This is a genomic window from Streptomyces sp. NWU339 (assembly GCF_003143855.1).
Classification (GTDB): domain Bacteria; phylum Actinomycetota; class Actinomycetes; order Streptomycetales; family Streptomycetaceae; genus Streptomyces.
In genome coordinates this window covers 1-57,671 of sequence record NZ_QFRK01000033.1, presented here as the reverse complement: position 1 = coordinate 57,671, position 57,671 = coordinate 1, and the positions used below count along the sequence as shown (strand labels likewise).

General features: G+C 71.4%; 44 protein-coding genes, 4 pseudogenes and 1 riboswitch (1 of these 49 running past the window's edge). Of the genes and pseudogenes, 19 read left to right on the top strand and 29 right to left on the bottom strand.

Annotated features, from left to right (window positions below; all coding sequences use genetic code 11):
* Positions 1-47 carry the 5' end (the start) of an NAD(P)-dependent oxidoreductase gene (locus DIZ27_RS30160; protein ID WP_109381606.1) on the bottom strand. It extends 862 nt beyond the left edge of the window, so only the first 47 of its 909 coding nucleotides appear in the window; the start codon lies at positions 45-47; the stop codon falls past the left edge of the window.
* Positions 48-130: 83 nt separating this feature from the next.
* Between DIZ27_RS30160 and DIZ27_RS30155 the strand changes: the two genes are divergently transcribed.
* From DIZ27_RS30155 to DIZ27_RS30145, 3 genes and pseudogenes are all read left to right on the top strand, one after another.
* Positions 131-502, top strand: a complete 372-nt coding sequence (locus DIZ27_RS30155; protein ID WP_109381605.1) for a helix-turn-helix domain-containing protein — start codon at positions 131-133, stop codon at positions 500-502.
* 184 nt (positions 503-686) lie between these two features.
* A complete protein-coding gene (locus DIZ27_RS47500) occupies positions 687-1,274 on the top strand; it encodes a hypothetical protein (protein WP_258308600.1) in 588 nt (195 codons plus the stop codon).
* Positions 1,275-1,457: 183 nt separating this feature from the next.
* A pseudogene (locus DIZ27_RS30145) lies at positions 1,458-1,803 on the top strand (Tn3 family transposase); the annotation flags it as partial.
* A gap of 99 nt (positions 1,804-1,902) precedes the next feature.
* On the opposite strand, the gene DIZ27_RS30140 reads toward DIZ27_RS30145, so the two are convergent.
* The 10 genes and pseudogenes from DIZ27_RS30140 to DIZ27_RS30090 form a co-directional block, all read right to left on the bottom strand.
* Entirely contained in the window at positions 1,903-2,487 is a 585-nt protein-coding gene (locus tag DIZ27_RS30140) for a DinB family protein (RefSeq protein ID WP_109381604.1), read from the bottom strand.
* A gap of 182 nt (positions 2,488-2,669) precedes the next feature.
* Positions 2,670-3,620, bottom strand: a pseudogene (locus tag DIZ27_RS30135) (MFS transporter); the annotation flags it as partial.
* A gap of 220 nt (positions 3,621-3,840) precedes the next feature.
* Positions 3,841-5,035 (bottom strand): annotated as a pseudogene (locus DIZ27_RS30125) (DUF4158 domain-containing protein); the annotation flags it as partial.
* A gap of 229 nt (positions 5,036-5,264) precedes the next feature.
* Positions 5,265-6,266 (bottom strand): type I glyceraldehyde-3-phosphate dehydrogenase, encoded by a 1,002-nt coding sequence (gene gap, locus DIZ27_RS30120; RefSeq protein ID WP_109381603.1) that lies wholly within the window; start codon positions 6,264-6,266, stop codon positions 5,265-5,267.
* Between the two features lie 106 nt (positions 6,267-6,372).
* Positions 6,373-7,329, bottom strand: a complete 957-nt coding sequence (locus tag DIZ27_RS30115; protein ID WP_109381602.1) for a GlxA family transcriptional regulator — start codon at positions 7,327-7,329, stop codon at positions 6,373-6,375.
* A gap of 35 nt (positions 7,330-7,364) precedes the next feature.
* On the bottom strand, positions 7,365-8,054 hold the full coding sequence (locus DIZ27_RS30110; protein WP_109381601.1) for an ABC transporter ATP-binding protein: 690 nt from the start codon (positions 8,052-8,054) through the stop codon (positions 7,365-7,367).
* Positions 8,047-9,030, bottom strand: a complete 984-nt coding sequence (locus DIZ27_RS30105; protein ID WP_109381600.1) for an ABC transporter ATP-binding protein — start codon at positions 9,028-9,030, stop codon at positions 8,047-8,049. Before DIZ27_RS30105 ends, DIZ27_RS30110 begins: the two co-directional genes overlap by 8 nt.
* Positions 9,027-9,935 carry an ABC transporter permease gene (locus DIZ27_RS30100; protein WP_109381599.1) on the bottom strand — a complete coding sequence of 303 codons (909 nt, stop codon included), beginning with the start codon at positions 9,933-9,935 and terminating at the stop codon, positions 9,027-9,029. Before DIZ27_RS30100 ends, DIZ27_RS30105 begins: the two co-directional genes overlap by 4 nt.
* A 5-nt stretch (positions 9,936-9,940) precedes the next feature.
* Positions 9,941-10,909 carry an ABC transporter permease gene (locus DIZ27_RS30095; RefSeq protein ID WP_109381638.1) on the bottom strand — a complete coding sequence of 323 codons (969 nt, stop codon included), beginning with the start codon at positions 10,907-10,909 and terminating at the stop codon, positions 9,941-9,943.
* A 20-nt stretch (positions 10,910-10,929) separates the two neighbouring features.
* Complete coding sequence (locus tag DIZ27_RS30090) at positions 10,930-12,525, bottom strand: ABC transporter substrate-binding protein (protein WP_109381598.1); 1,596 nt, start codon at positions 12,523-12,525, stop codon at positions 10,930-10,932.
* A gap of 178 nt (positions 12,526-12,703) precedes the next feature.
* A riboswitch (cobalamin riboswitch) is annotated at positions 12,704-12,913 on the top strand.
* A gap of 28 nt (positions 12,914-12,941) precedes the next feature.
* Here DIZ27_RS30090 and DIZ27_RS30085 point away from each other — a divergent pair.
* The 4 genes from DIZ27_RS30085 to DIZ27_RS30070 are packed head-to-tail and all read left to right on the top strand — an operon-like array spanning position 12,942 to position 15,615.
* On the top strand, positions 12,942-13,649 hold the full coding sequence (locus tag DIZ27_RS30085; RefSeq protein WP_109381597.1) for an energy-coupling factor ABC transporter permease: 708 nt from the start codon (positions 12,942-12,944) through the stop codon (positions 13,647-13,649).
* A complete protein-coding gene (locus DIZ27_RS30080; RefSeq protein ID WP_109381596.1) occupies positions 13,646-14,023 on the top strand; it encodes an energy-coupling factor ABC transporter substrate-binding protein in 378 nt (125 codons plus the stop codon). Before DIZ27_RS30085 ends, DIZ27_RS30080 begins: the two co-directional genes overlap by 4 nt.
* A gap of 6 nt (positions 14,024-14,029) precedes the next feature.
* Positions 14,030-14,779, top strand: coding sequence for a cobalt ECF transporter T component CbiQ (cbiQ, locus tag DIZ27_RS30075; RefSeq protein ID WP_109381595.1), 750 nt, complete (start codon positions 14,030-14,032; stop codon positions 14,777-14,779).
* Complete coding sequence (locus tag DIZ27_RS30070; protein ID WP_109381594.1) at positions 14,776-15,615, top strand: energy-coupling factor ABC transporter ATP-binding protein; 840 nt, start codon at positions 14,776-14,778, stop codon at positions 15,613-15,615. Before cbiQ ends, DIZ27_RS30070 begins: the two co-directional genes overlap by 4 nt.
* Positions 15,616-15,742: 127 nt before the next feature.
* Here DIZ27_RS30070 and DIZ27_RS30065 read toward each other — a convergent pair whose 3' ends face one another.
* The 4 genes from DIZ27_RS30065 to DIZ27_RS30050 all read right to left on the bottom strand — a co-directional run bounded on the left by DIZ27_RS30065 (position 15,743) and on the right by DIZ27_RS30050 (position 24,438).
* Complete coding sequence (locus DIZ27_RS30065; RefSeq protein WP_109381593.1) at positions 15,743-16,537, bottom strand: SGNH/GDSL hydrolase family protein; 795 nt, start codon at positions 16,535-16,537, stop codon at positions 15,743-15,745.
* Between the two features lie 185 nt (positions 16,538-16,722).
* On the bottom strand, positions 16,723-21,678 hold the full coding sequence (locus DIZ27_RS30060) for a DNA repair ATPase (RefSeq protein ID WP_109381592.1): 4,956 nt from the start codon (positions 21,676-21,678) through the stop codon (positions 16,723-16,725).
* A gap of 76 nt (positions 21,679-21,754) precedes the next feature.
* Entirely contained in the window at positions 21,755-23,800 is a 2,046-nt protein-coding gene (locus DIZ27_RS30055) for a hypothetical protein (protein WP_109381591.1), read from the bottom strand.
* 263 nt (positions 23,801-24,063) lie between these two features.
* Positions 24,064-24,438: a hypothetical protein gene (locus tag DIZ27_RS30050; protein ID WP_258308598.1), complete on the bottom strand. Its 375-nt coding sequence runs from the start codon at positions 24,436-24,438 to the stop codon at positions 24,064-24,066.
* Between the two features lie 257 nt (positions 24,439-24,695).
* On the opposite strand from DIZ27_RS30050, the gene DIZ27_RS30045 reads away from it, so the two are divergent.
* Complete coding sequence (locus DIZ27_RS30045) at positions 24,696-25,757, top strand: CdaR family transcriptional regulator (protein WP_109381589.1); 1,062 nt, start codon at positions 24,696-24,698, stop codon at positions 25,755-25,757.
* 35 nt (positions 25,758-25,792) lie between these two features.
* On the opposite strand, the gene DIZ27_RS45955 is transcribed toward DIZ27_RS30045, so the two are convergent.
* The 4 genes from DIZ27_RS45955 to DIZ27_RS30025 all read right to left on the bottom strand — a co-directional run bounded on the left by DIZ27_RS45955 (position 25,793) and on the right by DIZ27_RS30025 (position 28,861).
* Positions 25,793-26,638, bottom strand: a complete 846-nt coding sequence (locus DIZ27_RS45955) for a hypothetical protein (RefSeq protein ID WP_181383750.1) — start codon at positions 26,636-26,638, stop codon at positions 25,793-25,795.
* Positions 26,639-26,747: 109 nt separating this feature from the next.
* Positions 26,748-27,188 carry a DUF6299 family protein gene (locus DIZ27_RS30035; RefSeq protein ID WP_109381588.1) on the bottom strand — a complete coding sequence of 147 codons (441 nt, stop codon included), beginning with the start codon at positions 27,186-27,188 and terminating at the stop codon, positions 26,748-26,750.
* Positions 27,189-27,338: 150 nt separating this feature from the next.
* Positions 27,339-27,737 carry a RidA family protein gene (locus DIZ27_RS30030; protein WP_109381587.1) on the bottom strand — a complete coding sequence of 133 codons (399 nt, stop codon included), beginning with the start codon at positions 27,735-27,737 and terminating at the stop codon, positions 27,339-27,341.
* Positions 27,734-28,861, bottom strand: coding sequence for an acyl-CoA dehydrogenase family protein (locus DIZ27_RS30025; protein WP_109381586.1), 1,128 nt, complete (start codon positions 28,859-28,861; stop codon positions 27,734-27,736). The genes DIZ27_RS30030 and DIZ27_RS30025 overlap by 4 nt, the downstream gene beginning before the upstream one ends.
* A gap of 148 nt (positions 28,862-29,009) precedes the next feature.
* Here DIZ27_RS30025 and DIZ27_RS30020 point away from each other — a divergent pair, with 148 nt between their 5' ends.
* Positions 29,010-30,656, top strand: a complete 1,647-nt coding sequence (locus tag DIZ27_RS30020) for an AMP-binding protein (RefSeq protein WP_109381585.1) — start codon at positions 29,010-29,012, stop codon at positions 30,654-30,656.
* Between the two features lie 39 nt (positions 30,657-30,695).
* Positions 30,696-31,517: a PaaX family transcriptional regulator C-terminal domain-containing protein gene (locus DIZ27_RS30015; RefSeq protein ID WP_109381584.1), complete on the top strand. Its 822-nt coding sequence runs from the start codon at positions 30,696-30,698 to the stop codon at positions 31,515-31,517.
* Between the two features lie 21 nt (positions 31,518-31,538).
* Here the strand turns inward: DIZ27_RS30015 and DIZ27_RS30010 are convergent, their stop codons facing one another.
* Positions 31,539-33,878, bottom strand: a complete 2,340-nt coding sequence (locus tag DIZ27_RS30010; RefSeq protein WP_109381583.1) for a bifunctional salicylyl-CoA 5-hydroxylase/oxidoreductase — start codon at positions 33,876-33,878, stop codon at positions 31,539-31,541.
* Complete coding sequence (locus tag DIZ27_RS30005; RefSeq protein ID WP_109381582.1) at positions 33,863-34,690, bottom strand: enoyl-CoA hydratase family protein; 828 nt, start codon at positions 34,688-34,690, stop codon at positions 33,863-33,865. Before DIZ27_RS30005 ends, DIZ27_RS30010 begins: the two co-directional genes overlap by 16 nt.
* Before the next feature lie 219 nt (positions 34,691-34,909).
* On the opposite strand from DIZ27_RS30005, the gene DIZ27_RS30000 reads away from it, so the two are divergent.
* The gene (locus DIZ27_RS30000; protein ID WP_109381581.1) at positions 34,910-35,344 is read left to right on the top strand and encodes an ATP-binding protein; all 435 of its coding nucleotides are present in this window, start codon (positions 34,910-34,912) and stop codon (positions 35,342-35,344) included.
* Between the two features lie 27 nt (positions 35,345-35,371).
* On the opposite strand, the gene argF is transcribed toward DIZ27_RS30000, so the two are convergent.
* The 8 genes from argF to DIZ27_RS29955 all read right to left on the bottom strand — a co-directional run bounded on the left by argF (position 35,372) and on the right by DIZ27_RS29955 (position 48,652).
* Positions 35,372-36,379, bottom strand: a complete 1,008-nt coding sequence (gene argF, locus DIZ27_RS29995) for an ornithine carbamoyltransferase (protein WP_109381580.1) — start codon at positions 36,377-36,379, stop codon at positions 35,372-35,374.
* An 87-nt stretch (positions 36,380-36,466) separates the two neighbouring features.
* The gene (locus DIZ27_RS29990) at positions 36,467-37,690 is read right to left on the bottom strand and encodes an arginine deiminase (protein ID WP_181383749.1); all 1,224 of its coding nucleotides are present in this window, start codon (positions 37,688-37,690) and stop codon (positions 36,467-36,469) included.
* A gap of 221 nt (positions 37,691-37,911) precedes the next feature.
* A complete protein-coding gene (locus DIZ27_RS29985) occupies positions 37,912-40,476 on the bottom strand; it encodes a polynucleotide kinase-phosphatase (RefSeq protein ID WP_109381578.1) in 2,565 nt (854 codons plus the stop codon).
* The gene (locus DIZ27_RS29980) at positions 40,473-41,948 is read right to left on the bottom strand and encodes a 3' terminal RNA ribose 2'-O-methyltransferase Hen1 (RefSeq protein ID WP_109381637.1); all 1,476 of its coding nucleotides are present in this window, start codon (positions 41,946-41,948) and stop codon (positions 40,473-40,475) included. The genes DIZ27_RS29985 and DIZ27_RS29980 overlap by 4 nt, the downstream gene beginning before the upstream one ends.
* 243 nt (positions 41,949-42,191) lie before the next feature.
* Complete coding sequence (locus DIZ27_RS29975) at positions 42,192-43,490, bottom strand: serine hydrolase (RefSeq protein WP_258308597.1); 1,299 nt, start codon at positions 43,488-43,490, stop codon at positions 42,192-42,194.
* A 955-nt stretch (positions 43,491-44,445) separates the two neighbouring features.
* Positions 44,446-45,783: an MFS transporter gene (locus DIZ27_RS29965; RefSeq protein WP_109381577.1), complete on the bottom strand. Its 1,338-nt coding sequence runs from the start codon at positions 45,781-45,783 to the stop codon at positions 44,446-44,448.
* Between the two features lie 100 nt (positions 45,784-45,883).
* The gene (locus tag DIZ27_RS29960; RefSeq protein WP_109381576.1) at positions 45,884-47,545 is read right to left on the bottom strand and encodes an amidohydrolase; all 1,662 of its coding nucleotides are present in this window, start codon (positions 47,543-47,545) and stop codon (positions 45,884-45,886) included.
* Between the two features lie 195 nt (positions 47,546-47,740).
* The gene (locus DIZ27_RS29955) at positions 47,741-48,652 is read right to left on the bottom strand and encodes an Lrp/AsnC family transcriptional regulator (protein ID WP_109381575.1); all 912 of its coding nucleotides are present in this window, start codon (positions 48,650-48,652) and stop codon (positions 47,741-47,743) included.
* 191 nt (positions 48,653-48,843) lie between these two features.
* Between DIZ27_RS29955 and DIZ27_RS29950 the strand changes: the two genes are divergently transcribed.
* The 8 genes and pseudogenes from DIZ27_RS29950 to DIZ27_RS29915 form a co-directional block, all read left to right on the top strand.
* On the top strand, positions 48,844-49,848 hold the full coding sequence (locus DIZ27_RS29950) for a C-terminal binding protein (RefSeq protein ID WP_109381574.1): 1,005 nt from the start codon (positions 48,844-48,846) through the stop codon (positions 49,846-49,848).
* Entirely contained in the window at positions 49,845-50,633 is a 789-nt protein-coding gene (locus DIZ27_RS29945; protein ID WP_219933661.1) for a class II aldolase/adducin family protein, read from the top strand. Before DIZ27_RS29950 ends, DIZ27_RS29945 begins: the two co-directional genes overlap by 4 nt.
* 1,128 nt (positions 50,634-51,761) lie before the next feature.
* A complete protein-coding gene (locus DIZ27_RS29940) occupies positions 51,762-53,021 on the top strand; it encodes a triacylglycerol lipase (protein WP_109381573.1) in 1,260 nt (419 codons plus the stop codon).
* Between the two features lie 676 nt (positions 53,022-53,697).
* A complete protein-coding gene (locus DIZ27_RS29935; protein ID WP_109381572.1) occupies positions 53,698-54,585 on the top strand; it encodes a prohibitin family protein in 888 nt (295 codons plus the stop codon).
* A 212-nt stretch (positions 54,586-54,797) separates the two neighbouring features.
* Complete coding sequence (locus DIZ27_RS29930) at positions 54,798-56,039, top strand: hypothetical protein (protein ID WP_258308596.1); 1,242 nt, start codon at positions 54,798-54,800, stop codon at positions 56,037-56,039.
* A 137-nt stretch (positions 56,040-56,176) separates the two neighbouring features.
* Positions 56,177-56,509 (top strand): hypothetical protein, encoded by a 333-nt coding sequence (locus DIZ27_RS29925; RefSeq protein WP_109381571.1) that lies wholly within the window; start codon positions 56,177-56,179, stop codon positions 56,507-56,509.
* A 21-nt stretch (positions 56,510-56,530) separates the two neighbouring features.
* Positions 56,531-57,145: pseudogene (locus DIZ27_RS29920) on the top strand (IS5 family transposase); the annotation flags it as partial.
* Positions 57,146-57,257: 112 nt separating this feature from the next.
* The coding region (locus DIZ27_RS29915; RefSeq protein ID WP_146229014.1) for a transposase at positions 57,258-57,671 on the top strand (414 nt) is incomplete at its 3' end.

Sequence of the window (57,671 nt, the reverse complement as noted above, 5' to 3'; positions counted from 1 at the left end):
GTGACAGCGCTGTTCTGCCTGGTGGTGAGGTTCCGTTGTTCGTTCACTCCTCCATCCTCGAAGAACGCCACTACTCTCGGAAGTACCCACTGTTTTCTGCGGTACCTACCTTTTAGTAAGGGGACCAGAGATGGCCAAGGCGCCGAGACGCGGTCCTTACGTCTGCGGCATCGACGCTGCGCTCGACGTGGTGAGCGGCAAGTGGAAGGGACTGATCCTCTGGGAACTTCACGCCCATCGCGTACGCCGCTTCGCCGAGCTCCGTCGCGGCCTGCCGGGAGTGAGCGAGAAGATGCTGACGCAGCACCTGCGCGAAATGGAGGCGGACGGTCTCGTGCACCGGGAGGTCTATGCCGAGGTGCCGCCGCGGGTGGAGTACTCCCTGACCGAGCACGGGCGCACGCTCAATCAAGCGCTCGGGCCGCTCGGCGCCTGGGGGAGTGAGCGGATGCGTCGCGAAGGCTTCGAAGCGGTCGACGTGGCCGAGACCTCACACGGCTGAGCATCCCGGCCACCCATCCTGCGCGCGCTCCACCCTCCTGAGGGCATCGAGCAGGCGGTGACGGCCACGGACAGGCGGCTCTACGGGAAGGCGACCGCTCAGGCGCGGAACTGCCCGCACCCCCGGTTGACCCGCTGCGAAGAAATTCCGCGACGGTTCTCGCGGGTCGTGCCAGGGTGAGAGCGTGGCAAAGATCGAGATGGCAGATGTGTTTGCGGCCGGACAGCGCGGTGGGGGTGACAGTCTCTATGCGTACCGGGTGCGAGGGCTCGGCCGCAGCGGGGTAGTTCTGTGGATCGGCGGCAGGGGCGACGACCCTGATCAGGTGCTGGCGTTGCCAGGAGCTGATCACTGCCGGGTGCCGGTGTTCATGACTGTTCGGCAGGCGCGGGTGTATGTGAGCCGGAAGGGGCGGAGGCTGGCCACTTCTGAGACCGACACGCTGGAGCTCGTCCGTGTCCAGCATTGGCTGAAGGACCCGTCACGCCGGCGCGTCCCCCCGGGTGCGGTGCTGGACGCGTGGAACTTCTTCGAGGATCTGGCCCGAGGACTCGGTGAGGTCCACCGGCTGCCCCAACAGAGCGCGGTGCATAACAGCACCTACGAAAAGCTGTTCGGGGACGAGTGCGCCGCGTGGACTCCCGACGAGCAACGCGCGGTGCTGGAACTACTCACGGCCGGGGTGGAGCTGTGGAACTCCTGCCCAGTGATCGTAAAGCCCTTCTCGAGCATCGCCTCCGACGGTGGTCGGGGTACCCCCCGGGGCTTGTGATTCGTGGCGGTGGTGGTTTTCCAGGAGACCTTGCCGACCCGGCCGTCGCAGTTCGGAAGATCGCGTATGTGACTCCCTACTGATGGGCGAGACAGTCACACCCACGAGTTCTACGCCTTGACGGATGCGAGTAGTTGCGGTATAGAAAGCGCCGCTGAGATTGATCTTGCTCGGCTAGCGGCCTCCCGCCACAAGCTGGCCCGGGACGTGTGCCACGGCAAGCGCGGCACCATCCACCAGGCATGCCGGGACGGCATGGAGGACCAGCTCGGCTCGCTCAGCCTGGCCCTCAGCACCATCGCGCTCTGGACGACCCGTTACGTCGACGCCGCCGTCGCCCAGCTACCAGGCCGAGGGCCACGCGATCCGCGAGGAGGACATCACCCGGCTCTCCCCTCTCAAGCGCCGCAACCTGAACCTGCTCGGCCGCTACAGCTTCACCGCCTCGATCCCGGCCGCCGGCGCCCTGCGCCCGCTGAGCGACGCTGACGCGCTCGAGCTGGACGAGGACGACGAAGGCGCGGATTGAACGCCCATATCGGGTGACGCGGGCATATCAGGTGGCCGGATGCTCGGAAATCGCAAGCACCGGTGGGGGAAGCGATGTCAGGCTGCCCGGTATGACCGACTAAGCCTTGATTGATGCGGCCGATCTGGCGGCCTGCTCGATCTTCGCGCGGTAGGCGGCACGGGCTTCCTCGTCGATCGGCTTCTCGTGTTCGGCGCGCAGCCCGGTCCGGCCGTCGAGGCCCTCGCGCAGGATATCGGCGTGCCCGGCATGCCGGATGGACTCGCCGAGGACGTGGACCATGACGGCGAACAGGTTCGTGTTGGAATGGGGCTCCGGCCACCACGGCACGTGGCCGGGGGCGTCGAGGGGAAGCTCGTTGATCGTCGTGTCCGAGTGTTCCCACGTGCGCCGGTAGAACCCGATGATCTGATCGCGGGTCTCGTCCTCGGTCGCCCACTGATCGCTGCCATCGGAGTCCTGCCATCGGGGCAGCGGTTCCGGGGAAGGGCGGTCGAAGACCTCGCCGAAGTACCTGGCCTCGACGGTGGCCACGTGCTTGACCAGGCCGAGGAGGTTGGTCCCGGTCGCTGTCAAAGGCCGGCGGGCGTCGTATTCGGACAAGCCGTCGAGTTTCCAGAGCAGCGCCTCGCGGTCCCGCCGCAGTCTCCCGTGCAGGTTTTCCTTCGCGAATTTATCGATCATGCGGCATGAACCTTCCATGGGCTGTTCGTGGTCTCAAGATCCCGTACGTGGTCCGCAACGACTGGCAGAGCCGAGGCTTAGGACTCCTTACGCAATGAGCTACCGGGAATGACTGTCTGTCAGAGAGACGTGGGGTGGGGGTGGGGTGCGTGACGGCTCGCGGCCGACTCGACCGGCGACGGTTACTGCGCAGGAAAACTACACGCATGCTGTTCGGTGCCGTTCTCTGATCCCGTTGAGCAGTTCGGGACGGGGACCGGGGAGGTGGGCGGGTGCCAGGTGAGAATCCAGCCGGCGGTAAGCGCCGCCGCACCGCCTGCCAGGGCGATTGCGCCGCCTGTTCCAATGCCTGCGGCCACCGAGCCCAAGCAAACCGGCCCGACGCCCTGCAGCGTCATGCTGCCGGAGCCGAGCAGACCGAAGGCCTGGCCCTGGCCATCCTGCGGCAGGGCGTCCAGGAACGGCCGTTGCAGGCCGAGACCGTAGGCGAATCCGAAGCCGCAGAGCAGCAGCAGACAGGACGAGACGCCCACTCCGGGCTCGGCAGCGAAGCCGACCAGCGGCAGTCCCATCAGCGCAATCAACGGGACTACCAGTCGCTCCCGGGCGGGTGGCCGTAGCAGTCGACCCACCAGCAGGTCACCGACAAGCATGCCGACCGGCAGACAGCCCATCAGCACCGCGTACCAGCCGGGCGCGAAGTGGCGTCCTCCGGCGTAGGCGACGATCAGGCCTTCCGCGCCCGCTACGAACGCCGGCGGGAGCCACTGGGCCAGCATCAGTCGTCGCACCGTGTGTCCGCGCAGCAGCAGGCCGGCACCGTGCAGGCTTGCCCGGACGGCCCCGCCATCGCCTCGAGCGCTGCCGGGTGTGCCGCCGAACTCTCCCGGCTGCAGCCGGGGCAGCCGGATGTGGATGGCGAGCGCGCAGCCGAGGTAGAGGGCGGCGCTTACCGCGAGCGCCCGGTGCGGGCCGAGTACCGCGACGACCGCACCTCCCAGTGCCAGACCGAACAATTGCGCACCGGAGGCAGCGATGTTGTTCAGTGAACGGCCCAGTACATAGGCGTCGCCCTCCAGCGACTGCGCGACCAGCCGACTCGACGCGCCGTGAAACACCGGTGTGGCGAGGGCCCGGTGGCGTCTCCGCCCTTCAGGGCCCGCAGGTGGGAGCCGTCGACGGAGGCGGGGGACAGGTCCAGCTCGGCCCGCGGTCCCCGGTCATGCCGCCCAGCTGAGCTGACGAGCGTGCTGGTCCCAGCAGGAACAGGATGATCGTGAGCTGGTGAAGGAACCAGAGCAAGAACGGCGAAGGTTTGTTGAACGTCGGCAGCAATCATTCCGAGCTCTGTCGGAGGAAGCCTGTCCAGGAGCGGACCTCGAACAGCAGGTCCGGCAGGTCGATCCTGGGGAGCATGGCCTCGGTGGTGGTCTTCAGCCAGGTCAACGACTCCGGCTCACCCACTGCGCCGAGCTTGTCCACCGACAGGCGTGCGCGTCCGCCGCCTTCGGGAACGACGATCTCCACCTTCGCGTCGTCGCCGGCCTCCTCCAGGCGGTCGGCCATCTGCCGCCACGCCGCGTCCAGCCGGCGAGTGAGCTGGGCCAGGTGTTCGACGGCGTCCTCGGTCAGGGACAGGCCTGCCAGCACGTCCGCGCGCATCGCCTCCCACCGTGGACCGTCCAGCAGCCTCGCCCGCGGGTCGGCCCACCGGTTCGAGGGGGCGGCGAACACGTCGCGCCGGTTCAGCGCACGGTGCAGCTGCTCCAGCACGCACACCACGTACGCGTCCCGGTCGACCACGCCCTGGGGCAGCTTGGTGTTGGAGAACACCACCCGCTCCATCGCCCGCACCATCGCCGTGCCCGTCGACTTCGTCGGCGGCGTGCGCAGCCGCTCCAGCTCCGAGACCCGCTTGCCCTCCGGCACCACCAGCAGCTCAGCCAGCGCCGGCGCGAGCGCGGGATCGGCTCGGTGCGCGGCCCGCGTCACCGCCTCGTACAGGCGCCGCTCGGCTGCCGTGCGGGCCTCCGACACCTGCCGGGCCAGCACCGAGACGCCCGGCAGCAGCACCCGGTTCTTGCGCAGCCACGTCACCGCGTGGTTGAACAGCGCCATCGGCCCCTCGGCGTGCGTCCACGCCCGCCCGTACAGGAAGCCGCGGAACTCCCGGCCCGACCGCCGGTCGGTGAAGTCCCGGTACTTGAACCGCTGCTGGATCTCATCAGCGTGCTCGTACGGCATCCTGCGGCGCTCCGGGTACCGCTTCACGCATGAAGCGTCGGCGATGCCGAGCTGCCCGGCCAGGTACTCCACGACCTCCCACGGCACCGCGAGCGGGTCCTCGCCAAGGAAGCGGCCGATGGTAGCGGACCGTGCAGATCTGCACGGCCATGCCCAACCGGTGCATGTCCGTACGGCGCAGCGCGATCAGATCGCGGTCGTCATCATCGAGGAAGAAGAACCGCTCCAGCTCCGGGCGCATGGGCACCTCGGTGAACGTCCCGCACGCCTCGGCCTGCTCATCAGTCAGAAACTCCACCGGCACGGCCGGACCGTAGCGAGCACCGACACTCGCCCGGCGATCTTTCCGCAAAGCCCAACCGCACCCACGCCCGGTGTGCCGGCTGAGCAAGATCAATCTCAGCGGCACTTTCTGTACCGCAACTACTCACATCCGCTTGAGCGCTCTGGCTGCCCGACTGGTCAACCAGAGCGCTCAAGGGAAGTGCGGGCCGGCGCGGTCGCCGGAGGCGGGGTGCCGCCCCGGCGTCCGGTCAGCGGGTGGCGAGGAGTTCGAGCGTGTCGATCACTCGGTTCGAGAAGCCCCACTCGTTGTCGTACCAGGCGACCACCTTGACGTGGCGGCCGTCGACGCGGGTGAGGGCCGAGTCGAAGATCGACGAGGCCGGATTGCCCGTGATGTCGGACGACACGAGCGGGTCGTCCGAGTACTCGAGGATGCCGGCGAGCGGCCCCTCCGCCGCGGCGCGGTACGCCGCCAGCACGTCGTCGCGCGTCACGTCGCGGGCGACGGTCGTGTTGAGTTCGACGATCGAGCCCACCGGCACCGGTACGCGGATCGAGTCGCCCGACAGCTTGCCGTCGAGGTTCGGCAGCACCAGGCCGATCGCCTTGGCGGCACCGGTCGTGGTCGGCACGATGTTGACGCCGGCGGCCCGGGCGCGACGGGCGTCGCGGTGCGGACCGTCCTGCAGGTTCTGCTCCTGCGTGTAGGCGTGCACCGTCGTCATGAACCCGTGCTCGATGCCGGCGAGTTCGTCGAGGACCGCGGCCAGCGGCGCGAGCGCGTTGGTGGTGCAGGAGGCGTTCGAGACGATCGTGTGCACGGCCGGATCGTAGGCGGCGGTGTTGACCCCGAACGCGAGCGTGACGTCGGCGCCGTCCGACGGCGCGCTGACGAGCACCTTCTTCGCGCCCGCGTCGAGGTGGGCGCGGGCTGCCTTGGCCGAGGTGAAGCGGCCGGTGGCTTCCAGGACGATGTCGACGCCGAGTTCGGCCCACGGCAGCTGCGCCGGTTCGCGCTCGGCCAGCACCGTGATCCGACGGCCGTCGACGACGAGGGTGTTCCCGTCGACGGTCACCGGACGCCCGAGCCGGCCGGCCGTGCTGTCGTAGGCGAGCAGCCGGGCGAGCGTGGCGGGCTCCGTCAGGTCGTTGACGGCGACGATCTCGAGGTCGCTGTCGCGCTCCAGCAGTGCGCGCAGCACATTGCGTCCGATGCGGCCGAATCCGTTGATGGCGATGCGAGTAGTCATGAGTGGTGTTCCTTCCTTCGCCATCAGGCTCGCCCGCGGCCGGCGCCGCCGACAGTGGCGGGATCGCCATGGTTCAAAAGGATCCCGCCACGCGGTGCCGGGTGGGTTATTCGCCCCGGGTGAAGGTGCGCCGGTACTCGCTCGGGGTGGTGCCGAGGATGCGCTGGAAGTGCAGCCGCAGGTTCGCGCCGGTGCCGAGACCGACATCGGCGGCGATCTGTTCGACGCTGCGCTGCGACCGCTCCAGCAGTTCACGGGCCACGTCGATGCGGGCGCGCATCACCCACTGCATCGGCGTGTAGCCGGTCTCCTCGACGAAGCGCCGGGAGAACGTGCGCGGCGAGACCCCCGCCTGCCGCGCCAGTATGTCGAGGGTGAGGGGATCGCCGAGCCGGTGCAGCGCCCACTCGCGGGTGGCGGCGAACCGCTCGCCGAGCGGCTCGGGGACGCTGCGCGGCACGTACTGGGCCTGGCCACCGCTGCGGTAGGGGGCCGCGACCAGACGCCGGGCCGCGTGGTTGGACGCGGCCACTCCGAGGTCGCCGCGCAGGATGTGCAGGCACAGGTCGAGGCCGGAGGCGGCGCCGGCCGAGGTGAGCACGCTGCCCTCGTCGACGAACAGCACGTTCTCGTCGACGTGGACGAGCGGATGCCTGGCCACCAGCGCCCGCCTGTAGTGCCAGTGCGTCGTGGCGCGCCTGCCGTCGAGCAGGCCCGTGGCGGCGAGCGCGAAGGCGCCCGTGGAGATGGCGGCGAGCCGCGCGCCCCGGGCGTGGGCGGCGATCAGTGCGTCGACGACGGCCTGCGGCGGGTCCTCGCGGTCCGGGGACCGGTAGCCGGGGACGAAGACGATGTCGGCCCACGCAAGGGCGTCGAGGCCGTGGGCGACGTGGTACGCGAGGCCGTCGCCGCCGGTCACGAGACCGGGTGTCGCCCCGCACACCCGCACCTCGTACGGCATGCTCGCGCGGGTCGTGAAAACCTGCGCGGGAATTCCGACGTCGAGCGGCTTCGCGCCCTCGAGCACAAGGACGGCGACGCGATGCAGGCGGGAGGCTGGCACAGGAAGAGGCTACGTGGGGCGTGACGTCGATACGCTCACTGCGCGGACCGGGCAGACGACACCGGCCGGGGCGCCACCGTGTCCCAGTGGACCGTGCGGTCGCACCAGCGGTCGAGGAGGGTGCGGTCGTGGCTCACGGCCAGCAGGCCGGCGCCGGTTTCGGTGCGGTAGTCCTCGACCACCGCCACCAGGGCGGCCGTGGTCGAGGCGTCGAGCATCGCGGTCATCTCGTCGCAGATCAGCCAGCGGGGGCGCAGGACCAACGCGCGGGCGAGGCAGGCGCGTTGGAGTTGGCCGTCGCTGACCTCGTGGGGGCGGCGGGTGAGCAGGTCGGGGGTGAGGCCGACGGTGGAGGCCAGTTCGGCGACCCGGTCGGGGGCCTCGGCGCGGCGGCCCGTGGCGCGCAGGGGTTCGGCGATCAGGTCGGTGAGGGTCAGGCGGGGGTCGGCGGAGAGGCGGGGTTGCTGGAAGACGACGCCGAAGGCGGTGCGCAGCGAGCGCGGGGCGCGGTGGCGCCAGTGGCGTACGGGGGTGCCGTCGAGGAGAAGGGTGCCTGCGTCGGGGCGGTGGAGGAGGGCGGCGACCTTGGCGAGGGTGGACTTGCCGCAGCCGCTGGGGCCGAGCAGGCCGACGGCCTCGCCGGGGGCGACGGTGAGGGAGGCGTTCCGGACGGCGGGGGCCGAGCGTCGGTCGTAGCCGGCGGTGATGGCGCGCAGTTCAAGCACGGACGTCCTCCAGGGCCTCGACCGGGAGCGGGTGGTGGCAGGCGGCCGACGCGGTGAGGGGCGGGAGGGTCGCGCAGGTGGCCGTGGCTCGGTCGCAGCGGGGGGCGAAGGGGCAGCCTTCGGGGAGGGCGCCGAGTTCGGGTGGCATGCCGGGGATGGGGGTGAAGGCGCGGTCGGGGAGGGCGTTCAGGAGGCCGCGGCTGTAGGGGTGGCGGGGGCCGGGGTTGCCGAAGAAGGTTTCGGCGTCGGTGAGTTCGACGATGCGGCCCGCGTACATGACGGCGACCCGGTCGGCGATGCGTTCGGCTGCCGTCAGGTCGTGGGTGATCATCAGGAGGGCTCGGGCGTGTTCGTCGTCGGCGTCGACGTGGCGGCGGAGTTCGTCGACGGTGTGGTCCACCAGGTCGCGGTCGAGGCCGGTGGTGGGTTCGTCGGCGAGGAGGAGGGGTGCGTCGCCGATCAGGGCGAGGGCGGTGGCGGCGCGTTGGGCGAGGCCGCCGGAGAGTTCGTGGGGGTGGCGGTCGAGGTGGTCGGTGGGGAAGGCGGCGCGGGCGGCGGCCTGTTCGGCGGCGGCGCGCAGGGCGGCGCGGCCGCGGACGCCGGTGAGTTCGGCGACCGTCTCCTCCATCTGGGAGCGGATGGTGCGGACGGGGGTGAGGTGGGCGGCGGGGCTCTGCGGGATGAGGCCGATGCGTCGGCCGCGTACGGTGCGGGCGAGGGTGCGTTCGTCGGCGGTGAGCAGGTCGAGGTCGCCGAGCCGGGCGTGGCCGGCGGTCTGCGCGTTGGCGGGGAGCAGGCCGAGCAGGGCGGAGGCGAGGACGGACTTGCCGCAGCCGCTCTCGCCGATCAGGGCGAGGCATTCGCCGGGCGCCACGTCGAAGTGCGCGTCGGTGACGGCGGCGATGCGGCCGCCGTCGGGTACCAGGAAGCGCACCGACAGTCCGCGGACCGACAGCACGGGAGGTCGCTCGGTCACAGCGTCAGCTCCGATCGGCGGCGGGGGTTGATCCGCTCCCGCCAGACTCCGGCGAGTCCGGCGATGGCGAGGGTGGGGATGATCAGGAACAGGCCGGGGAAGAGGGTGGGCCACCAGTGGCCGGCGAGGAGTGAGCCGCGGGCGCCCTGGATGAGGGTGCCGAGGCTGGCGGTGTGGGTGGGCAGGCCGAGGCCGAGGAAGGACAGCGCCGATTCGTGCCACATGGCGTGCGGGATCATCAGGACGGCGGCGAGGCCGGCCTGGGGCAGTACGCCGGGCAGCAGGTGCCGTACCGCGACCCGCAGGCGGGAGGCGCCGCCGGAGACGGCCGCGTCGACGTAGGGGCGGGAGCGCAGGGAGAGGACCTCGGCGCGGACGATGCGGGCGGTGGAGAGCCAGTGGGTGAGGGCGACGGAGATCACCACCGGCCAGACGCCGGGGCGGAACATGGCGACGATGAAGATGCCGAGCAGCAGGTGCGGGACGGAGGAGACGGTGTCGACCAGGCGCATGACGAGGCGGTCGACCCAGCCGCCGAGGGCTCCGGCGGTGGCTCCGACGGCGGTGCCGATGACGGTGGCGGTGAGCGCGGCCACGACGCCGACGAGCAGGGAGACCCGTAGGCCGTAGACGCAGCGCAGCAGGAGGTCGCGGCCCACGTCGTCGGTGCCGAAGGGGTGGGTCCAGCTGGGTGGGAGGAGTTTGGAAGCGAGGTCGACGGCCTGCTGGTCGAGCTGGACCAGTGGGGGGACGAGCAGCACCGCGAGGGCGGTGAGGGCGACCAGGGTGGCGGAGACGCGCAGGCGCAGGGTGTGGGTGGAGCGGCGGGTGGTGCCGTGCGAGCGCCAGGCGGTCGCGGCCGTGGGGGCGGTCGCGTCGGCCTTCTCGACGGTGGTGTCAGCCATGGGGATCACATCTCATCCAGCTTGACCCTCGGGTCGATCAGTCCGTACAGGAGGTCGGCGAGGAGGTTTCCGGCGAGGACGGCGGCGGTGGCGAGGGTCGTCAGGGCGGCCAGGAGGGGGAAGTCGACGGCGGTGGCCGCCTCGACGGCGGCGGCGGCGATGCCGGGCCAGCTGAAGACGGTCTCCACGAGGAGGGCGCCGGTGATGAGTTCGGGGACGCGGGAGCCGATGAGGGTGAGGACGGGCAGCAGGCCGGAGCGCAGGGCGTGGCCGAGCAGGACGGTGCGTTCGGCGAGGCCGCGGGCGCGGGCGCCGCGCACGGGGTCCTCGGCGAGGGCGTCGCCGACACCCTGGCGGACGTAGAGGGTGAACCAGGGCAGTTGGGAGACGGCGAGGACGCCGGCGGGCAGGATCAGGTGGCTTGCGACCTGACCGGCGGTGACGTGTTCGCTACCGGTGTCGGTGAGGCCGCCGGCCGGGAGGACGTCGAGGTTGAGGGCGAACAGCCAGACGGCGAGCAGGGCGATCCAGAAGACCGGCGCGGCTTCCAGGGAGTAGGCGAGGGAGGTGACCGTGCGGTCGAGGAGCGAGCCGGGGCGGCGGGCGGCGAGGACGCCGAGCAGGGTGCCGAGGAGGACGGCGACGGCGAACGCGACGGTGCACAGCAGGGTCGACCAGACCAGCCGTTCGCCGATCGCCTCGGCCACCGGCTGCCGCATCACGCTGGAGTGGCCGAGGTCGCCGGTGAGCGCGGAGGTCAGCCATTCCCACCAGCGGACGGCGAAGGGCTGGTCCACGCCGAGGTTGGCCCGGAGCCGGTCCAGGGTTTCCTGGTCGGCGCCGAGGGCGGCGGTGCCGGCGTAGGCCTTGACGGGGTCGAACGGGGAGGCGGCGGCGAGGGCGAACGCGCCGAAGGTGACGAGGAGGAGGACGGGCACGGCGAGCAGGGCCCGCCGTGCCACGAGGTGCCCCATCGCCGCCCAGGGCAGGGTCTTCACTTCTCGGGCTGCCAGTCCTCGGCGTTCCACCAGGGGCCGCTGGCGAAGCCGTGCTCGTGCGGTTCGACCTGGGTGGTGAGGTCGCCCCAGTGGTCGTCGAGGACGTAGAGGTGGTCGATGTGGGTGAGGAAGGTGTAGCCGGGGTCCTTGACGAGTTCGCGCTGGAGGTCGTCGTAGGCGGCCTTGCGGTCGTCGGGGTTCTGGGCGCGGCGGCCGGTCTCGAGGGCCTCGTCGACGGCGGGGTTGTCGTAGTGGGGCATGTTGTTGAAGCCGTCGCCGGCGAGGGAGGAGTGGAGCAGGGTGTAGAGGCCGAAGTCGGGGTCGCCGGTGCTGCCGAAGCCGGCGAGGACGGCGTCCTTGCCCATCCGGGGTTCGATGACCTCCCAGGTGGCGCCCTCGACCTTGACGTCGATGCCGGCCTTCTTGGCGTCGGAGGCGTAGGCGAGGGCGTGGTCCTGGCGGACCTTGTCGCCGGAGGGGTAGAAGAGGGTGAACGCGGCGCGGGCGCCGTCCTTGGCGCGGATGCCGTCCTGGCCGGCCTTCCAGCCGTCGCGGTCGAGGATCTTCTTGGCCTCGGCGAGGTCCTGGGGGCGTTCGATGTCCTTGGCGTACCAGGGGTCGTCGAGGGGCAGCGGCCCGTAGGCGGGGCGGCCGGCGCCGTCGAGGATCTTGTCGACCATGGCCTGGCGGTCCACGGCGAGGTCGAGGGCGCGGCGGATCGTGGTGTCGCCGGTGATCTTGTTCCCGGTGGGGAGGGTGACGGCGCGGAAGTCGTAGGTGGTGGCCCGGTAGGTCTTGCGGGCGTCGTCGTTCTTGAAGGTGGCGGCGAGGTTGGGCGGGAGGGTCGCGCCGTCGAGGTCGCCGGAGCGCAGCCGGGTGGCGCGGACGTCGTCGTCGGCGATGATCGCCATGGTGAGCTTCTTCACCTTCGGAGCGCCGCCCCAGTGGTCCGGGTTCGCCTTGAAGGTGAGCTTCTCGCCCTTGCTCCAGCCGGTGAGGACGTACGGTCCGGTGCCGATCGGCTCGGTGTTGAAGGCGCCGGTGTTGGGGTCCTGCTCACCGGCGACGTGCTCGGGGACGATGGGCAGGACGGTGCGGGCCGGGAAGGCCGCGTAGGGGTACTTGAGGGTGAAGACGACCTTGTCGTCGCCGTCCGCCCGGACGTCCTTGACGGCGTCGAGTTCGCTCTTGGCGGTGTTGTTGGTCTTGTCGTCGAGCACCGTTTCGTACGTGTAGACGACGTCCTCGGCGGTGAGGGGTTCGCCGTCGCTGAACTTCACGCCCGGACGCAGGGTGTAGGTGTAGGTGCGGCCGTCATCGGTGATCTCGGGGAGCGCCTTCGCGAGGGCGGGCTCGAGTTCCAGGTCGGCGTCCCGGGCGAGCAGCCCGTCGAAGATCTTGGAGTTGCCGTCCTTGCCGTAGCCGAGCAGGGGGCTCAGGGTGTCCGGTTCGGAGGCGACCCCGATCACCACGGAGTCGGCGGACCCGCCGCCCGCGGCGCGGTCCGTGCCGCCGCTGGGCGCCGAGCACGCGGCGACCGCGGCAGCCGTGGCCGCCGCGACGGCGGCACCCTTTATTCGTCGGGTCGTCATCGAATCTCACACCTTTGCTGCCCGGATCTCGTTGTTGCATATTAGTTGCAGCAGGGTTCTGCCCAGGACCCCCTCCCCTCATTCCCGCGCTTCGGTGGGCCGGGTCCGCGGGGTGCGAGCTGCGGGGCGCCGTCCGCGCGCCCCCGGGGGACTGCTTGTCAGCGGCCCGGGACCGGGTCTAGTGTCGCCACGCCTTGGTGAACGGGAAATCCGGTGTGATGCCGGTGCGGCCCTCGCCACTGTGATCGGGAAGTCCGGCTCCGGCCCCAGGTCCTGTCCCCCGACAGGACCGAACGGCAGCCACTGGGTCCCCCTCGGACCCGGGAAGGCGGAGCACGGGCGGTGGTACCCGTCAGCCAGGAGACCGGCCAAGGCGCGTCAACCATCCACGAGGTGCTGGAGAGGGTCTGCTGAGCATGCACATAGCCGAGGGTTTTCTACCGCCGGCGCACGCGGTCGCCTGGGGCGTCGCGTCGGCGCCGTTCGTCGTCCACGGAGCCCGGTCGCTCACCCGTGAGGTCAGGGAACACCCCGAGAGCACGCTGCTGCTGGGCGCCTCGGGAGCGTTCACCTTCGTTCTGTCCGCGCTGAAACTGCCCTCGGTGACCGGGAGTTGCTCCCATCCCACCGGCACCGGGCTGGGCGCCATCCTGTTCCGGCCGCCGGTCATGGCGGTGCTGGGCACCATCACCCTGCTGTTCCAGGCCCTGCTGCTCGCCCACGGCGGGCTGACCACGCTCGGCGCCAACGTCTTCTCGATGGCGGTCGTCGGGCCGTGGGCGGGGTACGGGGTCTACCGGCTGCTGCGGCGGTACGGGGCACCGCTGATGGCCGCGGTGTTCTGCGGCGCGTTCGTCGCCGACCTGTCGACGTACTGCGTGACGAGTGTGCAGCTGGCGCTCGCCTTCCCCGACCCGGGCAGCGGATTCCTGGGCGCGCTCGGCAAGTTCGGCTCCATCTTCGCCGTCACGCAGATCCCGCTCGCGGTGAGCGAGGGGCTGCTGACGGTGCTGGTGATGCGCATGCTGGTGCAGTCCAGCAAGGGCGAGCTGACCCGGCTCGGGGTGCTGGTGGCCGGGCTCGGGAAGAAGTCGGCGGGCGCGGGCGAGGCGGTGGCCCGATGAGCCGTGACGCGAAGATCAACTCCCTGTTGCTGCTTCTGGTCGCCGTGCTCGCCGTGGTGCCGCTGGTCCTCGGGCTCGGCGACCACAAGGAGGAGCCGTTCGCGGGCGCCGACGCGGAGGCGGAGACCGCGATCACCGAGATCGACCCGGGTTACGAGCCGTGGTTCTCGCCGCTGTACGAACCGCCGTCCGGGGAGATCGAGTCGGCGCTGTTCGCCCTCCAGGCGGCGATCGGCGCGGGCGTGCTCGCGTACTACTTCGGGCTGCGGCGGGGGCGTCGGCAGGGGGCGGAACGGGCGCGGGCGGAGCAGGAGCGGGGGGCCGGCACCGAGGCGGACGTCGAGGACTCGGCCCCCGCGGGACCCGGGGGCTGATTCCCCGTGCTGCCGATCGACGCGGCGGCGCACAGCAGTCGCTGGCGCCGCCGTCATCCCGTGGACAAGGCCGTGCTCGGGCTGGGGCTCACCGTGCTGGCGGTCTCGCTGCCGCCCTGGCCGGGCTCGGCCCTGGTGCTGCTGACCGCACTCGCGGTGCTGCTGGGCCCGGCGGGGGTGCCGGGACGGCGGTTGTGGCGTGCCTACCGGGTACCGCTGGGCTTCTGCGTGACCGGTGCGCTGACGCTGCTGGTGCGGGTGGGCGGGCCGGACGGGTTCGTGTCCTGGGCGGACGACGGGCCGTTGCGTGCCGGGGAGTTGCTGCTGCGCACGTCGGCGGCCTCCCTCGGGGTGCTGCTGTTCGCCTTCACCACGCCGATGTCCGATCTGCTGCCGCGCCTGGTACGGGCCGGTGTGCCCGCTCCCCTCGTCGATGTGGCGCTGGTGACGTACCGGATGAGTTTCCTGCTGCTCGACTCGGTGCGCCGGGTCCGGGAGGCTCAGGCGGCCCGGCTCGGGCACACCACCCGTGCGGCGACATGGCGTTCGCTGGGCGGGCTCGGCGCGACCGCGTTCGTCCGGTCCTTCGACCGGGCGGCGCGGCTGCAGACGGGGCTCGCCGGACGCGGCTACGACGGCACGCTGCGCGTGCTGGTGCCGGAAGCCCGGGTCTCCGTCCGTTTCACGGCCGGGAGCGTGGTGCTGCTTGTCGCGCTGGCCGTCCTCACCCTCGTCCTGGAAGGACCCCTGTCATGAGCGGGCCCGTGCTGGTCGCCCTGCGGGGCGCGTCGTTCGCGTACGAGGACGGCCCGGCCGTGCTCACCGGCCTCGACTTCGAGGTGCGGGAGGGGCGCGCGCTCGCCCTGCTGGGCCGCAACGGCAGCGGCAAGACGACGCTGATGCGGCTGCTGAGCGGTGGACTGCGGCCGGGTGCGGGCGAGTTGACCGTGGCGGGCCGGCCCGTCCGGTACGACCGCAAGGGGCTGACCCGGCTACGGACGACCGTGCAGCTGGTGGTGCAGGATCCCGACGACCAGTTGTTCGCGGCGTCCGTGGGCCAGGACGTGTCGTTCGGTCCGCTGAATCTGGGGTTGTCCGACGCGGAGGTGCGGGCGCGGGTGACGGAGGCGCTGGCGGCGCTGGACATCACCGCTCTCGCCGACCGTCCCACCCATCTGCTGTCCTACGGGCAGCGCAAGCGGACGGCGATCGCGGGCGCGGTCGCCATGCGGCCCCGGGTCCTGATCCTGGACGAACCGACGGCGGGGCTCGACCCCGACGGCCAGGAGCGGCTGCTCGCCACCCTCGACGGGCTGCGCGCGAACGGCACCACGGTCGTCATGGCCACCCACGACGTGGACCTCGCCCTGCGCTGGGCCGACGACGCGGCGCTGCTCACGCCGTCCGGCGCCCGCACCGGCCCGGCGGCCACGATGCTGGCCCGCACGGACCTCCTCGCGGCGGCGGGGCTGCGGTTGCCGTGGGGTGTGGCGGCCGCGCGCCTGCTCCGCGCCCGGGGCCTGCTGGCCGACACGGCCGCCGGTCCCCGGACGCCGGAGGAATTGGCCGCGATGGACGCGGTGGACCCGTAGTGCGGTGTCCGCGGGTCGGGTTGGGGGTGGCGTCGCGCGGGTGGGAGGAGAGCGGGTCTGCTCGGGGGCTCGGTTCGGGTGGTGCCGGGGCCTGCGCGCCCGGCACCGTCCGAAGGTCGGGCTTCGGCTAGACCGAGGTGCGGAAGGCGGGCAGGTAGCCGCTCGACTGGCCGACGGCCTTCGGGTGGTAGGAGTTTTCGACCGGGATCGCCACGCTGTGGAGCCAGGCGTCGCCCGAGCAGAGCTCGTGTCCGGTGAACTCGTCCACCACGCTGGAGAAGGTGAACCCGGCGTTGGCCGCCCGCTTGGCGATCACCCCGTTCATCACGTCCGAGGCGTTGTTGATCGCGCCGCGCTCGACCTCGGTGAGTCCGGCGATGCAGCTGCCCGAGAGCTTGTAGAAGCGCGGGTATCCCAGGACCACCACGCGGGCCTTCGGGGCACGCGAGCGGATGTTGTTGTACATCGTGTCGAGCTTGCCCGGGAGGGAGCTGTTCATGAGGGAGATGGCCGAGTTGACGCGGCTGACGCAGGTCGCCTCGCTCTGCAGCACGCAGGCCTGCATGACGTCCGCGAAGCCCATGTCGTTCCCGCCCGCGGTGACGCTGACGAGCGTGGTCGACGTGTTCAGTGCGCCCAGCTGGCCGCTGGAGACGCTGGTCGTGGTCGCGCCGCTGCAGGCGGCGAAGGTGAACGAGGACGGGACGTTCGCGGCGGCCCAGAGCTGGGGGTAGGACTTGGTGCTGCGTCTGCAGGTGCCGCTCTCGGACGTGTAGCTCCCGGCGCCCACGCCGGAGGAGTAGGAGTCGCCGAGAGCCACGTAGTTGTGGCCGGCCGCCGAGGCCGGCTGCGCCATGCCTAGGACGGCTGCGGTACCCATGACGAAGGCCAGCACGGAGGCCCGGAGAGAACGCACTGACATAGCGGTCAGCCCTTCGAAGTGCGGGGAAAGAGTGGTTGGTTGATGAAACAACCACTCTTTTAGCAGGGCTGGAACTCGTCAGTAACACCTCGGCGAAAAGCCGCCCGTAATGCCTGAATGATCATTCAGCCGGATCATCTTCGCGCGTAGATAAACCCCTTTCATCTAAGGGAATTCACAGTCCTTCAGATGACGTTCCGATCCCCCGAAGGTCCCCGGCCGGCGCCCCGGGGGCCGGCCGCGCGAGTGATGGCCGACTCGACGGCGGCGATGCGGTCGCCGAGGAGGGCGAGGACGGCGACCGCGCGGACGAGGGCGTCGTCGTCGGGGCCGCCGAGGGTGCGAGTGCGGAGGTGGGCGGCCTTCACCTCGTCCCAGCGGTCGGCCTGTGCGGGGGTGAGGGTGCCGCGCAGTTCGGCGAGTTTGAGCAGGCTCGCCTCCGCGCCGGTGGTGAGGGTCTGGGCCTCGGCCGTGTAGTGGTCGTCGATGACGGCGGTGAGTTCGGCGTCGTTCATGACCGGCTGGATCCGCTGGGCGATCTTGTTCATGTTGCGGTAGGAGCCCTGGAGGCGGAACGGCGGCTCGGTGCGGGCGTCGTCGGACTGGGCGGCGGAGGCGATGTAGGCGGCGTTGACCGCCAGGACCGTGCGGCGAGCGGTGAGCAGGTGGCGCAGTACGGCCAGGACGCGGTCCAGTTCGGTGGGGGCGTAGGGGTGGGTGAGCCGGTCGGCGTGGGCCGTGGGGTCGCCCTCGGCGAGGCGGATCAGCAGGTCGAGGTCGGCTCGGTCGCGTCCGGCGAGCGGGGCGAGCACCGGGTTGGCGGTGAGGGCGTTCTCCACGAAGCTGGCCGCGAAGGCGTCGTCCTTGCCGGTGAGGACGTCGCCGAGGTTCCACACGTCGGCGCGGTTGGCCAGCATGTCGGGCACCCGGAAGAGTTCGCCGGACTCGGTGTACGGGTTGCCGGCCATGCAGACGGCGAACCGCTTGCCCCGCAGGTCGTAGGTGCGCGGCTCGCCCTCCCACACACCCTCCACGCGGCGGGTGGCGTCGCAGAGCGGGATGAACTTCTGGAGGAGTTCGGGCGAGGTGTGCTGGATGTCGTCGAGGTAGAGGAGGGTGTTGTTGCCGGCGGCCAGCGCGAAGTTGATCTTCTCGATCTCCTGGCGTGCGGTGGCGTTCGGCGCCTCGGCCGGGTCGAGGGAGGTGACCGTGTGGCCGAGCGCGGGGCCGCTGATCTTCACCAGGACGAGGCCGAGCCGGTCGGCGACGTATTCGATGAGGGTGGTCTTGCCGTAGCCGGGCGGGGAGACCAGGAGCAGCAGTCCGCCGGTGCCGGTGCGTGCGGACTCGCCGGTGGTGCCGAGCTGTTTGGCGAGACTGTCCCCGATGAGGGGGAGGTAGACCTCGTCGACCAAGCGGTTGCGGACGAAGGTCGACATCACGCGCGGGCGGTGGTCGTCCAGGCGCAGCCGGGTGCGTTCGGCGTCGACCAGGGCGGTGCGGCGGCGCTGGAAGGCGCGGAAGGCGGGGGTGTCGTGCTCCCGGAACTCCTGGGTGCGGGCGAGGAATTCGTCCAGGCGGAGGGCCAGGCGCCGGTCGGTGATGCGGGAGTGGGTGCCGAGCAGGCCCTCCACGGTGGTGGTGAGGGGTACGTCGGACTCGTGGCGGGGCTGGTCGGGGCAGAGTTCGGCGGCGACGGCCTCGGCGAGGTCGCCGGGGGTGAGGTGGGTGCCGGTGGCGGTGGCGTACGCGGACAGCCAGGCCTCGACGAGCTGGCGGCGGGCGGTGAGGTCGGTGAGGGCGGGCAGGTCCTCGTCGTAGGCCTCGGTCGCGACGGTGCGGCGGAACTTGTCGAGCAGGGTGCGGGCCTGTGCGCTGATGACGAACCCGTCGGGGCCGGTGGTGAGTTCGTCGAAGAGGTAGGCGGCGCAGGCTTCCGGTCGGGCGGTCGCGCCGGGGTGCCGGTCGGCGATCGTGCGGGCGAGTTCGGTGTGCAGTTCGGCGAGCGCGGGGGGCGGGCCGAAGGCGTCGCGGACCCGGGCGAGGGAGCGGGCCCGGCGGGTGAGGTCGGCGCGTTCCTCGGCGGTGGTGCCGTGGGTCCAGTGCAGCAGGGCGAGGGCGCGGGCGGCGGGCTCGTGGCGCAGGACTCCGGCCCCGTCGTGCAGGCGCAGCACGGCGGTGAGGATCGCGGTGGCGTCGTGGTCGTGGACGCCGCGCTCGTACCCCTCGTCGTAGGCCTCCTCGGCGGCCCGGCGCACCAGGGCGTCGAGGTCGTCGGCGCCGTTCAGGGCGGCGGGGCCGTGCTCGTGCAGGAGGCGGGCGGCGAGGTGTTCGGCGCGGTAGACCTCGGGCGACTCGGAGGGCAGGTGCCGCTCCCAGTGGCGGCGGCCGTCGATGAGGGCGGGGTCGGTGACGGGGCTGCGGTAGTCGGTGCCGGTGAGGGCGAAGGCGAGGGTGTCGCCGTGCGGGACGACGGTGAGGTCGAGGGGCTGGGTAGTGACGACGAAGCGGTGGCCGCCCAGGCGGAGGGCGCGGCCGCCGTCGGCGTAGAGGTCGGTGCGGTCGCGCAGGGCGCGGGCGGCTTCCTGCCGGGCGGAGCGGAGGCGTCCGTCGAGTTCCTCGGCCCGGACCCGGTCGCCGAGTTCGCGCAGTTCACCGGCGGTGCGGCGGACCTTGGCGACCAGTGGGTCGGAGGCGAAGTAGGTGCTCACCTCGTCGGTGTCGGCGAGGGTGGTGGAGCGGCGGGCGATCGTCGCGAGGACGCGGTCGGCGGCGGAGGCGAGCTGTTCGGCGCGGCGGGCGCGGGCGTCGGTGAGGCTCTGTTTGCGGGCGGCGAACGCCTCGTAGATCTCGGTGCGCTGGTCGGCGAGTTCGCCGAGCACGTCGTCGAACTCCGCGAAACGGGACTCCAGGGTTTCCAACTGGGCCAGTACGCGGGTCAGTTGTTCGTCGCAGGACTCGGGGTCGGTGGCGGCGGCGAGGGCGCCGGTGACCGTCTGGCCGAGCAGGGCGATCTCGGCGGCGAATCCGGCGCGTGCCTCCCGGTCGCGCAGGCCGCGCCGGCGGGCGTCGAGGGTGGCGCGGGCGCGGTTGACGCCGCCGAGGGCCTCGGCGACGCGTTCCAGTACGGCGGTGCGGACGGTCGCGTCACCGATGTCGAGGCCGGCGACGACCTCGGTCACCGTCCGCAGTCCGTCGGCGAGTTCGTCCAGGCGGGCGGCGACCGGGGCCGCCTCGGCGGCGGTGCCGATCGCCTCCGCGTCGGCGACGAGGCGTTCGACGTCGGCGTGGTGGGCCGCGAAGGCGTCCTCGTGGGCGAGATGGGTGACCGCGCGCTGTCCGAAGGAGGCGAGGTCGTGCCCGGCGTCGGCGGCGAGTTCGTCGATGCGGGCGTGGTCGGCGTACCGCATCTCCTTCAGGGTCAGCAGGTGGCCCTGGGCGTGGCGGAGTTCGGTGAGTCCGGCGACCCAGGCGGTGGCCTCGCGGGGCTGTTCTCCGCGCAGTCGGCGTACCACGGAGGCGATGCGGGCGGCCGCCTCGTCGAGTGCTTCGGCAGCTCGGCGGGAGAGGTCGCGTACGGTCTCGAACTCGGCCAGGACCTGTTCGGCGGTGCCGCGCACCTGCTCCAACGGGGCGTGCAGATCGCCGAGTTCGGGGTCGGCCAGCCAGTGGTGGGCGTCCGCGGTGCGGACGCAGGCGGCGACCAGGGCCTCGTACACCTCGGTGGTCGGGGTGGTCTCGGTGACGGAGCGGGCCAGGGACAGGCAGTCGGAGACGCCGCGTACGAGGTCGGCGTTGCCGACCCGGTCGAGGGGGCCGTCGCCGACGGGCTGAGCGGCGGCGTGGGTGTCGGAGACGTAGGGCGAGTACCACTGCTGGAGCGGGTGGACGCGGGCCGGTTCGTCGCCGTCGGGCCGCAGCAGGGTGAGCGCGCCGTCGTCGAACAGGGCCCAGCCGTGGCAGGTCAGCGGGGTGGCGACCTCCTCGCGGATCACGTTGTACGACAGCAGCAGGGCGCGGCCCCGGCCGGGTGCGTGGAAGGCGTACAGCACGTCCTCGCCGTTGGGTGAGCGCACCTCGCGCTCGAACTCCATGCCGGTCGTGTCGAGTTCGTACGTCTTGTGGGGTCCGGCGGCCAGGCAGTAGCCGCCGGGGAACACGATGCCCTGGTCCTCGGGCAGGCGCCGGCAGCCCTGTCCGACGCCGTCGAGGCGGACGACGGTCCGGGTGAGGGTGTTGAAGACGAGGTGGCGGTGCGCGGTCTCCTTGTAGGGCAGGACCCGCAGCAGGATCAGGGCGCCGACGCGGGCGTAGGAGACCTCCGCGTCGGCGAGGGACTGGAGCGGTTCGTCGACCGGTTCGCTGTGGATGCCCTCGGGGGTCTCGGTGTCGCTCTCCGTCTTGACGGTGAGTGTGCCGCCGAGGGTGTCGACGAAGACCTCCCCCTGGACGGAGACGTGCGGGTGCCGACCGAGGACGTGGTCCTCGCGGGTGGTGCGGATCCACTCGATGTCCGGGGCCGGGGTGCGCGCGTGGTCGCGGTCGCCGCGCGCGTCGAGGAAGGCGGCCCGGCCGTCCTCGGTCACCGACCAGCGCAGGACGCGGATGTCGCCGGCCTTCTCACCGGTCTGGAAGACGGCGAGCAGTTTGCCGTCCACGCGGCGCAGCCGCAGCAGGCGCGCCTGGCGGTAGTAGCGGTGCAGGGCGGCGAACTCCCGTACGAAGGCGGGGTCGTCGAGGAGTCCGGGTACGGCGTCGTCGGGCAGCCGGTTGAAGTCGCGGTCGTGGGCGGCGAGGACGTCTCCGACGGCGGTGTCCGTGTCCGGGCGGGGCTGGGCGCCGTAGCCGAAGAGGAGCACGTCGCCCACGGCGACGATGTCGCGGGGCACGCTCGCGCGGTCGGTGCGCAGTCGTTCGGTGCCGGTGAGGCGCAGTTCGGTGGAGCCGAACGCCTCGATCCTCTGCCGGTTCAACGCCTCGGTGCGGCGGGCCAGTTCGGCGGCCTGCGCGGACAGCCGGTCGCGCAGCACCTGGTAGGTGCCGCCGTCGACCGACCCGTGGAAGCCGGCGCCGGGGCCGGTACCGGTGTCGGCCGGGGCGTGGGCGCGGGTGTCGGGCGTCTCGTGGGTGCCGGTGCTCATGGCTGCCTCTCGGGAGGGAGCGGTCGGGAGCCGCCGTCCCCTGTGCGGCGGCTCCCGATGGGGGTGGTCGGGCGCGTCAGGCCCTCGCGTGGCCGTTCAGCGCGGCCAGCGGGATGTTCGCAAGTCCCAACTCCCCAGCTTTTTCGATCAGTTGCTGAAACTGTCCGGTGTTCTCGCCGCCCGCCTTCATCAGCTGCATCAGCAGCGCGGACACCGTCAGGTGCTGTACGTCGGCGCTGGAGACGGAGCCCAGCATCCGGCTCAGGTCGTCGGTGAAGCTCGCCGTGCCGTCCAGCCAGGGCCCGGCGAGGGCCTGGGCGGTCTCGGAGTGCTGGACGAACCCGTCGACGCTCTTGCCGAGGGAGATCGACGACATCAGCCGGTCGAAGAACACGGACTCCCCGCCGACGATGTTGATGTCGGCGTTCTCCAGGCCGGTCGCGAGGACCGTGGCCTGCGCCTCGGCGACCTGCCGCTGCACCTCCAGGCCGGCGAGCCGTACGTCCTTCTCCGCCTCCAGCCGCAGCCGGTACTCCTCGTGACCGCGGGACGCCTCGTCCAGCGCGGCCATCGCCGCCGCCTTCTCGGTGAGGCCGGCCGCCTCCGCCCTGAGCTTCCCGCTGATGGCCTCCGCGTCCGCGAGCGCCTTGACCCGCGCGCCCTCGGCCTCGGCACGCATCCGGGCCTCGGCCGCCCCGGCCTCGGCACGGCCGGCCTTCTCGATGACCTCGGCCTCCTTGTCGCGGACCTGCACGGCGGCGAGTCCCTCGGCGGCGGCCTCCGCCTGGACGGCCTCGGCCATCCGCAGCTTCGCCTGCGCGTCCAGGTCGGCGGTCTTCAACCGGGCCTCGGCCAGGGTCAGTTCCTCGGCGGCACGGTGCGTGGCGGACTGCTCGGCGGCCTCGGCGGCCTTGATGTCCTTGACCAGCTTCTCCTGCGCCTCGGCCTCGGCGGCGATGATCACGGCCTGGCGCTGCCGCTCCGCCTCCTCCACGGCCCGCAGCTTCTTGATCGACTCCTCCTGCTCGGCGACCGTACGGTCCACCGCGACCCGCTCCCGGACGACCTCGGCGATCTCCCGCTTCTCCGCCTCGACCTCCTTGTCGGCGGCGATCCGGGTCAGCGAGGTCTCCCGCTCGCGGGCGATGACCTCCAGCATCCGGTCCTTCTCTATGCGCTCGCTCTCCACCGCGATGACCCGCTCGCGGTTCTTGGCGGCGACGGCGACCTCGCGGGCCTGGTTCTCACGCTGCACGCCGAGTTGTTCCTCGGTGCGCAGGAAGGCGCTCTGCGCGCGCAGCCGCTCCTCCTCCACCACCCGCGCCGTCTCGGCCTCCTCACGGGCCCGTACGGTCTCGATCTCCCGGCGCTGCTTGATCTCCGCGTCGACCTGGCGGCGCTCCAGCTCCAGGATCGCCTCCCGCGCGTCGACGTTCTGCCGGGTGATCTCCTTCTCCTCGCCGCGCTGGGCCTCGTTGGTGCGGACGTGCTCGATGGCCGTCAGCTCGGTGATCTTGCGGATGCCCTGCGCGTCGAGCACGTTGCCCGGGTCCAGCTGGGACAGCGGCGTCTGCTCCAGGAAGTCGATCGCCGCGTCCTCGAGGTGGTAACCGTTGAGGTCGACCCCGATGACCTCGATGATCCGGTACCGCAGCTCCTCACGCTTGGTGTAGAGGTCGGTGAAGTCCATCTGCTTGCCGACGGTCTTCAGTGCCTCGGAGAACTTCGCGTGGAACAGTTCCTGCAGGGTGTTGCGGTCGCTGGCCCGCGCGGTGCCGACCGCCTGGGCGACCTTGATGACGTCCTGCACGGTCTTGTTGACCTTGACGAAGAACGTGATGCGGATGTCGGCGCGGATGTTGTCCTGGCAGATCAGGCCTTCCTTGCCGGCCCGGGTGATCTCGATGGTCTTCACCGAGATGTCCATCACCTCGGCCTTGTGCAGCACCGGCAGCACGACCTGCCCGGTGAAGGTCACGTCGACCTTGCGCATCTTGGAGACGATGAGCGCCTTGCCCTGCTCCACCTTGCGGAACAGCTTGGTCATGATCAACAGGGCGGCGAACACGAGGAGCAGGCAGACGCCGACGAGCACGGCGACACCCACGGTGGCAGCATCCATGGGACACGTCCTTCAGGGCTTTGTGACGGACAGAAGTGACAGGTCGACGCCGGGCGTCGAGAAGTGGAGCGGGCGGAGCCTCCCGGTGCGGCTCGGCTCGGGAAACTCAGAGAGCCCGGAGAGCCCGGAGAGCCCGGACGGCTCGTACGGCGTGGTGGTGCGGCGTGGTCGCGTGGCACGCTCGGCCTGCGCGGGAGCCGTCGACCGACTCCGTCACGAGACACGTGCGGCGTACCGTCCCGGTTCCCTCCGAGCCCGCGGAACTACCGGGACGGCTCGGGTTCGTCGGGCAGGAGCCGGTGCAACGGGCGCACGAAGAAGCGGGTCAGCCGCCAGGCGGCGAGCAACGCGGCGAACACGACCGGCAGGCGCAGCGACCTCGCGGCGGCCCCGTCGGGGACGTGGACGGCCAGCAGCACGGTCGCGCCGGTGGCCAGCAGCCAGGCGAACAGGGCCAGCAGGGAGAGCGCGAGAGCGACCGGCACCCCGCCCATCCCCCAGGCGTCGAGATCCGCGTCCGAGTCGAAGGCGTGGGGGGTGGTGACACCCACGGCCACCAACAGCCAGAAGCAGGCCGCCACGACGAGGGCCGTGGTGAACAGGAGGGTGGGCAGGCCCGTGGCGGCCTCTGCGATCATGTGCATTTCCGTCCCCCCCTTCCCGTCAGCGGCTCGTACCGGCGGCAGCACCGGTCCTCTCGGGCTTCGGTGCCCGACGCCTGCCGGTGCCGGGCACCGGAACCATCCGCGGTGCTCCCCGCGGACCATGTTGCCCGCTGCCGGGCCGTCCGTGCATTGCCGGAACCCGGCAATGTTCACTAGGGTCTTCATGCCGGGTAGGGCATCAACGACGCATCAAGACGGCGTCAAGGACGCGTCAAAATCGAAGGGGCGATGTGGCAGAGCGGGAGATTCCGGAGGAGTATCTCGAAGGTTATGCCCAGATCCTGGAGGAGGTCGCGGCCACCGGCCGGCGCCTCTCCCGGGACGAGCTGGCCTCCCGGAAAGCACTGGGGGAACGCGCCGCGGAGGCGGGCTTCGGACTGCGTGCCCTGGTGCGCACCCATCTGACCGCCGCACGCGACGCCTGGCCGCGCGGCCACACCGACTCGGCCGAGGCGGCGCTCTCCGCCGTCCAGCAGGCCGTGGACGCCTTCGCCGAGGGCTACGAGCGGGCGCAGCGGCTGGCGGTCCGTCGGGAGGAGGCGGCCCGGCGGGAGTTCATCGACGATCTGCTCCACGGGCGCAGCGACCTGGGCCGGCTCGCCGAACGCGCCGACCGCTTCGGGCTGCGGTTGTCCCAGGAGCACGCCGTCGCCGTCGCCCGGGGCCCCGTCGCCTACGACGAGGGGGACGCCGTGCCGCGGCGGGTGGAGCAGGCCCTCGTCGCCCGGTTCGGTGACCGCAGCATCCTGCTCACCACCAAGGACGGGCGGCTGCTGTGCGTCGCGCCGGGTCACCACGGCGAGGTGCTCACCCACTTCGCCAAGCAGGCGCACGCCGCGACCGACGGCGGTCAGATCGCCATCGGCCGCCCGCAGTCCGGGCCCGGCGGTGTCGTCCACTCCTACGAAGAGGCCCTGCGCACCCTGGAGATAGCCGAACGGCTGGGGCTCGACGAGCCGTTGCTGCGCGCCGCCGATCTGCTCGTCTACCCCGTCCTGGCCCGCGACCGCCAGGCGATGGCCGATCTGGTCCGCAACACCCTCGGTCCGCTCACCACGGCCCGGGGCGGTGCGGAGCCCCTCCTCGACACGCTCACCGCGTACTTCGACTCCGGTTGTGTCGCGGCGGAGGCGGCCCGCCGGCTCTCACTGAGCGTGCGGGCGCTGACGTACCGTCTGGAACGCATCCACAAGCTCACCGGCGCCGATCCGTCGGACCCGGCGCACCGTTACATGCTCCAGACGTCGGTCATCGGCGCCCGCCTGCTGGCCTGGCCGGCCAACGAGCTCTGACCCTGCGGGGCGCGGGACGTGCGGGTCCGCTCGTCTCAGGCGGTGGGCAGGATCTCCCGGCGGATGTCGTCGCGGTCCATCGCCGTGAGGCGGGGCACCTCGGTGTTCCAGTGCGTGGCCAGGTCCTCCAGGGCGTCGGTCAGGGCCCGTTGCAGTCGTCGCCGGCCCAGGCGGAGGGCGAGGGCCGCCACCGGGCGGAACAGGCGGCGGCCTCGTATCCGCACGGTGACCGTCACCTCCCATCTGTCGTCGACGGGGTCCGGCCGCGGTACCGCCCGCAGTTCCACCCGCGCCGCGCCGCACTCCAGCCGGGCCCGAAGCGGCGCGGAGCGCGGGGCCCGCCCGGTGTCCGTGACGGTCCACCAGTCGTCGAGCCGCAGCCGGGCCCGGCCCGTCGGCCGGGACAGCACGGACCACACGCCGTCGATCCGTGCCCTCCCCTTGATCTCGGCCTCACGCGGACGGTCCGGGCTGCGCAGGGCCACCTCCCCCACCAGGACGGCGTCCGCCTCGGACGCGGCGATCCCCAGCCGCAGCGCACGGCGCCGGTCCCACTCCCGCACGGTGATCCGAAGCGATTCCCCGAGGTCCCCCGGCGCCCGCTTCTCCTCCGCGTCCCCGGTCGCGTCCCCGGCCGCGGTTCCGGCCCCGTCCTCGTCCCCGTCCTCGCTCTCGTCGAACACCCCCTCGTACACCGCCCCGGGCCGGAGGTGACGCCCCTCGGTCAGCCGCACGTCCGGCAGCACGCTCCCGTCCGGCAGCAGTACCCGCCCCGCCTCCACCCGGCTGCTCTCCGCCGACTCCACCACAGCGGCGAGAGCGTCGACGAGCCAGGCGCGCGGAACGGGGGTGAGCACCACCGTGTGGCGGAGAGAGACCATGCGGTCAGCCTGCCGGGCCGGCCGCCCACCCGTCCATGCCCGGGGACGGCAGAACCGGCGCCGACAGGCTTCCGGGCCGCGGCAGAACGGCGGGGCGGGCGCCGTTCGTTCAGGCCCGGACCAGCGTGATGCCCTGTCGCTGCACCGCGTGGAAGACGGGCAGCGGGATGCCGCCGAAGGGTCGCAGTTCCAGGAGGGTGGCCTCGACGTCGGCCGCGCCGGCCTTCAGAGCGGCGGAGGGGGCTCTCCCGGTGTTCTCCCACCGGCGCTTCTTACCGTCGCACACGGCACGGGTACCGCCGATGCCGTGGCGGACCGTGGAAAGGCCCTGGTGCACGGAGGAGCCGACGAGAACCGGCCCGGAGCCCTCGAAGCAGCGGTACGTGCCGGAGAGGGTGATGGTGCCGTCGACGGCGATCCGGCCCTTTGAAGCCACCGTCACGCTCGCGCGGGGGGCGGCGGACGCAGCCGCCGCGGGTGCCGCCACGGCGGACCCGAGCAGCAGCAGCGCCGCGCCGGCTGCCGCGCCGAGGAAGGGACGTACGGACATGGGGAAGCCTCCGGAAAAAGAGGAATGGGGTCCTCCATCAGTACCGGGAGAGCGGGCCGGGAGCGGTGACCCTCACCCCTTCGGTGGCGATTTGGCACCGGCCGTCGGGGGGCCGCCCGCCTCACCGTGGGGTCAGGGGTCGCAGGGGGGTCAGGGCAGCAGGGCGAAACCGTCGAGTTCCACCATCGCCTGCTCGTCCCACAGGCGGACGACCTCGACCACCGCCATCGCGGGGTAGTCGGTGCCGGCCAACCGCCGCCAGACGCGGCCGAGTTCGCGGGCGTGGATGCGGTACGCGGCGACGTCGGTGGCGTAGACGGTGACGCGGGCCAGGTCCGCCGGGGTGCCGCCGGCGGCGCGCAGGGCGGTGAGGAGGTTGGTGAGGGCCCGGGTGAACTGCTCGGGCAGGGTGTCGCCGACGACCTTCCCGTCGCCGTCGAGGGCGGTCTGGCCGGCCAGGAACACCGCCCTGGAGCCGGTGGCGACGACGGCGTGCGAGAAGCCGGCCGGTGGAGACAGCTCGGGCGGATTGACGCGCTCGGTGGTCATCGGCTCTCCAGGCTCTTGTACAACTCCTTGGCGACGATGTCCCGTTGGACCTCGCTGGCCCCCTCGTAGACGCGGGGTGCGCGGACCTCGCGGTAGAGGTGTTCGAGCAGGTGCCCACGTTGCAGCGCCCTCGCGCCGTGCAGTTGGACGGCCCGGTCGACGACGTACTGCGCGGTCTCGGTGGCCAGCAGCTTGGCCATGGCGGCACGGCTGGGGACATCAGGGTCGCCCGCGTCGTACGCCGTGGCGGCCGCGTACACCATCAGGCGGGCCGACTCTGTGCGCAGGGCCATCTCGGCGACCTGGTGGGACACCGCCTGCAGATCGCTCAGCCGGCCGCCGAACGCCTCGCGTCCGGCGGTGTGTTCGAGGGTGGCGTCCAGTGCGGCCCGCGCCATGCCGACCGCGAACGCGCCGACGCTGGGCCGGAACAGGTTGAGGGTGCCCATGGCGACCCGGAAGCCGCGGTCCACCTCGCCGAGCAGGTCGTCGGAGGTCACCGGTACGGCGTCGAGGGCGAGGGCTCCGATGGGGTGCGGGGAGAGCATGTCGAGGGCGGTGCCGGTGAGGCCCGGTCGGTCGGCGGGCACCAGGAAGGCGGTCACGCCGCGGGCGCCGGCGCCGGGAGTGGTGCGGGCGAAGACGGTGTAGAAGTCGGCCTCGGGTGCGTTGGAGATCCAGCGTTTCTCGCCGGTGAGCCGCCAGCGGCCGGGGCCGTCCGGCTCGGCGGTCAGGGAGAGCGCCGCCGCGTCCGAGCCGGCCCCCGGCTCGCTGAGTGCGAACGCCGCGATCGCCGTGCCGTCCGCCACCCGGGGGAGCCAGCGGGCCCGCAGCTCCTCGGCGCCGTGGGTGTGCACGGGGTGGGCGCCCAGGCCCTGGAGGGCGAGGGCGGTCTCCGCCTCGGTGCAGCCGTGGGCCAGGGACTCGCGCATCAGGCACAGGTCGAGCGCGCCGGAGGTGAAGAGGCGGGGCAGCAGGCCGAGGGTGCCGAGTTCGGCGACGAGGGGCCGGTTGACCCGGCCCGGTTCGCCCTTCTCGGCGAGCGGACGCAGGCGCTCGGCGGCCAGCGCACGCAACCGGGCGCACCAGGCGAGTTGTTCCGGTTCGAGCGAGAATGCGGTCATCGCCGGTTCCTTCCCTCCCCGCGCCCGATGAGGCCCGTCATGAGGCTCGTCCGAGTGGACCCCGTCAGGTTATCGCGAACCGTTGACTGCCGTCATCAACGCGATACGCTCCTGGGGCGAGCCCACCACGCCGAGGGGGCGAACCGTCATGAATCCACGGGCCACCGGGCACCCGCACCCCACCGGGCACCTCGACACCTTCGCCCGCGACCACCTCCCGCCACCCGGCCAGTGGCCCGAACTCCGCTTCGACCTGCCGGAGCTGGACTACCCCGAACGGCTGAACTGCGCCGCCGAGCTGCTGCACGGCCCGCCGGGCGACCGCCCGGCGTTCCGCACCCCCGACGGCGGCACCTGGACGTACGGCGAGCTGCGCGCCCGCGTGGACCGGCTCGCCCACGTCCTCACCGGCGACCTCGGCGTCGTCCCCGGCAACCGGGTGCTGCTGCGCGGCCCCACCACGCCCTGGCTCGCCGCCTGCTGGCTGGCGGTGCTCAAGGCCGGCGCGATCGCCGTCACCGTGCTGGCCCAGCAGCGTCCGCACGAGCTGAGCACCATCTGCGGGATCGCCGACGTACGGCACGCGCTGTGCGACGTCCGGGCCGTCGACGACCTCGCCAAGGCGGAGATCCCGGGCCTGCGGATCACCCCGTACGGCGGTGACGCGCCGGACGACCTGCTGAACCGTCCGGCGCCCGGCACGCCGTACGAGGCCGTGGACACCGCGGCGGACGACGTGGCGCTGATCGCCTTCACCTCGGGCACCACCGGCCGCCCCAAGGGCTGCATGCACTTCCACCGGGACGTGCTCGCGATCGCGGACACCTTCTCCCGGCACGTCCTGCGGCCAAAGGAGGACGACGTGTTCGCCGGCAGTCCGCCGCTCGGCTTCACCTTCGGCCTGGGCGGTCTCGTGGTCTTCCCGCTGCGGGCGGGCGCCAGCGCGCTGCTGCTCGAACAGGCGCATCCCGCGCAGTTGTTGACCGCGATCGCCGAGCACCGGGTGTCGGTGCTGTTCACCGCGCCCACGGCCTACCGGGCGATGCTCGAGACCCTCAACGGGCACGACGGACCCGACGGACCCGACATCTCGTCGCTGCGGCGCTGCGTCTCGGCGGGCGAGAACCTTCCGGCCGTGACCTGGCGGGCCTGGCACGAGCGCACCGGACTGCGGGTCATCAACGGCATCGGCGCCACCGAACTGCTGCACATCTTCATCTCCGCCGCCGACGAGGACATCAGACCCGGGACCACGGGAGTTCCGGTCCCCGGGTGGCGGGCGCGCGTGCAGGACGCCCACGGCACTCCCGTGCCCGACGGCGAGCCGGGGCTGCTCGCGGTGTGCGGTCCCGTCGGCTGCCGCTATCTCGCCGATCCGCGCCAGCGGGAGTACGTGCGCGGCGGCTGGAACGTCACCGGCGACACCTATGTCCGCGAGCCCGACGGCTACTTCCGCTATGTCGCCCGCGCCGACGACATGATCATCTCGGCCGGGTACAACATCGCGGGTCCCGAGGTCGAGGACGCCCTGCTGCGCCATGCGGACGTCCTGGAGGCGGCGGTGGTCGGGCGGCCCGACGAGACGCGCGGCCAGGTCGTGGTGGCGTACACGGTCCTCAAGGAGGGCGCCGAACGGGACGCCGAGGCCCTGCGCGCCTTCGTGAAGTCGGAGCTCGCCCCGTACAAGTGCCCGCGCGAGATCGTCTTCCTGGACGCGCTGCCGCGCACCGCGACCGGCAAACTCCAGCGGTTCCGCCTGCGCACCGCCGCCGGTACGGGAGCTGACCAGGGATGACACCGGTGCCGGGGCCGGAGTGGATCAAGACGACCTAAGATGATCAACGTGTCCGACCAGTCCGCGCAGCACGCTCCGAGGTCTCTCATCGTCACGCTCTACGGCGCCTACGGCCGTTTCGTGCCGGGCCCCGTACCCGTCGCCGAGCTGATCCGGCTGCTGGCCGCGGTCGGCGTCGACGCTCCCTCCGTGCGTTCCTCGGTGTCCCGGCTCAAGCGGCGCGGGCTGCTCCTCCCGGCCCGTACCGCACAGGGCGCGGCTGGCTACGAACTGTCGCCGGACGCCCGCCAGTTGCTGGAGGACGGTGACCGCCGCATCTACGCGACCGCCGCACCCGGTGACGAGGGCTGGGTGCTCGCGGTGTTCTCCGTACCGGAGTCCGAGCGCCAGAAGCGGCACCTCCTGCGCTCCCGCCTGTCCGGCCTCGGTTTCGGCACCGCCGCGCCCGGTGTGTGGATCGCGCCCGCCCGGCTGTACGAGGAGACCCGGCACACCCTGCAGCGGCTGCGGCTGGACGGTTACGTCGACTTCTTCCGCGGTGAGCACCTCGGTTACGCGCCCACCGCCGAGGCGGTCGCCCGCTGGTGGGACCTCGAGGGGATCGCGAAGGAGCACGAGGCGTTCCTGGAGCGCCACGCGCGGGTGCTGGACGCCTGGCGGGAGCGTGCGGACACCCCGCCCGAGGAGGCCTACCGCGACTATCTCCTCGCCCTCGACTCCTGGCGCCACCTCCCCTACACCGACCCGGGTCTGCCCGCCGGCCTGCTGCCCGCCGACTGGCCGGGGACACGGTCGGCGAGCGTCTTCCACGGCCTGCACGAACGCCTGCGGGACGCGGGGGCCGACTTCGCCGGACTGTGACTCCGAGGGCCGGTCGTCCCGTCAGTTCCCCAGGGTCAGCCGGGGTCTGGGGGCGTCCGTGCGGCCGGTCCGCGGGGGTCTGCGGCCGGCCAGGTAGGGCGCGGGCCAGACGACTCCCTCACCCTCGTAGCCCTGCTCGGCCGCCGCGTGCAGGGTCCAGTGCGGGTCGTAGAGGTGGGGGCGGGCCAGCGCGCACAGGTCCGCGCGTCCGGCCAGGATCAGCGAGTTGACGTCGTCCCAGGAGGAGATCGCGCCGACGGCGATCACGGGGACACCGGCGCGGTGGCGGATGCGGTCGGCGAACGGCGTCTGGTAGGAACGGCCGAACTCCGGCTTCTCGTCGGACACGACCTGCCCGGTGGACACGTCGATCGCGTCGGCGCCGTGTGCGGCGAAGGCGCGGGCGATGGCGACGGCGTCCTCGGCCGTGGTGCCGCCGTCGGCCCAGTCGGTGGCGGAGAGGCGGACGGTCATGGGCCGTTGCTCCGGCCACACCGCGCGGACGGCGTCGAAGACCTCCAGCGGGAAGCGGAGCCGGTGCTCGAGCGGGCCGCCGTAGGCGTCGGTGCGGCGGTTGGTCAGCGGGGAGAGGAAGCCGGAGAGCAGATAGCCGTGGGCGCAGTGCAGTTCGAGCAGGTCGAACCCGGCGTGCGCGGCCCGCTCGGCCGCCGAGACGAACTGCTCACGGAGGTCGTCGAGTTGGGTGTCGGTCAGCTCGTGCGGGGTCTGGCTGTCCGGCCGGTAGGGCAGGGGGGAGGCGGCGACGAGGGGCCAGTTGCCGGTGTCCAGCGGCTCGTCCATGCCCTCCCACATCAGCTTGGTCGAGCCCTTGCGGCCGCTGTGGCCGAGCTGTACGCCGATCGCGGTGCCGGGGGCCGCCGCGTGCGCGAAGTCGGTGATCCGCCGCCATGCCGCAGCCTGACCGTCGGTGTAGAGACCGGCGCAGCCGGGCGTGATGCGTCCCTCGGCGCTCACGCACACCATCTCCGTCATGACCAGCCCGGCTCCGCCCAGCGCACGGGCGCCCAGATGGACGAGGTGGAAGTCGCCTGGGACGCCGTCGGTGGCCGAGTACATGTCCATGGGTGAGACGACGACCCGGTTGCGCAGGGTCAGTTCGCGCAGCCGCAGCGGGGTGAACATCGGGGGCGTGCCGGGCGGGCAGCCGAACTCGCGCTCCACGGCCCCGGTGAAGCGGGCGTCGCGCAGGCGCAGGTTGTCGTGGGTGACGCGGCGGCTGCGGGTGAGCAGGTTGAAGGCGAACTGCCGGGGCGGCTCCGCGAGATACAGCTCCAGGTCCTCGAACCACTCCAGGCTGGCCCGTGCCGCCCGCTGGGTGGAGGTGACCACGGGCCGCCGTTCCGTCTCGTAGGCGTGCAACGCGGCTTGTCGCGTGGGGTGTTCACGCAGGCAGGCGGCCAGGGCCAGGGCGTCCTCGACGGCGAGCTTGGTGCCGGAGCCGATGGAGAAGTGGGCGGTGTGGGCGGCGTCGCCGAGGAGCACGACGTTGCCGTGCGACCAGCGGTCGTTGACGACCGTGCGGAAGGCCGTCCACGTCGACTTGTTGGACCGCAGCGGGCGGCCGCCGAGGGCGTCGGCGAAGATCTTGGCGCAGCGCTCGATCGACTGTTCCTCGTCGAGTTCACCGAACCCGGCGGCCCGCCACACCTCCTCGCGCATCTCGACGATCACCGTGGAGGCGTCGGTGGAGAAGGGGTAGCCGTGCAGTTGCATCACGCCGTGCGGGGTCTCGGCGATCTCGAAGCGGAAGGCGTCGAAGGCGAAGTCCGCGGCCAGCCAGATGTAGCGGCAGCGGTGCTCGGTGATTCGGGGCCGGAAGACGTCCGCGAAGGCGGCGCGGGTGTCGCTGTGCACCCCGTCGGCGGCCACCACCAGGTCGTACGCCCCGGCCAGGTGTGCGGGGTCCGGCGCCTCGGCGCGAAAGCACAGGTCGACGCCGAGGGAGCGGCACCGGTCGTGCAGGATCTCCAGCAGCCGGCGCCGGCCGAGGGCGGCGAAGCCGTGGCCGCCGGAGGTGTGGCGTACCCCGCGGTGGACGATGTCGATGTCGTCCCAGCGGACGAAGTCCGCCCGGAGCGCCGCGTGGACCACCGGGTCGGCGTGCTCGATGCCGCCGAGGGTCTCGTCGGACAGGACGACGCCGAAACCGAAGGTGTCGTCGGGGGCGTTGCGCTCCCAGACGGTGACCTCGCGCGCGGGGTCGAGGCGTTTGAGCAGCGCCGCCGCGTACAGACCGCCGGGCCCGCCCCCGATCACCGCGACCCTCCGGACGCCGGCGCCCGTCCCGGCTCCGGCGCCCGTCCCGGCTCCGGACTCCGTCACGGCTACCGCCCCCGCCATTTCGGGGGACGCTTCTCGGTGAAGGCCGCGTGGAACTCGGCGTAGTCCTCGCCGTTCATGAGCAGGGCCTGGGTGGCGGCGTCCAGCTCGACGGCGGCGGCCAGGGGCATGTCCAGTTCGGCCGTGAGCAGTGCCTTGGTCTGGGCGTACGCCAGCGCCGGGCCGTCGGCCAGGCGGCGGGCGAGTGCCTGGGCGGCCTCGTCGGCACCGCCGTCGTCGGCGAGGACGCTGATCAGGCCGATCCGCTCGGCCTCGGGCGCCCGGACCGGTTCGCCGAGCATCAGCAGCCGGGTCGCGTGGCCGAGGCCGACCACCCGGGGCAGCAGATAGGCGGCGCCCATGTCGCCGCCGGACAGGCCGACCCGGGTGAAGAGGAAGGCGAAGCGGGCGGTGGGATCGGCGACCCGGAAGTCCGCGGCCAGGGCGAGGACGGCACCGGCGCCCGCCGCGACCCCGTGCACCGCGGCGATCACCGGGAACGGGCACTCCCGGATCGCCCGTACGGTCTGCCCGGTCATCCGGTTGAAGTCGAGGAGCTGGGCGGTGTCCATGCCGAGGGTCGCGCCGATGATCTCGTCGACGTCACCGCCGGAGCAGAAGCCGCGCCCCTCCCCGGCCAGCACCAGGGCCCGCACCGCCCGCTCCCGGGACAGTTCGGCGAGCAGGTCGCGCAGGTCGGCGTAGGCGCCGAAGGTGAGCGCGTTGAGCTTGTCGGGGCGGGCGAGGGTGACGGTGGCGACGCCGTCGGCGAGGTCGACGCGCAGATGCTCCCAGCGGGGGGTGCGGGCGGCGGAGCCGGTGAAGGGACTCATGAGGGCGGCCTCCTCGGGCGGGCGCGCCGCGCGGTCTCGCACTGCGGCTGCTGCCCTGCTCACTGAGCTCTACCCCGCGAAGCTATCATTCATTTATGACTGTCGTCAGGAGTGCGCGATAGATGGATCCGGGTACCCCTGAAAGGACTCGTACGGGGCCCCGTACGATTGAGTGATTGAAAGCAGGACCGCCTGCCTGCTCTCCCCGATCGGATCCCTGTGCACGAATCCCTGACCTCCCCCTCCTGGCGCGTCGCGCTGCCGCACACCACCGCGGCCGTGCCCGTCGCCCGTGCACTGGTCCGTACGGCGCTGGCCGAACGGCAGCACGCCGCGGACAGCGACACGGCGGAGCTGCTCACCGCCGAGCTGGTGGCCAACGCGGTGGAGCACACCTCGGGGAACACACCGATCGAGCTGGTGGTGGAGCTGCTGCCGACCGGCTGCCAGGTCGAGGTGCACGACGGCGACCCGGCCCCGCCCGGCGACCTGACCCGCCCCACCCTCGGCGCGCCGGACCCCTGGCAGGAGCACGGGCGGGGGCTGCTGCTGATCCGCGCCCTGAGCTCGTCGTGCGGTCACCGCCTCACCGAGTCCGGCAAGGCGGTGTGGTTCCGGCTGCCGGTGGTACCGCACCAGCGCCGGCCCTCCTGAGAACGCCGGCGCCGGCCCGCCCGGACCTCAGGCCAGGGTCGCCACCAGGACCGCCTTGATCGTATGCATCCGGTTCTCCGCCTCGTCGAAGACGACCGAGTGGTCCGACTCGAACACCTCGTCGGTCACCTCCAGCGACTCCAGACCGTGCTTCTCGTACACCTCGCGCCCGACCAGGGTGCCGAGGTCGTGGAAGGCCGGCAGGCAGTGCAGGAAGCGGACGTCGGGGTTGCCGGTGGCGCGCAGGACGTCCATGGTCACCGCGTACGGCGCGAGGGCGGCGATCCGCTCGTCCCAGACCTCCTGGGGCTCCCCCATGGAGACCCAGACGTCGGTGGCGACGAAGTCGGCGCCCGCGACCCCCTCGGCGATCTCCTCGGTGAGCGTGATGCGGGCCCCGCTGGACTCCGCGAGCACCCTCGCCCGGTCGACGACCTCCTGGGCGGGCCAGTACGTCTTCGGGGCGACGATGCGCACGTCCATGCCCAGCAGGGCCGCGGTGACGAGGTAGGAGTTGCCCATGTTGAAGCGGGCGTCGCCGAGGTAGGCGAAGGCGATCTCCGTGACCGGCTTGCCGCTGTGCTCGGTCATGGTGAGCACGTCGGCGAGCATCTGGGTGGGGTGCCACTCGTCGGTCAGGCCGTTGTAGACGGGCACGCCCGCGTGCTCGGCGAGGGTCTCCACGGTGGACTGGGAGTCGCCCCGGAACTCGATCGCGTCGAACATCCGGCCGAGCACCCGCGCGGTGTCCTTCGCGGACTCCTTCTTCCCGATGTGCGAGCCGCTCGGGTCGATGTACGTCGTGGCGGCGCCCTGGTTGGCGGCGGCCACCTCGAAGGCGCAGCGGGTGCGCGTCGAGGGCTTCTCGAAGATCAGCGCGATGTTCCTGCCCTGGAGGTACCGGGTCTCGGTCCCGGCCTTCTTGGCGGCCTTCAGCTCCGCGGCCAGGTCGAGCAGGCCGAGGAACTCCTGCGCGGTGAAGTCCACCTCCTTGAGGAAATGGCGGCCGGCGAGGGCGGTCGGGACTGTCGCCATGGGGGCGCTCCAGAAGTGCAGGTACAGGTTGACACCTGGAACTCTATACGAAACTCAGAATTTATATGCAAACGTCTGTCGGTGCCCCTACACCGCGTCCCGCTCGACCGGGCAGCTCATGCAGCGCGGTCCGCCCCTGCCCCGGCCGAGTTCGCTGCCGGGGATCTCGATCACCTCGATGCCCTGCTTGCGCAGATGCGTGTTGGTGGTGGCGTTGCGCTCGTAGGCGACGACGACGCCCGGTTCCACGGCCAGGACGTTGCAGCCGTCGTCCCACTGCTCGCGCTCGGCGGCGTGGACGTCCTGGGTCGCGGTCAGCACCCGGATCTCGCTGAGCCCGAGCGCGGCGGCGATGGCGCGGTGCATGTGCTCCGGCGGATGGTCGGTGACCTTGAGTTCCTTGTCCTCGGAACCGGGTTCGATGGTGTACGAACGGAGCATGCCGAGGCCGGCGTACTGGGTGAAGGTGTCGCCGTCGATCATCGTCATCACCGTGTCCAGGTGCATGACGGCGCGCCTCTTCGGCATGTCGAGGGCGACGATGGTCTCGGCGGAACCGGCGGCGAACAGCTTGTGCGCGAGCATCTCCACGGCCTGCGGGGTGGTCCGCTCGCTCATGCCGATCAGCACCGCGCCGTTGCCGATGACCAGGACGTCCCCTCCCTCGATGGTGGACGGGTAGTCCGCCTGCCCCTCGGACCAGACGTGGAAGTCCTCCCCGCGGAACAGCGGGTGGTGCCGGTAGATCGCCTCGAAGTGCACGGTCTCGCGCTGCCGGGCGGGCCACCGCATGGCGTTGATGGAGACACCGTCGTAGATCCAGGCGGAGGTGTCCCGGGTGAAGAGGTGATTGGGCAGCGGCCGGAGCAGGAAGTCGTCGAGTTCCATGGCGTGGAAGCGCACGGACGTCGGTTCGGGGTGGACGTCCAGGAACTCCCGCTTGGTCATCCCGCCGACCAGCGCCTCGGTGAGCTCGGCCGCGGGCAGCGGCTCGAACGTCGCGCGGAGGTGGTCGGTGGCCAGCGGGCCGTACTCCTTCTCGTCGAAGACACGGTCCAGGACGAGTTCGCGGGCCGCCGGGATGTCCAGCGTCGAGGCGAGCAGATCACCGAAGAGGTGGACGGTGACCCCCCGGTCGCGCAGGACGTCGGCGAACCCGTCGTGCTCGGCGCGCGCCCGGCGCACCCAGAGCACGTCGTCGAAGAGCAGGGCGTCCTTGTTGCTGGGGGTGAGCCTTTTGAGCTCGAGATCGGGCCGGTGCAGGATGACGCGGCGCAGCCGTCCGGCCTCGGAGTCGACGTGGTAGGTCATATCTCCATCCTGACCACCCGCACGGAGATTCACCCCTCCGCGGACGGGACGGAAATCGGCTTTCCCCGGCCGGTACGCGGTGGCCCGAACGGGCCGGAACGGACCTGGGCAGGCAGGGGTGAACCGGGGGCTGCCGAGGCGGACCGGGGGGCCGCCGGGTGGCGGGCCCCCGGTCGAGGGCGGCAGTCGGACGGCCGACGGCGAGGAGTGCGACGGGACCGTTACAGCCTCGGGTCGACCGGCTCCGACTCCAGTGCCAGTACGCCGAAGACCGCCTCGTGCACCCGCCACAGCGGCTCGCCCTCGGCGAGCCGGTCCAGGGCCTCCAGGCCGAGCGCGTACTCGCGGACGGCCAGGGACCGCTTGTGGCCCAGGAACCGGCCGCGCAGCCGGGCCAGGTTCTCGGGGCGCGTGTACTCGGGGCCGTAGATGATCCGCAGGTACTCGCGGCCCCGGCACTTGATGCCGGGCTGCACCAGGCGGCCCCGCGGATCGCGGACCAGGGCGCCGACCGGCTTGACGACCATGCCCTCGCCGCCGCGTCCGGTCATCTCCAGCCACCAGTCGACGCCGGACCGCACCGACTCCGGGTCGGCGGGGTCGACGTACAGGCGACGGGTGGTCCGCAGCAGGCCGGTGGCGTCGTGTTCGACCATGCGGTCGAGCAGGGCGAGTTGCTCGTCGTGCGGCAGGGCGGCGAGGCTGCGGCCCTGGACGGCGAGGATCTGGAACGGGGCGAGGCGCACGCCGTCCAGCCCGTCGGTGGGCCAGCAGTAACGACGGTAGGCGTCGGTGAACGCGGCGGCGTCGTCGGCGCGTTCACGCTGGCGGTCCAGGAGCTCCTTCGCCTCCACGCCCCGGGCGGCGGCCTTCTCCAGGGCCGCCAGCGCGCCCGGGAACACCGCGCCGGAGGCGGCACCCACGGCGGCGTACTGCGAGCGCAGCAGCCCGGACGCCTTCAGCGACCACGGCATCAACTCGGCGTCCAGCAGCAGCCATTCCGTTTCGAGCGTGTCCCAGAGCCCGGCCTCGGTGATCGCCGTGCGCAGCCGGCCGAGGATCTCCTCGGTGACCGCGGCGTCGTCGAAGAACGGGCGGCCGGTACGGGTGTAGAGCGATCCGGCCGGACCGTCCTCGACTCCGAAGTGCCTGGCGGCCGCCTCCGCGTCCCGGCAGACCAGGGCGACCGCCCGCGAACCCATGTGCTTCTCCTCGCACACGACACGCTCGACCCCGTCCTCCCGGTACTGGGCGAAGGCCTCGACCGGGTGCTCCAGGTAGCCGTCCAGGTGGGAGGTGGCCGTGGGGGCCATGGTCGGCGGGAGATAGGGCAGCAGGCGCGGGTCGATCGCGAAGCGGCTCATGACCTCCAACGCGGCGGCGGCGTTCTCCTCGCGCACGGCCACCCGGCCGGCGTACCGGGTCTCCACGGCCCGGCGGCCGTGCACGTCGGCGAGGTCCAGCGGGCGGCCGTCCTGCCCGCCGGGGGCCTCGGTGCGCAGCGGGCGGGCCGGCTCGTACCAGACCCGCTCGGCCGGTACGTCGACCAGTTCCCGCTCCGGCCAGCGCAGCGCGGTGAGCTTGCCGCCGAAGACGGCGCCGGTGTCCAGGCAGATGGTGTTGTTCAGCCAGGTCGCCTCGGGGACCGGGGTGTGGCCGTAGACGACGGCGGCCCGGCCCCGGTAGTCCTCGGCCCACGGGTAGCGCACGGGCAGGCCGAACTCGTCGGTCTCGCCGGTGGTGTCGCCGTACAGGGCGTGGCTGCGGACCCGGCCGGAGGTACGGCCGTGGTACCTCTCCGGCAGCCCGGCGTGGCAGACCACCAGCCTGCCGCCGTCGAGGACGTAGTGGCTGACCAGGCCGTCGACGAACTCCCGCACCTCGGCCCGGAACTCCTCGCTCTCCCGGTCCATCTGCTCGATGGTCTCCGCGAGGCCGTGGGTGTGCTGGACCTTGCGGCCCTTCAGGTACCGGCCGAACTTGTTCTCGTGGTTGCCGGGCACGCACAGCGCGTTGCCCGACTTCACCATGGACATCACCCGGCGCAGCACGCCCGGGCTGTCCGGGCCGCGGTCGACGAGGTCGCCGACGAAGACCGCGGTGCGGCCCTCGGGGTGCACGCCGTCGGTGTAGCCCAACGCGCCGAGCAGCGACTCCAGTTCGGTGGCGCATCCGTGGACGTCGCCGATGATGTCGAAGGGGCCGGTGAGGTGGGTGAGGTCGTTGTACCGCTTCTCGGTGACGACGGTGGCGTTCTCGACCTCGGCGACACCGCGCAGGACGTGCACCTTGCGGAAGCCCTCGCGCTCCAGACTTCGCAGGGAGCGGCGGAGTTCGCGGATGTGCCGCTGGACGACCCGGCGGGGCATGTCCGCGCGGTCGGAGCGGGCCGCGTTGCGCTCGGCGCACACCTCCTCTGGCACGTCGAGCACGATGGCTATCGGCAGCACGTCGTACTGCCTGGCCAGGTCGATCAGTTGGCGTCTGGCGTCCTGCTGGACGCTGGTGGCGTCGACGACGGTGCGGCGGCCCGCGGCGAGCCGCTTGCCCGCGATGTAGTGCAGGACGTCGAAGGCGTCCCCGGACGCACTCTGGTCGTTCTCGTCGTCGGAGACCAGTCCGCGGCAGAAGTCGGAGGAGATGACCTCGGTGGGCTTGAAGTGGCGGCGGGCGAAGGTGGACTTGCCCGAGCCCGAGGCCCCGACGAGGACGACGAGGGAGAGGTCGGTGACGGGCAGGACCCGGCCCTCGGCGCTTCGGGCTTCGGCAGTGCTCTCGCTGCTCATGCTGCCTTCGCCTCCTTCTTGTCCACAGTCTTGTCCACGGTCACGAACACGGCCATCTGGGTGGGCGGGCCGACCTCTGGGTCGTCCGGCCCCACGGGTACGAACTCGACGTCGTAGCCGTGCCGTTCGGCGACCTCGGCCGCCCAGGCACGGAACTCCTCACGGGTCCACTCGAAACGGTGGTCGCCGTGCCGGACGTGCCCGGCGGGCAGGCTCTCCCAGCGCACGTTGTACTCGACGTTCGGGGTGGTCACGAGGACCGTGCGGGGGCGGGCCGCGCCGAACACGGCGTACTCCAGGGCGGGCAGCCTCGGCAGGTCGAGGTGCTCGATCACCTCGCTGAGCACGGCCGCGTCGTACCCCTTGAGCCGCTTGTCCGTGTACGACAGCGAGCCCTGGAGGAGCTTCACCCGCGCCGCCTGCCGCTCTCCCATGCGGTCCAGCTTGAGCCGCCGGGAGGCGATGGTCAGCGCCCGCATGGACACGTCGAGGCCCACGATCTCGGTGAAGGCCGGGTTCCGCAACAGCTCCTGCACCAACTGGCCCTGGCCGCAACCGAGATCGAGCACCCGGGTGGCCCCGGACGCGCGGAGCGCGGCGACGATCGCGTCCCGGCGCTGCACGGCGAGCGGGGTCGGCTTCTCCTCGGCCTCGGTGTCCTCCCCCACGGCGTTGTCGATCTCCTCGACCTCGCTGTCGTCCGCCTCGGCCAGCCGGACCAGCTCGAGCCGTTCCATCGCCTCCCGCGTCAGCGACCAACGGCGGGTGAGGTAACGGCTGGTGATCAGCTTCTGCTCCGGGTGGCCGGGCAGCCAGCCCTCACCGGCGCGCAGCAGCTTGTCCACCTCGTCGGACGCCACCCAGTAGTGCTTGGCGTCGTCGAGGACGGGAAGCAGGACGTAGAGGTGGCGCAGGGCCTCGGCGAGGGTGAGGGTGTCCGCCTCCAGGACGAGGCGCACGTACCGCGAGTCGCCCCACTGCGGGAACTCGGTGTCCAGGGACACCGGCTCGGCCGTGACCGTCCAGCCGAGCGGCTCGAAGAGCCGGCCGACCAGGGCGGGGCCGCCCCGTGCGGGCAGCGCGGGTACCTCGATACGCAGGGGCAGCGGCTGCCCCGGCAGCTCCGGGCGGGCCTTGCACACACCGCGCATCGCGCTGGAGAACACCGCGCTCAGCGCGACGGCGAGCAGTGAGGACGCCGCGTAAGGGCGGTCGTTGACGTACTGCGCGAGCGCGGCGTCGGGAGCACCGCCCCGGCCCTTGCACCTGCCCCGCCGGACCAGCGCCACCGCGTCCACCTCCAGCAGCAGCGCCGCCGTGCAGCGCTCGGCATCCGCCTCGGGGTAGAGGACGTGCGCCGTGCCGTAGGAGGTGGAGAACGCCTGCGCTTTCCCGGGATGCTTGTGCAGCAAGAAGCCCAGGTCGGTCGCGGGGCGCTCGGGGACGCCGGTGGTACTGATCGTCAGGAACACATGACCGAGTATGGGTGGCATCGGGTCCATACCGACACTCGATTACCTCGCGAACGACGGCGGAGTGGTTCACCGCTTCCCGAGCCGAGAACACAAGTTCGATTCTCGGCACCCGCTCCACGACAAACCCCCAGGTCAAAGACCCGGGGGTTCTGCCGTCCGGACCAGTAGCGGCTAGTGGACCGCAGGGACGGGCGCCGAGGAAGGGCTTCGCCCGTACGTCCGCACCAGACGGGCCTTGTCTCAGCTGCGGGTAACCCACTGACCGGGAGAGAGGTCCGCTCCGGGCAGCGCCTCGGGAAGCAGTCGCCGGGCGCCTGCGGTCGCCTCGCGGGACCCCGGGGTCCCGCAGAGCGCCTGGACGATGTGTTTGTTGATGGCGAAGTCGATCGCGCTCGGCTCCAGCGCTGTGCCGTCCTCGTTGAGGCGTTGATACTTCATGAGGTTCCAGCCCATGGCGAGTTGGCGCTTGCCGTCGCGGCTGGACAACGCGACCGTGCCGGCACCGAAGACCGCTCCGTCGTGGCCCCAGAAGCGGCCGCAGCCGGGCAGGTCGAGCACGTAGATGCCTAGGCCGTAGTCGATGCTGCCACCGCCGGCGGTGACGGGGACCGTGCGCAGCATCTCGCTCAGGGCGGCTGGTCCGATCAACCTGCCCGCCAGCAGGGCGCGGTAGAAGCGGTTCAGGTCGTCGGTGGTCGAGACGATCGCACCCGCGGTGGACGCCCAGGACATGTCGTAGACGCTGTAGTCACGAGGTGGGTCGATCAGGCCGTGGAACGACTCGTACATCTGGGAGTGCGGGCCCTTGATGTACGGGGTGCGCGGGTAGGAGGTCGCGTGCAGCCCGGCCCGGTCTATGACATTGCGGGTGATGTACGTCCCGGCATTCTGGCCGGTGACCTTCTCCAGGAGCAGCCCGGCGATCACGTAGTTGGTGTTGGAGTACGACCCCGGCTGCTCGCCGGGCCGTCCCGTGGCGGGTGCAGCCAGACCGAGCCGCACCAGTTCCTCGGGCCGGATGGAACGGAAGCGTTCTTCGTCGAGGCTGGCCGCGGAGTTGTCGGCGAAGGAGGGGAAGGCGTCCAGGAAGTAGTCGCCGATGCCACTGGTGTGGTTGAGGAGCATCCGTACGGTCACGTCCCGGCCCCGCTCCCCCTCGACCAGGTCCGGGAGGTACTCGCCGACCGGCGCGTCGAGCCGGATCCGGCCGCGTTCCACCTGCTGGAGCACCGCGACAGCGGTGAACGTCTTGCTGATGCTGCCCACTCGGTGCCGCATACCGGGCTTGACCGGACGCCCGGTGTCCACGTCGGCGAGCCCGGACGCGCCGGTCCACCGCTCAACCCCCTCACGAACGGACGAGTAGCCGCCGTACATGCCCGCTTCATGGACAGCCCCCAGCGTGGTGCGCAGAGCGGCACGGTCTAAGGACTCGGCCGTCGACGAGGCGGTTTCAGCGTCGGCCGATGCCATCGGCACCGCGGAGGCCGTGAACAGCGCGACGCCGAGGACGATTCCGGCAAGTCGTTTGATACGCAAGGCTTTTCCCTTCCTGATGTCGAGCCGTTTTCGGAGTAATCCTCATCGGTCATCAATGCGTCTTACATCCTCCCTGCGGATGATCATCGACATAGCCAGTGTCATGACAGCTCGTCATCTCACGTCATTCATCCAGCGACCGGAGCGTCCAGGCAGCTGAACGGGAATCTCCCGGCTTCACAGGCAGCGCGCAGCTCAGCCCTCGTAATGGTGAAGTTGCGGGTGGTAGCCGATTGCGCACGCGATGCCGTCGGCATGCGTTTCCGCAGGGGTGTCATCTGATACGGCTCTCCACGGACAGGCTGGCGCTGTCGAGCGGCACAAGCCGAGGCCGTACCCGATCCGTGCCCGTAAGGGCGGACGGCCACGGCTGACAGCGGCGCGAACCCGCACACTCACGGCACCGAATCGGGCCGCGCATTCGCAGGTCAGTACAGTAATCGCCGCCAGAGAACCCGGGCTTCCCGAGCTGAGAGCGCGAGTTCGGTTCTCGTCACCCGCTCCAGCAAGAACCCCCAGGTCAGCGACCCGGGGGTTCTTTGTCGTCCAGACCGGTCGGCGGTGCGCGCACCGCAACCGCACCATCAGCTCTCCGGTGACTTCTCCTTGCGGTGCGTGCGGTCGCCGGTGTGGTGCTTCGCACGTTCGGCCCGCACGAGGTCAACGAGGCCGGCGGTGGCTTCCCGTTGCCGGGCCTCGTCCTGATGGATCAGCGCCGCCTGCCCGGGGTCGTCCGGCGGCCCCGCCGACTCGGCGGTGAGCGGCTCGGTGACCGGTCACCCCGCCGGCCGTCATCCGGTGCCGGAAGACCGGTCCGGAGCTCGCCGACCTGCGGCATGTGGCCAGGCCGCCCGTCCGCCGTTCCGCCGCGGGCGGCGGAGGCGGGACACCGCGCGCGGCCTGCGGCCCTCCCCGCAGGCCGCGCGCGGTGTGGCACACGTCACCCGATGCTCGGTCACACTCCGGCCGGCACCGCGTCCCGGTCGGTCGTCAGCGGCTCCGAGTAGGTGTCCCGCATCCGGCGCAGGAGCGCCGTGCACCAGATGCCGACGGCCGAGATGAGCATCAGCAGTGCCGCGGCCGGCCAGTAGTGGCCTCCGGCCAGCGCCGTCAGCGAAAGCGCGGCCAGCGGGGCGAACCCACCGAAGATCATGTTGCAGATCTGGTAGGACAGCGAGATCCCGGTGTAGCGGACCCGGGGCGCGAAGCCCTCGGCGAGGATCGCGGCGATCGGTCCGTACAGTGCCGACATCGTGAAGCGCATCGCCATCATGGCCGCGTAGATCAGGAAGACGCTTCCCGTGCCCATGACGAGGAACTGCGGGATGGAGAGGACGACCACACCGATCAGACCGGCGATGACGACCTTGTGTGCGCCGACGCGGTCGCCCAGCCAGGACAGGCCGGGGGTGACGACCAGTTCGACGAAGGCGGCCAGGGTCAGTCCGTTGAGCAGCATGGCTTCGGACAGGCCCAACTCGTCGGTGCCGTACGTCAGCAGGTAGCTGGTGACGACGTAGTAGCCGCCGGTGGCCGTGGCCAGGGCGAAGACGCCGACGAGGACGGTGCGCCAGGAGGTCTGGAACACCTCGACGACCGGGAGCTTGTCCTGCACCGTCCGCTGGGCGCGGATCTCGTCCATGACCGGTGCCTCCTCCAGCTTCAGCCGGATGAGCAGTCCGATGACGACCAGCACGGCGGAGGCGAGGAACGGCACACGCCAGCCCCAGGTCTTGAACGCCTCGTCACCCCACAGGTGCATCAGCGAGAACGCGCCGGTCGACAGGAGCGCGCCGACCGAGGAGCCCAGCTGGGCGAAGGAGCCGAAGAACGTGGCCCTGCCCTTCGGTGCGTTCTCGACGGCGATCAGCACCGCGCCGCCCCATTCGCCGCCGATGGCGATGCCCTGGATGAGCCGGAGGATGATCAGCAGCGTCGGCGCGAGCACGCCGACCTGCGCGTAGGTGGGCAGCAGGCCGATCGCGAACGACGCGATACCCATCATCAGGAGGGTGATGACGAGCGTGTTCTTACGGCCGACACGGTCGCCTATGTGCCCGAAGACGATGCCGCCGAGCGGGCGGAGCAGGAAGCCCACGGCGAACGTGGCGAACGCGGACATGGTCCGGAGCACGGGCGGCATGTCCGCGGGGAAGAAGACGTCGTCGAAGACGATGGCCGCGGCGGTGGCGAAGGCGTAGAAGTCGTACCACTCGATGGACGTTCCGGCGAGAGCGGCGAAGGCGGATCTCAGCGGGTTCTGCTGCTTCGCTGGCTTGACTGGCTTGGACACGGGAGCCTCCGGCAGGGGCGGGGACGGGGGAGGGATGTGCGGCAAGGGGAGGCAGGGGCGGCGGGAAGAGGGCCGCGGGGGGAGGGCGGCGGACGGGGTCTCAGCGACCGGGGGCGGCCCAGGCGCGGGATCCACCGATCCAGGTCTCCCGTACGCCGATCGATACGAGTTCGGACGGGTCCGCGTCCAGCGGGTCGGCGTCGAGGACCACGAAGTCCGCGAGCAGGCCGGACGCGAGGGAGCCGACCGAGCGCTCCCGGTGCAGGGCGCGGGCGGCGGCGGCGGTGTGGGCGTGCAGTCCGTCGGACACCGGCAGCCGCAGTGACGCGTCGCCGAGGACGGTGCCGAGGACGGTGCGCCGGGTGGCGGCGGCGGACACGGCCTCCAGCGGCGCGGGCGGTGCGACCGGCGCGTCTGAGGAGAACACCACGGGGACGCCGGCCGGCAGGCACGGCCCGGCCGGGTTGTAACGGTGGCCGAGGTCGCCGATCGCGGTGAGGGTGCCGTCGCCGGTGCGCAGGTGGTGCTGCGGCTGCATGACCGGCACGACGCCGAGACCGGCCATGCGCGTGATCTGCTCGTCGGTGGGCAGCCCACAGTGCTCGATGCGGTGGCGCATGTCGGCGCGCGAGACGTCCGCCTGTGCCTTGTCGACGGCGTCGAGCACCATCCCGATGGCGAACGGCGACTGTGCGTGAGTCGCCGTCTGCAGTCCGGCGGCGTGGGCGCGGCGCACGAGCTCCGCGTACTCCTCGGCCGAGTGGTAGAGCTGCCCGTGGTGGCAGCAGTCGGCTGCGTAGCCCTCCGGGAAGTAGGCCGTCCAGCCGCCGAGGGTGCCGTCCGCGTAGAACTTCACTCCCTGCACGCGGAACAGGTCGTCGCCGAAACCGTGGACGACGCCGAGGTCGAGGGCCACGTCGAGCAGGGCGGAGGTGAGGTACGCCGAGACGCGCATCCGCAGCGCCCCGCTCTCACGGGCCCGCAGGTAGGTCTCCATCTCGCGACGTGAGGCCTGGGCGTCGCCGACGGTGGTCACACCGGCGGCCAGGAAGGTGTCCTGGGCGCGCAGCAGGTGGTCGGCCATGATGTCGTCGGGCTCGGAGAGGTGGAAGTTCGGGCCGTGGTTGCCGATCTTCACTCCGGCGGGGCCGGTGAGCAGGTCGCAGGCCGCGTCCCACAGCTGCCCGTCGGGCTCGCTGCTCTCGAAGCGACCGATGGAACCGCCCTCCGGGTCAGGGGTGCCCGCGGTGATCCCACAGGTGTGCAGGGTGTGGGTGTTGACGACACCTCCGTGGCCGGAGGCGTTCATCACGTACACCTCGCGGTCGGTGGCGATCCGGTCGAGGTCGTGACAGGTGGGGTGGCGGCGCTCGGCGAGACGGCGGTGCTCATAGCCGAAGCCGCGGACGGGCACGCCGGCGGGCAGTTCGCGTGCGGCTTCGGACAGTACGGCGACCAGGGTGTCGATGTCGGGGACGCGCTCGGGACGGCAGTCGACCCAGGCCAGGGCCTGTCCGTACATCACCGGGTGGCAGTGGGCGTCGACGAACCCGGGGTGGACCAGGCCGCCGTCCAGTTCCAGCGTCTCGTCGGCCCGGCCGCCGAGGGCCGCGCGGGCGTCCTCGGCCGTGCCGACGTGCACGATGCGGTCGCCGCGAACGGCGAGGGCCTCCGCGCGAGCGGCGGTGCCGGCCGCCGCCACGGCGGCACCGGTCACCAGCAAGGTGCGGTCGGTACGGGGTTCGGCGGGAGCGTGGTGCATGGGGGGTCCTGCTTTCGGCCAAGGGGACGCCGGGGGTCGACAAGGCGACGCGCAAACGGCTGATTCGTTCGCCTGGACGATAGATAACGAACGACGCGTTGGCCAGAGGGTGACGGAAATTAATCTTGGGAAGTTTTGAACCCTCTCACTTACGGATCGTCCTTCGAGGCCCTCTCGTGGCGCCGAACGGTCCGCTCACGGCGCGGCCGTACCGTTCGGCGCGCCCATGTCGTAGCGCTCCTTGATCAGCTCCAGGTGCACCCAGCTCTCCACGCCGCGCACACCCTCGCACGCCCGCATGGCGTCGAGGGTCGTGCGTACCGCGCTGAGCGACTCCGCGCTGATCGTGCCGACGAGTTCGGCGCGCCCGTTGCACGCCGACAGGAACGACACCCGCTCCCAGGCCGCGAGCGTGGAGGCGACCGGCTCGCGCGCCCCGTCGACCTGTACCGCGAAACCACAGAGGTAGCCGAGGCCCAGCACTTCGGGTCGCACCAGGGCGAGCACCTTCGCGACACCGTCCTCCAGCAGGCGCAGGGTGCGGAACCGGGTGGCGCCCGGCGACAGGCCGACTCGCTCGGCCAGTTCGGCGAACGGCAGCCGACCGTCCTGTTCCAGCTCGTCGAGGATCTTCCGGTCGGTGTCGTCCAGCTCGTGCGCGCCCGGATTCGCGGCGAGCAGGTAGGGGTCCTTCATGTGCCGGACGCTGATCAGCGGGTCCACGGCGGAGACGCCGGGCAGCGACCGCACCTGCTCGATCGTGCGGTCCAGGGCGTCGAAGCTCTCCGTGCGCAGCTCGGCCATGATCGCCCGCCGCCCGGCGGTGAGCGTGACGAAGGGGGCCTGGGGCATCGCCGCGATCGCCCGCGCCACCGGTTCCGCCGGACCGCGCGTGTCGATCGACAGGTGCGCGGACGCCGTCAGCCCGCGGATCACCGGGTGCACGACGGCGACGACCCGGACCGCGCCGGAGGCGAACAACCGCTGCGTGCGGGCCCGGGTCGCCGGCCGGGACAGGCCCACGCGCTGCGCCAGCGTCTCGTAGGTGAGGCGGCCGTCGTTCTGCAGTTCGCGGACGACGGCCAGGTCGATGCGGTCCAGATCCACCTGGGCTGATCCCCTCGGTTCGGCGGCCCGGGGTCCGTGCCCCGCCCGGGTCCGCTGCCATTCTCGGTCACCCGCCACCCGTCGGAGTGACCGGTGTCACGGGCACGCGGCACGGCCACCCCTGGACAAGGCGCTGAGACGAAACGTACGTTCAGCTCGACATTCACCGACGAATCATCTGCGGAGGATCGATGAGGCAGCCCGTAGTCGTCTTCACGGACACGGAGGACCTCGATCCTGAGCCGGCGGCGCGGATGCTCGAGGACGCCGGCTTCGAGGTGCGGATCGGCGACAGCCGCGACCCCGACGTCATCGCGTCGCTCGCCGTGGACGCCGTCGCCCTGATCGTCGGATACGCCCGCATCGACGCCGCACTGCTCGACCGCCTCCCCGGGTTGCGGATGATCGCCACCATGTCCGCCGGCTACGACATGGTCGACACCGTGGAGGCCGCGCGACGCGGCCTGTGGGTGACCAACCTGCCGTCGGCGGCCACCGAGGACGTCGCCGTGCACGCCTTCGCCTGCGCGCTGTCGCTGATCCGCCGCCTCCCGCAGGCCGACGCCGTGGTCAGGGCGGGCGGCTGGAACGAGGAGTTCGCCGCGGGCGGGCTGCCGCGCCGCGCGAGCGAACTGACCCTGGGCCTGGTCGGCCTCGGCCGCATCGCCCGCCACCTCGCCACGATCGCCGCCCCCGTCTTCGGCCGGATCGCGGCCTACGACCCGCACGCCGCGCAGGCGGACTGGCCGGCCGGCGTCGAGCGGCACGACGACCTCGACGCCCTGGCCGCCGCCACCGACGTGCTGTCCCTGCACGTACCGCTCACCCCCACCACGCACGGAATCGCCGACGCACGGCTGCTCGGCCGGATCCGTCCCGGCGGCCTGCTCGTCAACGTCTCCCGCGGCGAACTCGTCGACACCGCCGCCCTGCTGGACGCCCTCGAAAGCGGCCGACTGGCCGGGGCCGCGCTCGACGTCCTCCCCGTCGAACCCCCGCCGCCGGGCGATCCGCTGCGCGGCCACCCGGACATCCGGCTGTCCCCGCACAGCGCCTATCTGTCCGACACCTCGCGCCGCGCCTATGTGTGCAAGCCCGCCGAGAACGTGATCGCCTGGCACCGCACCGGGCGCCCGGTCACCCCGGTCGTCGACCCCACCGCCCCCGCCACATCCGTCGAAGGAGCCACCGTATGACCACCGTGCTTCCCGCCGCAGCCACGGAAGTCCCCGCCACGGCCGACGAGGAACTGCGGTTGCGTCGCGAACTCGCCGCCGTCTACCGGCTCGTGGCCCACTTCCGGATGACGGACCTGATCTTCACCCACATCTCGCTGCGGTTGCCCGGTCCCGACCACCACTTCCTCATCAACCCGTACGGGCTCCTCTTCGAGGAGATCACCGCCTCCAACCTCGTCAAGATCGACTTGTCGGGCGATCCGGTGGAGCCGACGCCGTATCCGGTCAACCCGGCCGGCTTCGTCATCCACAGCGCCATCCACGCGGCACGCCAGGACGCCCGGTGCGTCCTGCACACCCACACCAGGGCCGGCTGCGCCGTGGCGGCCCAGCAGGACGGGCTGCTGCCGCTGAACCAGATGTCGATGGAGTTCTACAACCGTGTCGGCTACCACGACTACGAAGGGGTCGCCCTCAACCTGGACGAGCAGCAGCGGCTCGTCGCCGACATCGGCACCCACCCGGCCCTGATCCTGCGCAACCACGGTCTACTGACGGTCGGTGAGAGCGCCGCCCAGGCCTTTCTGCGCATGTACTACCTGGAGAAGGCGTGCGAGATCCAGGTCACCGCACAGGCAGGCGGCGGGCCGCTGGTCGTACCGTCGGCGGAAGTGTGCGAGTACACCGCCCGGCAGCTCTCCGGGGAGGAGACCGGCGACTTCGAGGACGACGGCGCCTACGACCTGGCGTGGGCGGCCATGCTGCGCCTCCTCGACCGGATCGCCCCCGACTACAAGGACTGAGGCTCGGCGGAGCCTGCCGGAGCGCCCGGCCCCGCGGAGCCGCCGCCCGGTGAGCGGCCCGCCACCCGGTCGCGGTGGGAGGCGAAGACCGCCGCGTCCGGGGTGAGCGGACACAGCGCCACCACGTGCCGCGTACACATGAATGTCTCACCAGGTGGGGCCTGGTGGCTGCGGGCGGCCGCCGTCAGGCGGCCGCCCGCAGCCGGTGACCTGGTTCCGGACGGTAAAGTGGTGGGTCATCTCTTTGCGGTGGTTGTGGGCGGTCCGGATCCCCACCCCACGCAAAAGCCCGCACCACGCACGAGTGACAGCCCAAGTCCAGCAGGAGCGCTCGCACCTGGCGGAGCAGCACACGCACCAGGCTGCCCGCCGTGGAGAGCAAAGCCGGCCTCACGAATGGGGCATTCCACGATCTTCCGAACCGGCGCAGAGGCCAGTCATCCATGCGCAGTCGCGACGACTCTGCTCGGTCGACCTGTGCGCCGACGAGTCCCGAGCTGAGGCTCTCGTATCGTCGCTACGGGCCGGCCGTCGCGGCTTGCTCTGGTCGACGGCACCGACAGCGGGGCTGAGGTCGGTGGGGGCGCAACGAGGCACACGCGCGCCGGGTCGGCCGGCTGACCCGGCATCGCGGCCGACCTTCGTCGGCTGAGGTTCAGACGGACCGCATCGCAGGCGCCCCGCTGTCAGCCGAACGCGGCCCCGCACCCAGACAAGACCGGGCCGTCCTTGGGCCGTCCGAGGTCGCTCGACAGTGGCCAAGGACGACCAGCGACGACCACCAGGGACCGTCCGGGCCGTAGGGCCTGCGCGCCGCGGTCGGTGTCACAGCGAAGGCGGCCCGGTTCGGGGAGCCGTGCTCGTGCCATGCGGTCACTGCGGATTCGACGGCGTCCCACAAGCAGCGCCGATCTCTTCGCCGCATCCACAGCATCCTCACCCGATTGGCCGCCGCCTCGGCCTTGAGCGGAGCCACTGGTGGCACCGAAGGGCAACCCGCCTCACACTGTGAGTAGCAAAGCATGCGCATTGCGCAACCATGCTGCCGGAGGGTCGCGGTCGCGCAATGACTGCGTGACGGGACAGCCATTCGGCAAATCCCTGAAATGCGCAAGGAGTCAACTGAGCATGTCCAACACTGTCGTTGACGTCTGGGGCCCGGTCTCCCCCGGGGCCCGCGCCTCGTTTCCCCCCGCACCGGAACCGCACGACGAATGGCCCCTCGCCGGCGGAACGGCCTGGGTCTACTACAGCCCGCTGAACCGCAGGCAGCTCGTCAGGCCCGTCATCCTCTCCGATGGCTTCTCCAGCGGATCAAGCAATCTCGACCAGCTCTGGCACGGCCTGGAGGAGAACGGCGACTACCGCTTCGTCTCCGAACTCCACGCGGCCGGCCGCGACGTGATCATCCTCGGCTACGACGACCGGACCGCATCGATCACGGCCAACGCCGACACCGCCATCGACTGCATCCGCCGGGCCCTCGCTGAGCGGGTGGGCCGGGCGAAGCTGACCGTGGGCGGATTCAGCATGGGCGGACTGATCACCCGCTACGCGCTGGCCATGATGGAGCAGGACCCCGCGCAGCCCGACCCCGAGACCTCCCTGTACTTCTCCTACGACACCCCCCACCAGGGCGCATGGTTCCCCGTCGCCCTCCAGGCCTTCACGCACTTCGCAACGGACAAGTGGGGAGACGCCCCCGGCATGGGCCCCGTCCTGCGCCAGCTCTCCGGACTGCTCAACAGCCCCGCCGCGAAGCAGATGGCACGGTGGCACATCGGAAAGGCCGGCGACACCCCGGCGCAGGCACCGGAGCGGGCGGCGTTCCTCCGGGCACTCGACGAGGCCGGGGGATGGCCGCGGAACGTCCGCAAGATCGGTGTCGCCAACGGAGTGGACACCGGCGCCGGCAACGGCGTCAAGGCCGGCGTGACCGCGGTGAAGTGCAACGGTGAAACGCTGCACGACACCTGGCTCAAGACCCAGGCGCAGGGTGATCAGGTCGTCGCCAACCTGCAGAAGACGGGCGAGGAACCGACAACGGTTCGCACCAGCGGGCTGCCCGACATCGACGGTGCCCCCGGGGGCCTGTTCACCATGCCGTCCCCTGCGGGCGACACCGGCAGCTTCGGCCTGGCCGCCATGCTCATGACCCTCCTCGGCAATGAGGTGGACCCGGACGTCATCAGCACGTCCTGCTTCATCCCCAGCATCAGCGCCGTCGACACCGGTGACATCAACGACCCGAAGGCGCTCTACCAGCCGATCACACCGGATCACAGCGCGCTCGACGCCTTCGTGTGCGCCGGCCGCAACGAAGGACACACCACCATGACCGAAGAACTCGGCGCGTGGATCGTGAACGAGATCGTCGCCGGGGGGTGACCACCGGGGTGGGCGCGTCGCACCCGACCCGCTCGGCCGTCTCAGTTTCCGTCTCATTCAGCAGCGTTCGGCCACGTTCATACGAGGCCGAGAGATGTTGCGGGGCCAACTGCCGTACGAGCGTGAATGCACGTGAACGGCCCCGGATGTACCCCTGACTCGCACCAACAGGCTTGGAAAGCGTGTTGGGGGTAACCCCCCTCACGAGTTCGAATCTCGTGTCCTCCGCAGCCGTCCAGCAAGGCAGACGAAGGCCCCGACCGCTCAGTGGTCGGGACCTTCGTCGTTTTCTGGTTGCAGTTCATCGCCAGGCAGGGTGCCGCCGATGCCACGGGGAACGTCGGCAGTGGGCCTTGAAGCAGACGTCCGCGGCGTTGGCGTGGGTGTGCAGGTCGTTGCCGGAGTTCTCGATCAGGTGCAGGGCCGATGGCAGTGCGGCGCAGGGTTTCGTCGGTGGCCTTCCGGCGTATGGCGCGCCGGCTTCGAGAACAAGACTCACGTTGTCGAAGCCACCGGGCATCGCAACCCAGTCGATCTCGCCCAGCCCCAGGTCGGCGCCGTGGCAGTGGCGCCGCTTGCGAACACCCGCTGTTCCCTCCGCACTTCGGGTGCCATATCCTCCGCTGGCAAGCGGTACCGGGGGGTACCGCTCAGGGTCTCTCAGGGGGGAACCACCGTGCTCGTACTGTCATGCCTGCTCGCTCTCGCCGCCGTGGTGATGTACTTCGTCGCCCGTGCCCAGAACTCGTTCCGGCTTCGGCTGGGTGCCGGCGCCGCACTGCTCGGCAGCCTGCTCTTCGGCATCGCCAGCACTGTGTACGTCGTCAGCGCCTACGAGGTCGGCGTGCCGGTGACGTTCGGCAAAGTGGGTACGCCGATGACGTCCGGGATGCACCTGAAGTCGCCCTTCACCGATGTCACGCCCTTCTCGACCCGTCCGGTCGACCTCAACCTCTCCGACAAGGACGTCGTCGAGGTGCGGTCCTCCCAGGGCGGTGTGATGTACACGGAGGTGACCGTGAAGTGGGCGGTCACACCGGACAAGGCGGCGGAGCTGTACCGGCTGGCAGGGAGCGAGGAAGCCATTCAGCAGCGACTGGTCTACCCGGACAGCCGGGAGATCGTCCGGAACGTCTTCGCCCGCTACACCAGCGAGCAGGGCTACGCCTCGGCCCGGGAGGAGATCAACGCGGAGATCGGCAAGTTGATCAAGGAGCGACTCGCTCCTCGCGGTATCGACATCACCGCCGTGAACCTGCGCAACGTCAAGCCTTCGGACGCCCTCCAGAAGCAGATCGATCGCAAGATCCAGCAGAAGGAGGCCACCGAGCGGGCCGTCGAGGCAACCCGCACGGCGGAAGAGGAGGCCAAGCGCCGCAAGATCGAGGCCGAGGGCATCGCCCGCGCCAACGAGATCCTCAACGACTCTCTGACCGACAAGGTTCTGCTGAACCAGTGCATCGACGCGTACAGGGAAGCGGCCAAGGAGAACCCGGTCTACGCCGTGCCCTGCGGCTCGGGCAACGGCACCCCGGTCATCGTGGACGGCAGCCGCCGGAACTGATTCCTCTTGCCGGCCGAGCCGGCGCATCGTGCTCGGCCCGCACGGGCACGCCCGGTGAGCCTGCTCCCGGACTCAGCCGCACCCGAGATCGCCCCGGGTGGCGTCAAGCAGTCCGCGGTCGGGGTGGCGGGGGCGTCGTCGCCGACCGGTGGCAGACTTCCGATCTGTCGCACCGGCGCGAGGGGCGTCCGGGAGGCAGGGAGGTGTGGCCTGTGCGCGGACGGGTGCATGACGTGGTGTGGGGGACGGTGCGGGTGGTATTGGCCGTCGTGCTGCTGGGGGCGGCGTGGCAGCTGGCACGGAGCGCGGAGCGTGATCGCTCTGCCGACCTCGACTTCCCACGCCTGGAGATACACGACGCTCAGGGGCGGGACACGGGCAGTCTGAAGGTGTGCGGGGACCGGTACCGGGAGCCGTTCTGCCTGCGGGCGGAGCATGTGGCGGTGGACGAGGTACTGCTGAAGCTGAACAAGAAGAGCGGGGCCCGCTACCGGTTCGAGTTCGGCCGGTCCGGGGGGCGCACGCTGGCCCTCAAGCTGGACGTCGACCACGCGGACCAGGACCTTGTCGAAGCCGCCGGCAGGCACGGAAAGGCAACCCTGTACTGGTGGCGCGATTCGGTGCGGCTGCTGGAGGTGTCGGCGGGCGGTGAACAGCGGATGCTGCGCACAGCGCACTATCCGGGCCGGGAGTTCGTACCCCCCGCCGCATTCGGGTCGCTCCTCGCCGGGCTGGGCGCGGCGTTCCTGTGGTCGGGGCTGTGGCGGATCGTGCGTGGGGGCGTGTCCCGGTTGAACTGGCCGTGGCAGACGACGGTGCCGGGGGTGACCTTCACCCTGGCAGGGCTGGGTGGGGCCCTCGGCGCGCTGTTCGCGGTGCATTCGCCCTGGACGATGGCGTGGACCGCGGGTGTCGTGGGTGCGGTGAGCGCGGTGGGCACGGCCTGCTGGGCGTACCGGTTGGTACGGCGCACGCTGCCGGCACTGGAGCGGATGGAGCCCGTCGCGCCGGTGGCCGAGCGCCGCTTCCTGGGCACCGTGTGGGGTCCGGGCCCGTGGCAGATGCTGTCGATGGGGTGGCTGCGGACCGGCCCGCAGGGACTTGCCGCCGTATCCGGGCCGGCCTCGGGTACCGGCAGCTTCGGGGTGCGGCCCTTCCCCGGGGCGCTGCGCCTGGTCGGGGTGCGGCCACCGCACCGGGACGACCCGCTGCGGCTGCGGCTCGGCCGCTACCGGCGTACGGACGGGGCGGAGAAGGCACAACTCGCGCTCGTCGCCGAGTGCGAGGCCCTGGGCGGACCGGTGCCCGGCGCGCGAGTACTGATCGGCGCGGGCAGCGAGGACCTGCCTCACGTGCTCGGCGCACTGTCCGCTGCCACGCCGTCCCCGCTCTCCCCGCCTTCCGTGCCCTCCGCCCCCGGCCAGGACGGCCAGGCACGTCGTGGGCGGCAGTGAACGCGGGGCCGACTCCTGTCGGGGCTGGGAGAAATCCGGGAGAAGATCTTCTCCCGGATTCCCACAGGGACCGAGCCAGCTCGTGTCTGACAAATGATCTCTGCGAAGCTTCGGTGTCCGAGGCTGAAGGAGAGGTCATGGGGATTGAGCTGGAGCTGCACTCGGGGCGGCCCATACGAAAGGGGTCGTCCCGGAACACCTTGCTGCGGGGCTCTTACAAGCACGGCGAAGGGTTGGCGAGGGTGCTGAGCACCCTCGACCGGCAGAACTCGGGCAAGCTCGGCTGGGTGGATCCGTACAACGACACGTTGTTCAGCGAGCAGGAAGCTCAAGTCGCCCGCCAGGAAGTCGCCGCTCTGGTGCAGGCGTGTACTGACGACCAGCAGAAGGCGGCTCTGCTCGACCTTGCTGAGCTTCTTGAAGCGTGTGCGGCGACGCCGGGCAGCTACTTGTGGTTCATGGGTGACTAGCCATACCTGATCATTGAGCTTGTGGTTGGCCGGGGTGGGTCGACGGACGTGGCGTGGGAGCGGATAGGTCCGCTGCTGCCGCGTGTTGATGGTCGTGGACGGCCATGGCGGGATCACCGCCAGGTGGTGAACGGCGTGCTCCGGCGGTTGCGGACCGGCGCACCCTGGCGTGACCTGCCCGAGCGTTACGGGTCCCTGGCAGACCGTCTACGAACGCTTCGCACGCTGGGAGAGGGACGGCACCTGGGCGAAGCTGCTGGAGCACGTGCGGGTTAAAGATGATGCCGTAGGCACGGTGGAGTGGACCGTGTCAGTGGACTCCACCATCAACCGCGCCCACCAGCACGCCGCCGGAGCCCGCAAAAAAGGGGCACCGCCGCAGGACGAAGGTGGCGAGTGCCCCGCCTGTCCGCAGGCCGGCCCCGTCGCAGGCCCGAAACGGTCATCGCCGACAAGGCGCATTCGTCACGCGCTATCCGAACCGGCCTACGACGGTGCGGCATCCGAGCGGTCATCCCTGAACGGTCCGACCAGATCGCTAACCGACAGCGCCGGGGATCGGCCGGCGGGCGGCCACCGGCCTTCGATCCAGACCAGTACAAGGCCCGCAACGTGGTCGAACGCTGCTCCAGCAGGTGAAGTTGCCCCGGTTTGATGGACAACCTTTCGCTTTGGGACACTGAGTCCCGCAAGGGGGCCTGTTGCGTTTTCGCCTGCTGGGGCTTGTGGGATTTGGGAGACTCGGCGGGTGGCCAAGGGTTTCCGCGTGGTGGAGCGCGATCAGCAGTTCCTGCTTCCTCCGGACATGCGGGAGTGGCTGCCGGAAGAGCATCTTGCCTGGTTCGTCCTGGACGCGGTGGCGGCGCTGTCGGACGGCTGCCGGGAGAAGTTGCGCTCGTCGTACCGGCTGGGCGGGGTGGGTCGGCAGGCGTACGACCCGGAGATGCTGCTGGCTCTGCTGATCTACGCGTATGCCGGCGGGGTGCGCTCGTCGCGGAAGATCGAGCGGTTGTGCACCACCGACGTCGCCTTCAAGGTGATCTGCGGGCTGCGCGGGCCGGACCACACCACCATCGCCCGGTTCAGGGCCGAGCGGCTGGGGGTGGTGGAGGAGCTGTTCGCCGAGGTGCKGCGGCTGTGCGCACGGGCGGGGCTGGGACGG

Excerpts from the sequence above, each read along its gene's own strand:
- DIZ27_RS30070 (WP_109381594.1), top strand. The coding sequence starts at position 14,776 with ATGAGCGGGCCCGTGCTGGTCGCCCTGCGGGGCGCGTCGTTCGCGTAC.
- DIZ27_RS29945 (WP_219933661.1), top strand. The coding sequence starts at position 49,845 with ATGACCACCGTGCTTCCCGCCGCAGCCACGGAAGTCCCCGCCACGGCC.
- DIZ27_RS30015 (WP_109381584.1), top strand. The coding sequence starts at position 30,696 with ATGATCAACGTGTCCGACCAGTCCGCGCAGCACGCTCCGAGGTCTCTC.
- DIZ27_RS30065 (WP_109381593.1), bottom strand. The coding sequence starts at position 16,537 with ATGTCAGTGCGTTCTCTCCGGGCCTCCGTGCTGGCCTTCGTCATGGGT.
- DIZ27_RS29940 (WP_109381573.1), top strand. The coding sequence starts at position 51,762 with ATGTCCAACACTGTCGTTGACGTCTGGGGCCCGGTCTCCCCCGGGGCC.
- DIZ27_RS29950 (WP_109381574.1), top strand. The coding sequence starts at position 48,844 with ATGAGGCAGCCCGTAGTCGTCTTCACGGACACGGAGGACCTCGATCCT.
- argF (WP_109381580.1), bottom strand. The coding sequence starts at position 36,379 with ATGGCGACAGTCCCGACCGCCCTCGCCGGCCGCCATTTCCTCAAGGAG.
- DIZ27_RS29960 (WP_109381576.1), bottom strand. The coding sequence starts at position 47,545 with ATGCACCACGCTCCCGCCGAACCCCGTACCGACCGCACCTTGCTGGTG.
- gap (WP_109381603.1), bottom strand. The coding sequence starts at position 6,266 with ATGACTACTCGCATCGCCATCAACGGATTCGGCCGCATCGGACGCAAT.
- DIZ27_RS30095 (WP_109381638.1), bottom strand. The coding sequence starts at position 10,909 with ATGGGGCACCTCGTGGCACGGCGGGCCCTGCTCGCCGTGCCCGTCCTC.
- DIZ27_RS30100 (WP_109381599.1), bottom strand. The coding sequence starts at position 9,935 with ATGGCTGACACCACCGTCGAGAAGGCCGACGCGACCGCCCCCACGGCC.
- DIZ27_RS30080 (WP_109381596.1), top strand. The coding sequence starts at position 13,646 with ATGAGCCGTGACGCGAAGATCAACTCCCTGTTGCTGCTTCTGGTCGCC.
- DIZ27_RS30140 (WP_109381604.1), bottom strand. The coding sequence starts at position 2,487 with ATGATCGATAAATTCGCGAAGGAAAACCTGCACGGGAGACTGCGGCGG.
- DIZ27_RS45955 (WP_181383750.1), bottom strand. The coding sequence starts at position 26,638 with ATGGTCTCTCTCCGCCACACGGTGGTGCTCACCCCCGTTCCGCGCGCC.
- DIZ27_RS30090 (WP_109381598.1), bottom strand. The coding sequence starts at position 12,525 with ATGACGACCCGACGAATAAAGGGTGCCGCCGTCGCGGCGGCCACGGCT.
- DIZ27_RS30020 (WP_109381585.1), top strand. The coding sequence starts at position 29,010 with ATGAATCCACGGGCCACCGGGCACCCGCACCCCACCGGGCACCTCGAC.
- DIZ27_RS30155 (WP_109381605.1), top strand. The coding sequence starts at position 131 with ATGGCCAAGGCGCCGAGACGCGGTCCTTACGTCTGCGGCATCGACGCT.
- DIZ27_RS29985 (WP_109381578.1), bottom strand. The coding sequence starts at position 40,476 with ATGAGCAGCGAGAGCACTGCCGAAGCCCGAAGCGCCGAGGGCCGGGTC.
- DIZ27_RS29990 (WP_181383749.1), bottom strand. The coding sequence starts at position 37,690 with ATGACCTACCACGTCGACTCCGAGGCCGGACGGCTGCGCCGCGTCATC.
- DIZ27_RS30035 (WP_109381588.1), bottom strand. The coding sequence starts at position 27,188 with ATGTCCGTACGTCCCTTCCTCGGCGCGGCAGCCGGCGCGGCGCTGCTG.
- DIZ27_RS30060 (WP_109381592.1), bottom strand. The coding sequence starts at position 21,678 with ATGAGCACCGGCACCCACGAGACGCCCGACACCCGCGCCCACGCCCCG.
- DIZ27_RS30025 (WP_109381586.1), bottom strand. The coding sequence starts at position 28,861 with ATGACCGCATTCTCGCTCGAACCGGAACAACTCGCCTGGTGCGCCCGG.
- DIZ27_RS29925 (WP_109381571.1), top strand. The coding sequence starts at position 56,177 with ATGGGGATTGAGCTGGAGCTGCACTCGGGGCGGCCCATACGAAAGGGG.
- DIZ27_RS30030 (WP_109381587.1), bottom strand. The coding sequence starts at position 27,737 with ATGACCACCGAGCGCGTCAATCCGCCCGAGCTGTCTCCACCGGCCGGC.
- DIZ27_RS30085 (WP_109381597.1), top strand. The coding sequence starts at position 12,942 with ATGCACATAGCCGAGGGTTTTCTACCGCCGGCGCACGCGGTCGCCTGG.
- DIZ27_RS30010 (WP_109381583.1), bottom strand. The coding sequence starts at position 33,878 with ATGGCGGGGGCGGTAGCCGTGACGGAGTCCGGAGCCGGGACGGGCGCC.
- DIZ27_RS30005 (WP_109381582.1), bottom strand. The coding sequence starts at position 34,690 with ATGAGTCCCTTCACCGGCTCCGCCGCCCGCACCCCCCGCTGGGAGCAT.
- DIZ27_RS30055 (WP_109381591.1), bottom strand. The coding sequence starts at position 23,800 with ATGGATGCTGCCACCGTGGGTGTCGCCGTGCTCGTCGGCGTCTGCCTG.
- DIZ27_RS30050 (WP_258308598.1), bottom strand. The coding sequence starts at position 24,438 with ATGATCGCAGAGGCCGCCACGGGCCTGCCCACCCTCCTGTTCACCACG.